Annotated in this window: 50 protein-coding genes (1 of these 50 only partly in view); 19 read left to right on the plus strand and 31 right to left on the minus strand. The window is 49.4% G+C overall.

What is annotated here, in order from left to right; translation table 11 throughout:
- From BM202_RS28145 to BM202_RS28170, 6 genes are all read left to right on the plus strand, one after another.
- Positions 1-2,023 carry the 3' portion of an outer membrane protein assembly factor BamB family protein gene (locus tag BM202_RS28145; RefSeq protein ID WP_093832507.1) on the plus strand. 89 nt of this gene lie to the left of the window's left edge, so 2,023 of the gene's 2,112 nt are visible here — the last part of the coding sequence; its start codon lies beyond the left edge, outside the window; it ends in the stop codon at positions 2,021-2,023.
- A gap of 190 nt (positions 2,024-2,213) precedes the next feature.
- A complete protein-coding gene (locus BM202_RS28150) occupies positions 2,214-3,188 on the plus strand; it encodes a zinc-binding dehydrogenase (protein WP_093832509.1) in 975 nt (324 codons plus the stop codon).
- 547 nt (positions 3,189-3,735) lie between these two features.
- Complete coding sequence (locus tag BM202_RS28155; protein WP_245776810.1) at positions 3,736-5,316, plus strand: class I adenylate-forming enzyme family protein; 1,581 nt, start codon at positions 3,736-3,738, stop codon at positions 5,314-5,316.
- A 108-nt stretch (positions 5,317-5,424) separates the two neighbouring features.
- The gene (locus BM202_RS28160; RefSeq protein ID WP_093832511.1) at positions 5,425-7,062 is read left to right on the plus strand and encodes a tannase/feruloyl esterase family alpha/beta hydrolase; all 1,638 of its coding nucleotides are present in this window, start codon (positions 5,425-5,427) and stop codon (positions 7,060-7,062) included.
- A 166-nt stretch (positions 7,063-7,228) separates the two neighbouring features.
- Positions 7,229-9,793, plus strand: coding sequence for a TonB-dependent receptor (locus BM202_RS28165; protein WP_093832513.1), 2,565 nt, complete (start codon positions 7,229-7,231; stop codon positions 9,791-9,793).
- 76 nt (positions 9,794-9,869) lie between these two features.
- A complete protein-coding gene (locus tag BM202_RS28170) occupies positions 9,870-10,586 on the plus strand; it encodes a LolA family protein (protein WP_093832515.1) in 717 nt (238 codons plus the stop codon).
- A gap of 93 nt (positions 10,587-10,679) precedes the next feature.
- On the opposite strand, the gene BM202_RS28175 is transcribed toward BM202_RS28170, so the two are convergent.
- Positions 10,680-11,954: a hypothetical protein gene (locus BM202_RS28175; protein ID WP_245776811.1), complete on the minus strand. Its 1,275-nt coding sequence runs from the start codon at positions 11,952-11,954 to the stop codon at positions 10,680-10,682.
- Positions 11,955-12,903: 949 nt separating this feature from the next.
- Here BM202_RS28175 and porU2 point away from each other — a divergent pair.
- From porU2 to BM202_RS28190, 3 genes are all read left to right on the plus strand, one after another.
- Positions 12,904-16,929 (plus strand): putative type IX secretion system sortase PorU2, encoded by a 4,026-nt coding sequence (porU2, locus tag BM202_RS28180; RefSeq protein ID WP_093832517.1) that lies wholly within the window; start codon positions 12,904-12,906, stop codon positions 16,927-16,929.
- On the plus strand, positions 16,929-18,023 hold the full coding sequence (locus tag BM202_RS28185; RefSeq protein ID WP_093832519.1) for an acyltransferase family protein: 1,095 nt from the start codon (positions 16,929-16,931) through the stop codon (positions 18,021-18,023). The genes porU2 and BM202_RS28185 overlap by 1 nt, the downstream gene beginning before the upstream one ends.
- Before the next feature lie 90 nt (positions 18,024-18,113).
- Positions 18,114-18,887 carry an NYN domain-containing protein gene (locus BM202_RS28190; RefSeq protein WP_093832521.1) on the plus strand — a complete coding sequence of 258 codons (774 nt, stop codon included), beginning with the start codon at positions 18,114-18,116 and terminating at the stop codon, positions 18,885-18,887.
- Positions 18,888-18,986: 99 nt separating this feature from the next.
- On the opposite strand, the gene BM202_RS28195 is transcribed toward BM202_RS28190, so the two are convergent.
- Positions 18,987-19,649: a thiamine diphosphokinase gene (locus BM202_RS28195; protein ID WP_093832523.1), complete on the minus strand. Its 663-nt coding sequence runs from the start codon at positions 19,647-19,649 to the stop codon at positions 18,987-18,989.
- Between the two features lie 76 nt (positions 19,650-19,725).
- Here BM202_RS28195 and BM202_RS28200 point away from each other — a divergent pair, with 76 nt between their 5' ends.
- A complete protein-coding gene (locus BM202_RS28200; protein ID WP_245776812.1) occupies positions 19,726-20,931 on the plus strand; it encodes a glycosyltransferase family 87 protein in 1,206 nt (401 codons plus the stop codon).
- Here BM202_RS28200 and kdsB read toward each other — a convergent pair.
- The 11 genes from kdsB to moaC form a co-directional block, all read right to left on the minus strand.
- Positions 20,879-21,634: a 3-deoxy-manno-octulosonate cytidylyltransferase gene (kdsB, locus tag BM202_RS28205; RefSeq protein WP_093832525.1), complete on the minus strand. Its 756-nt coding sequence runs from the start codon at positions 21,632-21,634 to the stop codon at positions 20,879-20,881. The two genes, BM202_RS28200 and kdsB, sit on opposite strands and share 53 nt — an antisense overlap.
- A 112-nt stretch (positions 21,635-21,746) precedes the next feature.
- On the minus strand, positions 21,747-22,442 hold the full coding sequence (locus BM202_RS28210) for a phosphatase (protein ID WP_093832527.1): 696 nt from the start codon (positions 22,440-22,442) through the stop codon (positions 21,747-21,749).
- Between the two features lie 86 nt (positions 22,443-22,528).
- Entirely contained in the window at positions 22,529-23,380 is an 852-nt protein-coding gene (gene kdsA / locus BM202_RS28215) for a 3-deoxy-8-phosphooctulonate synthase (RefSeq protein ID WP_093832529.1), read from the minus strand.
- A gap of 13 nt (positions 23,381-23,393) precedes the next feature.
- A complete protein-coding gene (gene lspA / locus BM202_RS28220; protein ID WP_093832531.1) occupies positions 23,394-23,897 on the minus strand; it encodes a signal peptidase II in 504 nt (167 codons plus the stop codon).
- A gap of 28 nt (positions 23,898-23,925) precedes the next feature.
- On the minus strand, positions 23,926-25,029 hold the full coding sequence (locus tag BM202_RS28225; RefSeq protein WP_093832533.1) for an iron-containing alcohol dehydrogenase family protein: 1,104 nt from the start codon (positions 25,027-25,029) through the stop codon (positions 23,926-23,928).
- Between the two features lie 52 nt (positions 25,030-25,081).
- Positions 25,082-26,287 (minus strand): DegT/DnrJ/EryC1/StrS family aminotransferase, encoded by a 1,206-nt coding sequence (locus BM202_RS28230; RefSeq protein ID WP_245776813.1) that lies wholly within the window; start codon positions 26,285-26,287, stop codon positions 25,082-25,084.
- A gap of 162 nt (positions 26,288-26,449) precedes the next feature.
- Positions 26,450-26,926 (minus strand): nucleoside deaminase, encoded by a 477-nt coding sequence (locus BM202_RS28235; RefSeq protein WP_093832537.1) that lies wholly within the window; start codon positions 26,924-26,926, stop codon positions 26,450-26,452.
- 12 nt (positions 26,927-26,938) lie between these two features.
- Positions 26,939-27,724: a hypothetical protein gene (locus BM202_RS28240; protein ID WP_093832539.1), complete on the minus strand. Its 786-nt coding sequence runs from the start codon at positions 27,722-27,724 to the stop codon at positions 26,939-26,941.
- A 90-nt stretch (positions 27,725-27,814) separates the two neighbouring features.
- Positions 27,815-28,423 carry a DUF6992 family protein gene (locus tag BM202_RS28245; RefSeq protein WP_093832541.1) on the minus strand — a complete coding sequence of 203 codons (609 nt, stop codon included), beginning with the start codon at positions 28,421-28,423 and terminating at the stop codon, positions 27,815-27,817.
- A 29-nt stretch (positions 28,424-28,452) separates the two neighbouring features.
- Positions 28,453-29,076 carry an NTP transferase domain-containing protein gene (locus tag BM202_RS28250; RefSeq protein ID WP_245776814.1) on the minus strand — a complete coding sequence of 208 codons (624 nt, stop codon included), beginning with the start codon at positions 29,074-29,076 and terminating at the stop codon, positions 28,453-28,455.
- A 1-nt stretch (position 29,077) separates the two neighbouring features.
- Positions 29,078-29,551, minus strand: coding sequence for a cyclic pyranopterin monophosphate synthase MoaC (moaC, locus tag BM202_RS28255; RefSeq protein ID WP_093832543.1), 474 nt, complete (start codon positions 29,549-29,551; stop codon positions 29,078-29,080).
- A 95-nt stretch (positions 29,552-29,646) separates the two neighbouring features.
- Here moaC and BM202_RS28260 point away from each other — a divergent pair, with 95 nt between their 5' ends.
- Positions 29,647-30,840, plus strand: a complete 1,194-nt coding sequence (locus tag BM202_RS28260; RefSeq protein WP_093832545.1) for a molybdopterin molybdotransferase MoeA — start codon at positions 29,647-29,649, stop codon at positions 30,838-30,840.
- A 167-nt stretch (positions 30,841-31,007) separates the two neighbouring features.
- Entirely contained in the window at positions 31,008-31,973 is a 966-nt protein-coding gene (locus BM202_RS28265; RefSeq protein WP_093832547.1) for a nitrilase family protein, read from the plus strand.
- Between the two features lie 85 nt (positions 31,974-32,058).
- Here BM202_RS28265 and BM202_RS28270 read toward each other — a convergent pair whose 3' ends face one another.
- Positions 32,059-32,925, minus strand: coding sequence for a DJ-1/PfpI family protein (locus tag BM202_RS28270; RefSeq protein WP_245776815.1), 867 nt, complete (start codon positions 32,923-32,925; stop codon positions 32,059-32,061).
- Positions 32,922-33,902, minus strand: a complete 981-nt coding sequence (locus BM202_RS28275; RefSeq protein ID WP_093832549.1) for a GlxA family transcriptional regulator — start codon at positions 33,900-33,902, stop codon at positions 32,922-32,924. Before BM202_RS28275 ends, BM202_RS28270 begins: the two co-directional genes overlap by 4 nt.
- Positions 33,903-34,131: 229 nt before the next feature.
- Here BM202_RS28275 and BM202_RS28280 point away from each other — a divergent pair, with 229 nt between their 5' ends.
- Both BM202_RS28280 and BM202_RS28285 read left to right on the plus strand, forming a co-directional pair.
- Positions 34,132-34,737 (plus strand): DUF4254 domain-containing protein, encoded by a 606-nt coding sequence (locus BM202_RS28280; RefSeq protein ID WP_093832551.1) that lies wholly within the window; start codon positions 34,132-34,134, stop codon positions 34,735-34,737.
- Positions 34,738-34,743: 6 nt separating this feature from the next.
- Complete coding sequence (locus tag BM202_RS28285; RefSeq protein WP_093832553.1) at positions 34,744-35,802, plus strand: glycosyltransferase family 9 protein; 1,059 nt, start codon at positions 34,744-34,746, stop codon at positions 35,800-35,802.
- Here the strand turns inward: BM202_RS28285 and BM202_RS28290 are convergent.
- The 7 genes from BM202_RS28290 to BM202_RS28320 all read right to left on the minus strand — a co-directional run bounded on the left by BM202_RS28290 (position 35,786) and on the right by BM202_RS28320 (position 45,084).
- Positions 35,786-36,538, minus strand: coding sequence for a hypothetical protein (locus BM202_RS28290; RefSeq protein ID WP_093832555.1), 753 nt, complete (start codon positions 36,536-36,538; stop codon positions 35,786-35,788). The genes BM202_RS28285 and BM202_RS28290 overlap by 17 nt on opposite strands.
- Positions 36,539-36,667: 129 nt before the next feature.
- Positions 36,668-37,513: a ThuA domain-containing protein gene (locus tag BM202_RS28295; RefSeq protein ID WP_093832557.1), complete on the minus strand. Its 846-nt coding sequence runs from the start codon at positions 37,511-37,513 to the stop codon at positions 36,668-36,670.
- Between the two features lie 78 nt (positions 37,514-37,591).
- Complete coding sequence (locus BM202_RS28300; protein WP_093832559.1) at positions 37,592-38,590, minus strand: glycosyltransferase family 9 protein; 999 nt, start codon at positions 38,588-38,590, stop codon at positions 37,592-37,594.
- 52 nt (positions 38,591-38,642) lie between these two features.
- Positions 38,643-39,734, minus strand: coding sequence for a DUF4249 domain-containing protein (locus tag BM202_RS28305; RefSeq protein ID WP_245776816.1), 1,092 nt, complete (start codon positions 39,732-39,734; stop codon positions 38,643-38,645).
- 6 nt (positions 39,735-39,740) lie between these two features.
- Positions 39,741-40,811 (minus strand): DUF4249 domain-containing protein, encoded by a 1,071-nt coding sequence (locus BM202_RS28310; RefSeq protein WP_093832561.1) that lies wholly within the window; start codon positions 40,809-40,811, stop codon positions 39,741-39,743.
- Complete coding sequence (locus BM202_RS28315; protein ID WP_093832563.1) at positions 40,811-43,219, minus strand: TonB-dependent receptor; 2,409 nt, start codon at positions 43,217-43,219, stop codon at positions 40,811-40,813. Before BM202_RS28315 ends, BM202_RS28310 begins: the two co-directional genes overlap by 1 nt.
- 137 nt (positions 43,220-43,356) lie before the next feature.
- Entirely contained in the window at positions 43,357-45,084 is a 1,728-nt protein-coding gene (locus BM202_RS28320; protein ID WP_093832565.1) for a helix-hairpin-helix domain-containing protein, read from the minus strand.
- Between the two features lie 133 nt (positions 45,085-45,217).
- Here BM202_RS28320 and BM202_RS28325 point away from each other — a divergent pair, with 133 nt between their 5' ends.
- The 3 genes from BM202_RS28325 to BM202_RS28335 are packed head-to-tail and all read left to right on the plus strand — an operon-like array spanning position 45,218 to position 46,724.
- On the plus strand, positions 45,218-45,523 hold the full coding sequence (locus BM202_RS28325) for a 2TM domain-containing protein (RefSeq protein WP_093832567.1): 306 nt from the start codon (positions 45,218-45,220) through the stop codon (positions 45,521-45,523).
- Positions 45,524-45,551: 28 nt separating this feature from the next.
- Positions 45,552-45,827 (plus strand): hypothetical protein, encoded by a 276-nt coding sequence (locus tag BM202_RS28330; protein WP_093832569.1) that lies wholly within the window; start codon positions 45,552-45,554, stop codon positions 45,825-45,827.
- Positions 45,828-45,833: 6 nt separating this feature from the next.
- Complete coding sequence (locus BM202_RS28335) at positions 45,834-46,724, plus strand: FAD-dependent monooxygenase (protein WP_093832571.1); 891 nt, start codon at positions 45,834-45,836, stop codon at positions 46,722-46,724.
- Between the two features lie 69 nt (positions 46,725-46,793).
- Here BM202_RS28335 and BM202_RS28340 read toward each other — a convergent pair whose 3' ends face one another.
- Entirely contained in the window at positions 46,794-47,588 is a 795-nt protein-coding gene (locus tag BM202_RS28340) for a thymidylate synthase (RefSeq protein WP_093832573.1), read from the minus strand.
- A 157-nt stretch (positions 47,589-47,745) separates the two neighbouring features.
- Entirely contained in the window at positions 47,746-48,207 is a 462-nt protein-coding gene (locus tag BM202_RS28345; RefSeq protein ID WP_093832575.1) for an OsmC family protein, read from the minus strand.
- 61 nt (positions 48,208-48,268) lie between these two features.
- Here BM202_RS28345 and BM202_RS28350 point away from each other — a divergent pair, with 61 nt between their 5' ends.
- Entirely contained in the window at positions 48,269-48,622 is a 354-nt protein-coding gene (locus tag BM202_RS28350; RefSeq protein ID WP_093832577.1) for a hypothetical protein, read from the plus strand.
- Between the two features lie 40 nt (positions 48,623-48,662).
- Here BM202_RS28350 and BM202_RS36795 read toward each other — a convergent pair whose 3' ends face one another.
- The 6 genes from BM202_RS36795 to BM202_RS28380 all read right to left on the minus strand — a co-directional run bounded on the left by BM202_RS36795 (position 48,663) and on the right by BM202_RS28380 (position 53,864).
- Entirely contained in the window at positions 48,663-49,136 is a 474-nt protein-coding gene (locus tag BM202_RS36795; protein WP_143100773.1) for a hypothetical protein, read from the minus strand.
- A 24-nt stretch (positions 49,137-49,160) separates the two neighbouring features.
- The gene (mtgA, locus tag BM202_RS28360; protein WP_177236707.1) at positions 49,161-50,015 is read right to left on the minus strand and encodes a monofunctional biosynthetic peptidoglycan transglycosylase; all 855 of its coding nucleotides are present in this window, start codon (positions 50,013-50,015) and stop codon (positions 49,161-49,163) included.
- Positions 50,016-50,117: 102 nt separating this feature from the next.
- Positions 50,118-51,242, minus strand: a complete 1,125-nt coding sequence (gene hemW / locus BM202_RS28365; protein ID WP_093832580.1) for a radical SAM family heme chaperone HemW — start codon at positions 51,240-51,242, stop codon at positions 50,118-50,120.
- 669 nt (positions 51,243-51,911) lie between these two features.
- A complete protein-coding gene (locus BM202_RS28370; protein ID WP_093832582.1) occupies positions 51,912-52,748 on the minus strand; it encodes a PhzF family phenazine biosynthesis protein in 837 nt (278 codons plus the stop codon).
- 37 nt (positions 52,749-52,785) lie between these two features.
- Positions 52,786-53,475, minus strand: a complete 690-nt coding sequence (gene hxpB, locus BM202_RS28375) for a hexitol phosphatase HxpB (protein WP_093832584.1) — start codon at positions 53,473-53,475, stop codon at positions 52,786-52,788.
- A gap of 107 nt (positions 53,476-53,582) precedes the next feature.
- The gene (locus tag BM202_RS28380) at positions 53,583-53,864 is read right to left on the minus strand and encodes a YciI family protein (protein ID WP_093832586.1); all 282 of its coding nucleotides are present in this window, start codon (positions 53,862-53,864) and stop codon (positions 53,583-53,585) included.
- 293 nt (positions 53,865-54,157) lie between these two features.
- On the opposite strand from BM202_RS28380, the gene BM202_RS28385 reads away from it, so the two are divergent.
- Positions 54,158-56,644, plus strand: a complete 2,487-nt coding sequence (locus tag BM202_RS28385) for an alpha/beta hydrolase family protein (protein WP_093832588.1) — start codon at positions 54,158-54,160, stop codon at positions 56,642-56,644.
- Between the two features lie 99 nt (positions 56,645-56,743).
- Here BM202_RS28385 and BM202_RS28390 read toward each other — a convergent pair whose 3' ends face one another.
- The gene (locus BM202_RS28390) at positions 56,744-57,238 is read right to left on the minus strand and encodes a hypothetical protein (RefSeq protein WP_093832590.1); all 495 of its coding nucleotides are present in this window, start codon (positions 57,236-57,238) and stop codon (positions 56,744-56,746) included.
- Positions 57,239-57,671 lie beyond the last annotated feature (433 nt).

The following is a 57,671-nucleotide window of genomic DNA, read 5'->3' on the forward strand; positions in this document are numbered from 1 at the left end:
CGAATGGACCGAATACCTGGGAGGGCCCGACCGGAACCACTACTCGCCACTCACCCAAATTACGCCCGGGAACGTAAAAAACCTGAAGGTAGCCTGGTCCTATTCGGCACCGGATACGGGACAAATGCAGGTGAATCCGATTATCGTGGATGGCGTTTTATACGGTGTCACGTCTGCCGTTCGGGCATTTGCGCTGGAAGCGGCCACCGGAAAACAGCTTTGGCTATTTGGCGATCCGGAGAAGAATTTTGCCAGCACCAGCCGGGGCGTAGCGTACTGGAGTGATGGCAACGACAAACGCGTTCTCCATACCATCGGCTCCAATTTATACGCGCTGGACGCGAAAACGGGCAAGCCCATTCCCTCCTTCGGCGACAACGGAAAAGTGGATCTGCACACGGGCTTGCCCGCCATCGCGAAAGATAAATTCGTGATCTCCAATACACCCGGCACCATTTTCGGCGACCTGATTATCATGCCACTACGTCTGTCGGAAGGAGCCGATGCTGCGCCGGGCGACCTCCGGGCGTTCAACGTGCGTACAGGGAAACTCGTTTGGTCGTTCCATACGATTCCGCATCCCGGTGAAGTTGGCTACGAAACATGGCCAAAAGACGCTTACGAAAATAAGTACCTCGGCGGGGCCAACAACTGGGCCGGTATGTCCATCGACCGCAAACGGGGTATTCTCTACGTACCGACGGGCTCAGCTGCCTTTGATTTTTATGGCGGTAATCGACACGGTTCCAACCTGTTCGCCAACTGCCTGCTGGCCATTGACGCCAAAACCGGCAAACGCATCTGGCATTATCAGCTATTTCACCACGACCTGTGGGATCGGGATTTACCGGCCCCTCCAAACCTGATTACGCTGCGGCAGAACGGGAAGGCTATTGACGCCGTGGCCCAGGTGACCAAAAGCGGCTATGTGTTCGTATTCAACCGGGTAACCGGACAGCCACTGTTCCCGATCAGCGAAGTGCCCGCACCGGCTTCGGAGTTACCCACGGAGAAAGCCTGGCCCACGCAACCACTGCCAAGCCGCCCGGCACCCTTCGCACGACAGGCCTATACCCTCACGGAAAAAGATGTTAGTCCGTATGCTGAAAACCGCGATACGCTGGTCGCCCGTTTCCGGCAGTATCACAAAGAACGATTTGCAGCCCCCAGCAAAGCCGGTACGTTGATTTTACCCGGCTTCGATGGGGGCGCTGAATGGGGTGGTTCAGCCGTTGATCCGGGCGGTATCATGTATGTAAATAGCAACGAAATGGCCTGGGTGCTCACGATGGTGGATACCCCCAAGCAGGATGAGCTGGCGCATCTGAGTCCGGGCGAGAAATTGTATACCGTTAACTGCATTGCCTGCCACGGTGCCGACCGGAAAGGCAACGCCCGCAGTGGTTATCCATCGCTGGTGAACATCGAGACCCGTCGCGACAAGGCGTTCGTGACGCAAACCATTAGCAATGGCAAAGGCATGATGCCCGGTTTCACTACGTTGTCCGCCGACGAAAAGCAGGCACTGGTGGCATTTCTGTTTGGCGAAGAAAAAAAGGAAGTTACGGCGAGTGCTAAAACGGTCAAGCAGCCTTATGTCCCTTACCGCATCACGGGCTACAACAAGTTCCTGGATAGCAAAGGCTTACCCGCCATCGGACCACCCTGGGGTACGCTCAACGCCATCAACCTCAACACGGGCGAGTACCTCTGGAAAATACCGTTTGGTGAAGAAAAATCCCTGAAAGACAAAGGTATATCGACCACAGGTTCAGAAAACTACGGTGGCCCTGTCGTTACGGCCAGTGGTCTCCTGTTTATTGCCGCCACGAAAGATGGCATGTTCCGGGCTTTCGACAAGAAATCGGGAAAAGTGATCTGGGAAACGGAGCTGCCGGCTGCTGGTTTCGCCACGCCCAGTACGTATCAGGTGAACGGCAAACAATACGTAGTGATCGCGTGTGGCGGCACGAAACTCGGCACCAAAAAAGGCAATCAATACGTAGCGTTTGCTTTGCCATAATCGATCTGTCAACCCATCGTTCAATACCTGGTTATAGTATTTGTGTTCGAGTGAAACATGATTAGCAGAAATTAGCTTTACTTTAAGACTTTCGCATAGCTGTGCAAAAGTCTTAAAGTAAAGCTAACCCCTCGTTACCTGTCAATGGAATAGCCTGATTCCTGCGCTAGGTACTAATCCATCCAAGTTCATGAACGCGTTAACTATTGATCGTCCGGGTAGTCCACAGACGTTGACTCTTGCCGATGCCCCGCTCCCCCAACCCGGAAATTTGGAAGTTCGAGTCAATATAAAGGCCGTAAGCCTCAACCCGGCAGACTACAAACTAATCGGTGGCGGCCATCCTGCCTGGACCTACCCACACATTCCGGGATTAGATGCGGCTGGCATCATTGATACTGTTGGCCAGGATGTTACCCAATGGAAACCGGGGGATCGGGTTGCCTTTCACGCTAACCTGACAAAGCCAGGCGTATTTGCTGAGTACGCTATTGCGTCGACCCTGGCCCTGGCCCTGATTCCAGCGGCCATCTCGTTTGAAGAAGCCGCTTCCCTCCCCTGCTCTGGCCTGACAGCTATGCACGCGCTGGAAAAACTGCATCTTGAACCGGGGAAGAAACTGCTGATTTTAGGCGGCTCAGGTGGTGTCGGCAGCCTGGCCGTTCAATTAGCGAGGCTAGCGGGACTGGCCGTACTAGCCACTACGTCCGCCGTCAATCTGACGTACGTAAAGGAGCTAGGTGCTTCTCATGCCATTGATTACACGACTGATGATGTTGCGGCAGAAATCAATACGGTAACGAATGGGCAAGGCATTGATGCCATTTTCGATACGGTAGGCCATAGAGCCAATCCTGACGTATTTTCCTGGTTACCCTATAGTGGTCAGTTGGTTTCCATCGTCGACGTTCCTCCACTACCCAAAAATTACAGCAGCCGATCATTATCGTTTCACGCTTACGCATTGGGAGCGGTCTATACCTACGGAATCGTAGCGCAACAGGCTCATTTTCTGGGAGCGTCGATGCGTAATTTACTTGATCTGGTCGATCAGGGGAAAGTAATTCCCCAGGTCACTAAAGTCATCAACTGGACTGACATAGGGTTGGGTTTAGAGGAATTGAAGGAAGGTCACGTAACAGGAAAAATAGTGGCTACTCTATAAAGAATGGTGTTCCCATCTTGTTGATTCCCCATCAAAAAACAACTGCCACCCAATCAGGCAGCGATTGTCCAGCTCTAGTTTATCGTTGGCGGGCCACTTAGCCTACATCTCCTTGACTAGCTAAGCCGAAACGGTCACATACAGGTTAGAATTGGCAGTAAATGACAGCCGACGAACGCTAGACGGTTATCGTTCTCTTCCCAACCATGACGTTAGCATACAATAAGCACCGTGACTGTCACGGTGCTTACTGTTTTACTAGCTATCGAATTTCGCTCAAAGCACAAGCTCCTCACCAGATCCAGCAACGCAGCTTTTATACGTTGATAACTAACCGTCAGCAGGGCAATAGTCAGAGCACCCGCTCCATACTCGATAAGGTCACTCTTCCTGCCTGCATATGGACAACGTTCGTCCCAGAACGGATACGCGCGTACCGGGCAGTGTTGTCTATAGTTGGCTTATGAGTAATATAGGCGCTCGTTTATTCTTTAGATGATTGCCATGAGTAGGTTTCAGAGGTGGTAGCCAAGCCAGGTTTCCTCTAATGAACGAATCCTTACTGGTCAATAAGAACACATACATGTATCCGCTTACGATTAACCATTGGCTCACGCAACATGCCCGGTTCCGCCCCAACCACCTGGCCTTCGTCTTTGGTGATACCCGACTTACGTTTGCCGAACTGAACCGGAGTGTTAACCGGATGGCGAATGCACTGGCGGCTGCGGGTATCGGGAAAGGTGACAAAGTAGCAACGGTGCTGCCCAACAGCCGCGAACTGTACGAAACGTTCTGGGCCGTTGCCAAGCTGGGGGCCGTACTGGTACCCATGAGTCCGATGGTGCGGGGCCGGGGTCTGGTCAATCTGCTCAATGATGCCGACTCCGGTTTGGTCCTGACCGATATGGCCCACGCGCCATTTCTCGATGGGGTACGTAGCGATTTTCTCATTCCCACGGCCAATTACTGGCTTACCGACGGAGAGCAGCCGGGCTGGCAATCGTATTCAGTATTATGGCAGGCGGCTTCAGATACCGAACCTCCTGCGCCGGACCTCGTCAGCGAGGACTTGTACAATATCATGTACAGTAGCGGGACAACCGGCTTACCCAAGGGGATTATGCACTCCCACTTCGTTCGAGCCATGTATGGATCGCTGTTTGCCAATGCTTACCGCATTCGACCCGAAAGCGTGATTATGCACTCCGGTTCCATCGTCTTCAACGGCGCTATGCTAACATTTATGCCCGCCATGTTTATCGGCTGCACTTACGTATTGCTGAAAGAATTCTCCGTTCAGCCCGTACTCCGTACGCTGGCCAGCGAGGAAGTTACGCACACGATTCTGGTTCCCACCCAGCTAACAGCGTGCCTGCAGTATCCCGAATTCACCATCAACACATTGCCAACGATTGAATACATTCTGTCAGTGGGGTCACCCCTGTTGAGCGAGCAGAAAGAAGAATTGATCCGGCGATTTCCGGATACGTTCTACGAATTGTATGGGCTTACGGAAGGCTTCATTACGGTGCTGGACAAAACCGTTTCGGCCCAGAAAACCGGTTCTGTCGGGCGCCCTATCTGGTTTTCGGAGATGAAAATCGTGAACGACGATGGCCAGGAACTTCCGGCTGGTGAGGTGGGCGAAATCATTGGCCGGGCACCGTTTATGACATCGGGGTACTATAAAAAACCAGTGCAAACCGTTGAGGCACTACGTAACGGCTGGCTGTATACAGGCGATCTGGGCTATGTTGACGAAGATGGGTATCTGTTCCTGGCGGGTCGGAAGAAAGACCTGATTATTTCGGGTGGAGTGAATGTTTATCCTAAAGATATTGAAGAGGTAATTATTCGTCATCCGGCCGTTGCGGAGGTCGCAGTATTTGGCATACCCCACGACGATTGGGGTGAGACACCCGTGGCCGCCGTCCGATTAACCGCGGAAGCTACTGTGGATGAATTAAGAAACTGGACAAATACCACCATAGAAGCCCGGTATCAGAAGATTACGGCGGTGATGCTGGTCGACGAATTTCCAAAGAACGTAGCGGGAAAGATTTTGAAAAATGAATTGCGGGAATTGTATTTTGAACAGTTGAAAAAACCGTCAAATTACCCCTAAATCCCCTGAAGGGGACTTTGTTCATATGTAGACAAAGTCCCCTTCAGGGGATTTAGGGGTAGAGGGCATAACTCAAAGCCTTCCTATAATTTATACCTAACAATCCACATGGTTTATAAAAACCCCGCCTTCCTGGTAATTTTTCTTTTTCTGCTACGTAGCAATCCCCTGAACGCCCAAAGCAGCGCTAGTGACGGCGATTGTCATTGTCAGGAACTGGCAAAAGGGACGTTTGCGGGAGCAACCATCACCACGGCGGAATGTGTACCGGCGGGAACGTTTACTCCGCCGGGCGGTGGTCAGTCAATTACGGGTTTGCCCGCCTTTTGCCGGGTGGCTGCTACGTTGAAACCCACGCCTGAGTCCAACATTCGGATTGAGGTATGGCTGCCGAAAACCAACTGGAACGAACGATTTCTAGGGACCGGCACGGGTGGGGGAGCGGGAAGCATTTCATACGGAGCGCTGGCCAATGGACTAAAGCGCGGATTTGCCACGACCAACACCGATATGGGAACCTCGTCGAATGCCAATGAGGCCGTTGGTCATCCCGAACGCTGGGTAGATTTTGGGCATCGGGCTACGCACGAGATGACGGCGACGGCCAAGGCAATCACCCAGGCCTACTACAAAAAGCCGTTTCACCATGCCTACTTCGCAGGGTGTTCGACCGGTGGGCAGCAAGCGTTGATGGAAGCACAACGGTACCCGGATGATTACAACGGAATTCTGGCCGGAGCACCAGCGAACAATCGAACCCACCTGCACACGGGATTCGTCTGGAACTATAAGGTAACCAATCAGATACCGGGCAGTACGTTCTCGAAGGAAAAGATAGCATTCATTACCAATGCCGTGATCAATGCCTGTGCCGGTAAGGACGGCGGGGCACCCGGCGACAATTTCCTGACCGATCCCCGAGCCTGCCAATTCGACCCGGAAACACTTCCTAGATGCCCAGCCGGCACTGACGAGGGTACGTGCCTCACCCCCGCTCAATTGACGGCGTTGAAGCAAATCTATGCCGGACCCGTCAATCCGCGAACGGGCGAACGTATTTATACACCTATTCCACTCGGCAGTGAAAATTCGGGGGCGGGGATCGAGTATCAGCAAAACCCCAACCAGGCACCGCCTTCACTTTTTTATCAGTATAAATGGGTATTCGGGGCTGATTTCGATTACACTACGTTCGATTTTGATCGTGATCAGGACAAGATGGATTCTGTACTGGCTCCAATCCTCAATGCGAACAATCCCGATCTGGAACCCCTGAAGAAACGGGGTGGGAAAATTTTGATGTATTCAGGTACGGCCGATCCACTCGTCCCGTATCAGGATGCGGTTACGTATTATGAACGGGTAATTGACGCCCAGGGAGGTCTAAAGAAAACAGAAGCTTTTTTCCGTTTCTTCCTGATACCGGGCATGGCGCATTGTGGCGGGGGACCGGGCTTGAATGACTGTGGGCAGAATCTGGCGCTCACCGTTCCACAAGACAGTGACCATGACGTATTAACCGCCCTCATCAATTGGGTTGAAAAAGGCACCCCGCCCGATAAACTTATTGCGACGGCGTATACGGGGGGTATCCCCACGAATAGGGTCCGGCTCCAAAGGCCCATCTATCCATATCCCAAGCTTCCTGCATACACCCGTGGCGACCCCACTTCTCCGGCTAGTTATCAAAGTGCCACCTATACCAAACGAGCGGTGGTAAACCCTGCGAAGAAATACCTGAAGTGACCCGTTTGTTCGAAGTCTGTCACGTGTTTTACGTATAAACCCAGCCGATTGCAAGCCGTTCGTCGTCAATAAACCGATACCCATCCGGTGGAATCCGGTCTTTATCCAGTTTCGTTTTCGGACGTCAGAGCGACTGTACACCTTTGTAGTGTCCAAGCACATTTCCATGAAAACGAACGTTTTACTTGTTGCCACTACATTATTCGCTGCCACTTTACTAACGCCCGCCTGGGCTCAATTTCCGGGGATGGGTGGTGCTACTCAAACCAAGGCGCTGCCCGGTACCGCCGGTGACCAGAGCCCAAAAGGAAACGCCAAAATCATAGGTTACGTGCAGGATTCGACCCAGGCGAAAGCCGTTGAATTTGCCAGCATTGCGCTATACAATAAAGCAACAGGAAAGGCCATAGACGGCACCGTTGCCGATGAAAAAGGTAAATTTTCCCTTACGAAACTGGTTGCCGGTGAGTATCGGGCACTGATTACCTTCGTTGGCTTCCAGAACAAAACGATCGATAACCTTACCCTGGCCAATGGCCAAAGCCTTGATCTGGGCGTCATTAAACTCAGCTCCAGCATTAAAACGCTCGCTGAAGTGACCGTAACGGGGCAGGCGGCACTGATCGAGGAAAAAGTAGACCGACTGGTTTACAATGCCGATAAAGACATTACGGCGAAAGGGGGTGACGCCACCGATATTTTACGCAAAGTGCCCCTGCTCACGGTCGATCTGGACGGCAACGTTTCCTTGCGGGGAAGTTCCAACATTCGGGTGCTGATCAACAACAAGCCCAGCACCATTGTGGCCAGCAGCGTGGCTGACGCGCTGAAGCAAATTCCGGCTGACCAGATCAAAACGGTCGAAGTCATTACGTCGCCCTCGGCCAAGTATGACGCCGAAGGGTCGGGTGGCATTATCAACATTATCACTAAAAAGAACAGTTTGCAGGGACTGAATCTCAATGTAGATTCGGGCGTGGGTAACCGGGGATCGACGCTTTCGCTCAATGGTAACTACCGCAAAGGCAAAGCTGGTTTTACACTAGGCGGCTTTGGCCGGGCCGGTTACAACACCATTACCAAGACCAATCTTGACCAAACCAGCCAGGTGAACGGGATTTCGACATTGACTCGCCAAAGTGGTGATGGCCATAGTTCGTTCCTGTTTGGTCAGTACAATCTGGGATTCGATTATGACCTGGCCAAAAACCAAAGCCTGACGGCCGGTGTTCGGTACGGAGTACGTAACATGCTCAGCCAGCAGGATCTGGTTACGCAACTGTTTACCAACGGCACCCCCGGTTCCGTAGCAAATCGGAACGTGGATACCAAGAATTTATCGGGGACGGTAGATGCCAACGTAGATTATCTGCATACGTTCAAGCCGCAACAGGAATGGAGCGTTTCGACGCTTTATAGCCGTAATGACCTGACCAACAACTTCGATGCCGACCTGCTCAACGGGTCCAATGCCTTGACGGGCCGTCAACAGAACCTGAATAAAAACGTCAACCAGGAGTTCACGGTGCAAACCGACTACCAGACACCGATCAGGAAAAATCAGTTGCTTGAGTTTGGAGCCAAGGGGATTATCCGGCAGGTCAATAGTGACTATCGGTACCTGCTGGCTGGCCCAACGGGTGAGTTCACGACGGAAAAGAATGGTACCCAGGGTGCGTTGCTCTATCACCAGAACATTGCAGCGGGCTACACATCCTATACATACACGACGAAACAGCGCTATACGTTCAAAGGAGGCTTGCGCTATGAGCACACCTTTATTGACGCCAGCACCGAGAAAGATGGCACCCTGGGTATTGGCAACTATGGCGTATTGGTACCGAGTGTCAATGCGTCGAAAACCTTCAAAGGCACTACGTTCAAACTGGGCTATAACCGGCGCATTCAGCGGCCGGGTCTTCAGCAGTTGAATCCCAATTTCAACGCGGCCAACCCGCAGAATATCACCATCGGGAATCCGTCGCTGCGGCCTGAGCTAACCAATAACTTTGAGTTGGGATTGAGCAAGACGATCAAGAAAACCTTTATCAACGCGACCTTCTTTGGCCGCGTAACCAACAATGCCATCACCCAGGTAAGTCGGCCATCCGACACGCTGGCGGGAGCTATTGTCACTACGTATCAGAACATTGGCCGTCAGTACACCTACGGCACCAACATTTTCGGGAATGTGGCGGTTACCTCTAAAATTAACGTGGGTGTATTCCTGAACACGTTCTATACCAGTCTTACAGGCCAGACAACAGGGTCGGACGGCCTGTCTACAACACTAACAAACACTGGTTTTAATGTTAGCGGAGGTACATTTGCCTCAGCGCAATTCAGTAATGGCTGGGGGGCGCAGGCTTTCGGCTTCTTGCAAGGCTCGCAGGTACAACTACAGGGGCGGCAGGGCGGTTTCGGGTTCTACACGGTAGGTATTAAGAAAGATATTGCCAACAAGAAGGGAAGTGTAGGACTAGCCGCAGAGAACTTCCTCTCGAACCGATTTAACATTCATACCGTGCTTAACTCTCCGCTATTCAGTCAGGTGAATGATGTGTATCTTTACAACCGGGGTATCCGTCTGACGTTCACCTACAAGATTGGCAAGATGACGATGGACGCTCCTCGTAAGAAGGCGAAATCGGTCAATAACGACGACGTAAAAAGTGATGGTCAGGCTCCGGCGGCTGGCGGAAGCTCTGGCAGTGGAACACCCCGGCAGTAAGAAAGACAGTAATACGTGTACAAATACCAATGTGCCATTTAAGCGAATCAAAACATCCCCAAATTAAACCTGGACAATGAAAACAAACACCTTTTTAGTTGCAGCAATCGCTTTTGTAACCTCGATCAGTGCCTACGCCCAAACGGTCGATGAGATCGTCGACAAACACGTTACGGCCATGGGCGGGCTGGATAAACTGAAAGGCGTAACGAGCCTGGTTACCGAACGATCTCTTTCCGTACAGGGTATGGAAATTCCTACTAAAACGACCATATTAGTTGGAAAGGCCATGCGTACCGAGTCGTCCGTCATGGGTAACTCCATGATTCAGGTTGTAGACGGCACCACGGGCTGGATGATACGTCCCGCCATGATGCAGGGCACGGGTGAACCCGAAGAAATGCCTGCGGATCAACTCAAACAGCAAATGGGTCAGCTCGATCCATTTGGAGCCCTGGTTAATTACAAGGACAAAGGAAATAAAGTGGAGCTGGTCGGGAAAGAGAAAGTAGATAAAGCCGATGCTTACCACCTGAAAGTGACGACCAAAGACGGGCAGGTAATGGATGAGTACATTGACGCTACGACCAATCTGGTCAGTAAAGTCAAAACGACTATGAACGGCCAGGAGGGCGAAATTTCGTTCTCCGATTACAAAGCGGTGGACGGTATCCCATTTGCGAACACGCTGGATATATCGAGTCCTCAGGGAGCCTTGACAATGGTTACCACCAAAATTACGGTTAACCCCAAAGTCGATGAGACTATTTTCAAGAAGCCTGCCAAAAAGTAAGCGTAATCAATATACGATCAAAAGCCGCTCGGAATGGAGCGGCTTTTTTTGTTTTTCAGCAGGAAGTGAATAAGCCTGGCAGGACGAGGACACTCAGGCAGCTGACAGATCAATTCCAGAAACAGCCTGATCGATAGATACCCAATTCAGGCCATCCGACTTGGTCGAGGTCACAACGGGCAGGGCCAACTCCGACTGGTAACTTCGTCTGATATCAATTAATGCTTCCTGTCCGGTCTGCCATCGACGAACCACGTTAACCTCACGCACATGCTCCGGTGCTTTGGGCGTGCTGGCCCCTTCAAAGTATTCAGGTATTCGTGCCGTCATCTGGCGGACTACCTCCTCAATAGAACTGCTGACCAGTAGTTCGGGCGACAGTTTGGCGATCTGGATGAGGGCGTTGACCATCGAGACGGTATAAAAAGCACAGTCGATATCCTGATGACGAACCGGTACACCATCGTGAAGACGCTGGAGGTTGAGTCCCCCGTCCTCCAGTCGATCGGAAGCCGGAGGGCTATCAGCGGGTTGAGGAAACACCGTATCAACGTATCGTTTAAATTTATTCCACCAGGGTGGCTTCCCGTTCGGTTTGAGTGTGTCGCAGAAGATGACGCGTTGTGGCAGATCAGGCTGCTGGGGGTTCATAAGCAGAAGTGCTGCTCCCAGATGACGATCATCGAATGCGTGGCGTCGCTGTATGACAAAACAGTGAAGCATCTGATCACCATCTTCCCGCAGTTGTTCCGTCATTTGCCTGACAATCCGCAGGGAATCCTCCATGTATCCTTCCGTCACGACGTGAATTGGCAAGGCGGTTGAAAATAACGCTTCGCGACGAAGCTGACGGGCCAGCAAATTCAACGCCGTGGTATCGGACCGGCGGGTACCAAAATAAAGACCGATATCTTCCCGGACGGCACCGGCAGGCATATCGGCCAGGCCAACCGAGTCACCATAATCGCTTTGTCGACTAACAGGGCTGTACCGAAACGGCACTTCAAGGTGTTCGCGCTGGGCAGCTAAGTTGTAGATGCGCCTTTCGAACCTGGCCAGCAGTGGCTCATAGGCATCTGGCTCAAAATAAACCTCGGTGCTGGGACGGAGCAGGTGATTAGCAATATCGTCCTGTTGAAGCAGGCGTTCAAGCGCATTGTCATGGTGCTTGAAAAAGCAACGTAGCGCGCCATATTCTACAAACTCGTCGATATCATGCTCGCCCGCAAGGCTCAGGCCATCGCTCGCCACCGTGCCTTGTTCGATCCAATGACGCAGATATTGTTTCACAGACTCATCAAAGGCAAGATTAGCTTTAATCGCCTGTTTTTTAACGTATTGAGTAGGGTAAAAATAAAAACTATCCATCGGCTCGGGTTTTCTAAGACCGAGTGGCATCCATGCATTCATGATAAAGGAATCCAGCTACAATAAAGTGTAGGCGAATATACAAATTTTAGAGAGATTATTTTGCACTATCCATGTCTTACCTGGCATTTTCACCTGTTTACGGTTAATAAAGAAGGGAAAAATGTAAGGAATCATCCTATTGAACGAAGCAAGGAAACGTAAAACGACGTTGGAACAGTAAGGCATCCATCAAATCACCACACTAACACATTGATTATCAATCCTAGATATCTATAGAGTATAAATTTTTGTTTGTAGCAAGCACGTCTGGCAATGACTGAAAATTTTCAGATTATTTTTTTAAGAATAATGGCTACGACGCGAAAAAGGGCCGTTTACAGACAACAATGCCAATAGTCTGGAAAGCGTATTTGAAAATAATGGCTCAGGAGATTCTGGAACAAGCTATCAATACGTTCGAAAAGAGCGATTTGAGTTGTCTATACAGTCTTTGTGGACAATATGAAAGGCCATCGCCATCCGTAATAGCCGGCTTAGGCCCTGATTACGGGCTTCAATATTGACGCCAATACCAACAGAATTATTTTACCGGTTGGCGTCAAAAATCGCATTAATCACAAGAATTTCGAGTGATTGGTCAGCCTATAACAAGCTGCCGAATGGCCGAATACGCTGCTTTTTGAACGCTAAGGCTTATACGTTTAAGTAATAGTACTACTCGATCCATTACGTATTTCTGGGTTGTCATCATCGACCACATCAAGTCGCTACGTTGCTACTTACTGAATTTCCAACAGGTATTGTTGGGTAGTCTCCTTATCCCTATCCTATTAAATGATGTACTATGGACTGGATTTCATCTTCATGCCGCGGATGGTGAGACTATTAGTAGCGTTCATTCGTCTCAACCATAAGTCTACCCTTTCGACATTCCTAGCACGTTCCTATGCCACTCACACGTTCCAGGCTACTCCTTATTCTATTTGTTTTCAACTCGCTGCTCACGCAGGCACAGTCTGACAGAAACGACCCCGATCCGACTCGCTGGATTAACTATGCGCAGACATACTACAAAATTCCGATTGCGCAAAATGGTCTTTACCGCATCACAACAACTGATTTCCAACAGGCAGGAATACCCATCACTCAGATCGATCCAACGACCGTGCAGTTATTTCATCGGGGCGTTGAACAGGCCGTTTATCTGGAAGGCGAAATCGATCATCAATTCGACTCCACTGACTTTCTGGAGTTCTACGGTCGGGGAAACGACGGCGCGCAGGATTCGTTGTTGTACAAACCGCACACGGCTCAACCTCATACGTATTACAGTCTGTTCAATGACACGACAGCCTATTTCCTGACATGGCGACTCGATGGAAAAGCAGGTAAGCGTATGAAAACGTATACTGATACGGCCTATGCCAACCTGACTCCGGAAACGTATCATTGGGCCGAGGAAGTACGCTTGTTTACGGATACGTACCCCGGTTGGGCCGCGGGCATTCCACCCAAAATTGAATACAGCTACTACGAAGTGGGCGAAGGCTATACAGGTTTGGTGCAGCAGAAAGACAAGCCTTATGCTAACGTTTTTCAACTCACGGACCCTGTCACAATCGGCCCCAAGCCGCAAGTGGACGTGCTGCTGGTGGGTCGTGAGTTCACCAACCATCGGGTCGAGTGTCTGGCTGGCCCAACAACCAGTTCCCAGCGACTGTTGGATACGGTCAGGTTTTCAGATTATGACAACGCGCATATCCGTCAGGATGCCAATTGGCAGGATATTGGAAAGGACAATAAACTCGTGATCTCAACTATATCGCGGGGCGACTCCACTACGCCCGACCCCTATTCAGTGTCCTATATCCGGCTGCGGTATCCTCAGAAAATCACCAATGATGGGCAACCCATGCGCCAGTTTCGGCTCCTACCAAACGCCTTGGACCGATCGCTGGTGGACGTAGCAGACGTGTTGCCCAACACACGTTTCTGGGATATTTCAGACTCAAACGCCCCCATCCGAATCGGCATCACAACTCCAACAGCAAAATCAGCAAGGCTTGTTGTGCAGGGAACCGATACGGCACGGTGTATCCTAAGCGCGAGCCAGTTCAAAATAGTGCCGGGCATTCATCCCATAGCGTTTACAGACTGGACGAGCCGAAAGCCAACGTATCTGATTATCAGCCATGCCGATTTAATGAAACCCGCCCATGGCACAACGAATGCCGTTCGGGGGTATGCTACGTATCGGGCGTCGGCAGTCGGTGGTTCCTATGATACATTGACGGTTTCGATGCAGCAACTGATCGACCAGTATAGTTACGGTGAGCGAAATCCATTAGCCATACGTCGGTTTGCCCGACAAATGCGCCAGCAAGGCAAGGGTTCCTTGCAATACTTGCTCCTCATTGGTCGGGGGCGCAGCACGCCCGGTATTCGGCGTGACTCGAATCAGGCCACGCTGGACAGGGTCATGACCGGCGGTTTTCCTGGCTCTGACATCGTATTTACGGAAGGGCTGGACGACAATGAACCAAATGTACCGGCGATTCCAACCGGACGTATCAATGCGGAAACCCCTCAGGAGGTTATCAATTACCTGAACAAAGTAAAAGAATACGAACGCCCAACCGCCGACCTGAGCTGGCGCAAAACTCTACTGCACTTGAGCGGGGGCGAAACGCCGTACGAAGCCAGTCTATTTCGGCACCTGCTCGACTCATACCGGGATCAGGCCATACAGCCATTCCTGGGGGCACGGGTAACGACCATTTCTAAAGAAACCGATACGCTGGTCGAGCAGGTTAACGTAGCAAAACCAGTCAATGCGGGCGTTGGTCTGCTGACATTTTTCGGCCACTCAGGCCTGGACGTAACGGATCTGGACATTGGCTTTTGCTCCAATGACGCGCTGGGCTATGCCAATAAAGGCAAGTACCCGCTGCTACTCATCAACGGCTGCGCCATTGGTAATTTCTTCTACGGTCGCCCAACGCTCACGACGGACTGGGTACTTGCCCCAGATCGGGGTGCTATTGCGGCCATTGCCCAAAGCCATCTGGGCTATACGGATGTGCTGGATCAGTACAGTCTTACGTTTTATGCCCTCCTGACCGACAGTACGCAGCTTTATAAATCCATAGGACAGCTTCAGCAGGAAACGATCCGGCGAGTACTACGTCAATCACCCGATGGCCGGGCGTTGGCCAACTGTCAACAAATGGTTTTGCAGGGCGATCCGGCTATACATGTATTTCCGTTCAAAACACCCGACTACGTACTGACGGCCGGTGGGCTTAGTGTACAGGCCAGCAACCAACAACCCTTAACTACACTGAGCGATTCAATTCAGATTCGGGCGATTGTCCAGAATATCGGGCAATATTGGTCGGGGCAACTGCCGGTTCGCGTTCGCCGGTCCGTCAACGGGCAGAAGTCAGCTGTGTTCAATACGAGCCTGCCGCACGCCATCGCTAACCTCGATACACTGACGTTGACCTTCCCGAACGAAGGAAATAGTGAGGGCCAAAATCAGTTTGAGGTAACGATCAACCCCATCGATTCGCCTGCGACACGTCGTGAAACCAATCACGACAATAACGTAGCAACAGTTGACGTAACGCTTGCCGGGCAAAAGCCCGTACTGATTTATCCGGCTCCCGGCAGTGTGATCAAAACGACTACGGTTCGATTAATGGCTCTGTACCTTGGCAACGGGTTACACACGTTTGATCTTGACCTCGATAGTACATCTCATTTTGATAGCCCTTTTAGGGTTTCGCAACGTATCACGGCCACAAACACAATTAGTTATCCAACGACTTTACCTGACCTTTCCAATAAGATCTATTATTGGCGTGTCCGGCTGGCTGACAAAGCTAACGATCCTGACTCATGGTCAACGGGTACGTTTATTTATGCGCCGAACAACACCGTCACAGGTTTACCCGAAGGTCAGATTCGACTGGCAACTCCCTTACCTACGGATAGTCAACAGGGTGATATTGTTAACCTTCCGATTGAGTTCACGAATCTAAGTCCGTACCCATTTCTGGATTCTCTGGTTGTCCAGCAAACGATTTACTCGGCGGGTCTGGTTAATCCGCAAACAACACGTTGGCACGTGAAGGCCCCAACGGGCAGTGATACGTTGCGATTTACGACCCGTATTGCCACCGAGAAATGGCCCGGCATTAACCGACTCGTGCTAACGGTTAATCCACGGGTTCAACCCGAATATTCATTCCTCAACAATACCCTTGACCTGCTGATTCCGGTGCAGCCTGATACATTCGCGCCGTTGCTCGAAGTGGCTTTCGACGGTGCTCGCATTACCGACGGTTCGACTGTTTCGGCGAAACCACTCATTGATATTGTTGTTGCGGATGAGAACCGTACCCTTATCCGGCGCGATACAGCAGGGCTGAATCTGTATCTCCAGCGACCCGGCAAGAATACCATTTTTGAGCGATTAAGCTGGCGAACTGCCAAAATTCAGCCAGTGGGAGCCGATAATGTATTTCGACTGCGCTATCCGTCGGCAATGTTACCAGAAGGCTCATACCAGTTGTTAGTAACTGCCCGCGACGCTGTTGGTAACGAGGCTGTACCGTATAAGGTCAGTTTTCGCGTGCTGAACGAACGGAAGCTAACAGACCTGACGGTTTACCCGAATCCGTTCCGCGATAACGTATTGTTTTCCTTTCAGTTAACGGGCAATCAAGCACCCAGCACGCTGACACTCACCCTTACGGACCTGAGCGGGCACGTAGTACATCAGCTACATCAGTCGGGACGCATTGGTCTGAATGAGTGGCAATGGAATGGCCGAACGGAGGGTGGCGATGCACTTCCAGCCGGAATTTACATCTACAAACTTACACTTAGTGACGCAGACGGCACCGCCTGGCCCGTCGCTAATAGTTTGCGAGGTGAGCTCAACGGCCGCATTCTTTTAATCCGCTGATGCTGAACAAACATTCATCTTTTTCAATACTATCAGGCAGACTTAAACGAGGGTACTATGTACCCGCCCTAACGGGTGTGCGGGCTGTGGCTGCTTACCTGGTTTTCCTGCATCACTACAACCCAGCCCCGCCCGATACTTTCGCCAATCGGCTGTTTACCCATGGCTACATTGGTGTATCAGTGTTTTTTGTTCTGAGTGGCTTTCTTATGTATCATCGCTATGCTGACGATTATTTAGCTCAGACGAGTTGGTCATGGCGGACATATTTACAAAATCGGTTCGCGCGGATTTTTCCACTGTATGCATTGATTCTTATTGGCACAGTTAGCGTCAATACCGCCACTGGAAAACCAGTGAGTTGGCCGCTATTTGGCTTGAACGTTACGTTGTTGAGCGGTTTTTTCAACGAGTATAAATTCAGTGGTATTGCCCAGAGTTGGAGCCTGACTGTTGAGGTCTGTTTTTATCTGTCAGCCCCGCTCCTATTCATCCTGCTCCGACGCTGGGGCGCCTTCTGGCTGACAATCGGGCTAGTTGGTATTGGGCTACTACTCTGGGCAACCGTCGGCCAACTTGCCTGGCACGGCTCATTTAGCCCCTTTCCGTTTATGATGTTTTATACCTTTTTCGGCAGGGCCTTTGAGTTTATAGTCGGGATGTGGTTATCTCAAAAATGGCGTCAAAATAGACTTCCCAGCTCTGGGCACGCTACGTTATGGAGTTTGCTGCTGATCGTTATTTGTGTGTTCTGGCAAGCCAGTGTATCCATGTTCATCGCCAACCCAACCAGTTTATTTTGGAATGAAGTCGTTGTCTATAACTACGTTCTACCCGTTGGTATTGGCCTGTTTTTAATGGGCTTACTTCGCGAAAACTCCATTATTCATCTCATATTGTCGCAACCCATTTTTCAGCATCTAGGCCACAGTTCTTATGCATTTTACCTCATTCACATCGGCGTAATACCCAGCGGATTACGTAAACTTGGCGTAACAAATAATTGGTTGCTTTTCGGGCTTCTGGTGTTGATTGCCTATGGCTTATACGTAGTGGTTGAGAAGCCATGCCAACGGTGGTTGCTGCGTAGATAATGAAGGAGGGTTGAACTATTAATTTCTTTTCTCCTATGTTTACCATGCCCAGACCAGGCGGCTGTTTACGAAACTCTTAATACCAAACCAATGAATGAAGTCAAATTTAATATCGCAGTTTTAATTGATGGCGATAATGCTCAAGCTAAGTTGATTAAGGAGATAATAGAAGAAGTATCAAAATACGGAAAAGCTACTATACGGAGAATTTATGGGGATTGGACAACTCCACAAATGAATAGTTGGAAAGATCTGATCAATCAATACTCTATCAGTCCAATACAGAAATTTTCTTACACGACAGGGAAAAACTCAACCGACAGTTCCCTTATAATTGACGCTATGGATATTTTACATAGCCACAGTGTTGATGGGTATTGCATCGTCTCAAGCGACAGTGACTACACGGGCCTCGCCAAGAGAATTAGAGAAGAAGGACTATTTGTAATGGGCATAGGCCGACAGACGACCCCGATAGCCTTTGTGAACTCTTGTGAGGTTTTTACTTTTACCGAAAATTTAACCCCGCAACTGGAGATAATCCCCAAAGCAACAGATGTTACACATCCTGAAGAATTGACCTCAAAAGCGCCTGCCAAGCGGTCAAAAAAACTAGAATCTAAAAAAGATTTTCCGCAGATCGATTTAGGCAATATTGACAAGGCTTTCGAAATTTCCACTAACGAAGACGGAGGAACCTATATTTCTAAAGTTGGTCTAGCGCTCCGGAAAATTGATCCAAGTTTCGACCCGAGAACGTATGGCGTTAAAACCCTTACCCAACTTTTTGAGAGTTTAGACAAGTATGTTGTCATCAAGAATGAAGTAAATGGTCTAAACCATCCCCTGGTAAAGCTAAAATAAGTAGATCTTACATAAATGCTGTTAGGCTAGTGGACGTTTTGAGACAGCCGTATTTTAACTGAGTGGTAATGCGGAACCCCCTCATCCATCTGGCTTTCCCTAATCCCAGCACTCCATAATCAGCAGATCGCCGGTTTGGGCTTCGATCCGTACGAAGCCATCTTCAGCCGCTTCGTTACTACTGCTCGTTCGGTAGCCGAGTTTTAACGTAGCATCCTCAAGATTATACTTTAGCCCTTCCGATGTAAAGCCGGTCACTGTTCCCACGGGGATGAGGGAAATGGGCGTTCCAGCTTCGTACCACTTTTCGAATCGCCCGACGAGTGGGAAAATTTTGGAATGATCGTCGATCATAACGATACGTATCTGGTCTTTGTACCGGACAATGTTTGTCATATTCGTCAGGCTGTGATCGGCCCGACGGCCCGTTGCCCACACAATATTGACGGCCGGAAAACCGCGCTCAATGAGGTATTCGATACCTTTGTCGAGATCGGTCTTATCCTGATCGGGGGTGTGAACGATGTCCAGCGGATACTGCTGCGCCCGAATCATGTCGAGGTCAAGATCGCGGTCGAAGTCGCCGAGCAATACGTCGATTTTAATGCCCAGATCGAGCACCCGCCAGATGGCACTGTCGAGCACGACGACAACCGGGCTCCATTCGAGCAGTTGACCGAGAAGCTCCGGCTGACAGGCTTCGCCATTGGCAATGAGCAGGGCCGGTTCCTGTTTATCGCGGACAATATGATGAGATGACATAGTGAGCAAAGATAAATCGGCAAGTCCTGTGAATACTGATTATTTTTGTACCTCTATAACGAATATTTATTCCGTTTTGCAACGCGTTCTCAGCTTTCTAACACTCCCTCGTTTGGTGGGTTTATACGTAGTTCTTTTCTGTGCGGTGGCGCTCCAGAACTACTTACTGGGGTTTGGCAACTACAATAACTACCTGATGTTTGCGCGGCCGTTTCACAATCTGCTGCTCGACAAAAGCATTTACGGCCTGCATCCCGAGCTGTATGACGACAACTACAAATACAGCCCGACGTTTGCCTGGCTGATGGGGCCGTTCTACTACTTACCCGTGTTGTTTGGCATGACGATGTGGAACCTGCTTAATACGGTCGTGCTGCTGGCGGGTGTCTGGTTTTATTTATCCGACGAAAAAGACCCCGCTCAGCAGCGTCGGGTAGCCCTGCTCATCATTATTCTAGAGGCTCTCATCACTGCGCAAAACCTGCAAAGCAACAACATGATTGTGGGGTCCATGCTGCTGGGACTTTATTTTCTACGTCGGGAACGGGTCTGGCAGGCGGCTTTTTTCTTCGTGCTTTGCTTATTTATTAAGTTCTACGGCGTAGCGGCTGCGGGCTTTTTTCTCTTCTACCCAAAAAAGCCTCAGTTCATCCTGGCCATGATCGTGTGGACAGTTCTATTCGCCCTTGCCCCCCTGACACTGATTTCGCCCGACCACCTGATGGCCGAGTATGAAGAGTGGTTCCGGTTGGTGGTTGAGGTTAAATTAGGCTTACAGGTATCCGTAATGGGTATTGCCGAAGCGTGGTTCGGGATGTCCAAAACCGATGATAACTACCGCATCATCGAAGCCATCGGCGCTACGTTGTTTTTACTGCCGTTTTTACGATTTAACCTCTGGAAAGACTGGCTGTTCCAACGGCGGATGATCGCGTATTTCTTCCTGTTTATGATTGTCTTCAACAAGATGGCGGAGTCGCCAACTTACGTAATGGCCGTAACGGGCGTAGCGCTTTGGTGGACAACGCTCTCTGAACCCACCCGGCTAGACCAGATTCTGCTGGCGCTGGTCATTGTATTTACGTCGCTTTCGCCCACAGATATTTTCCCACAAGTGGTGCAGAAGCAGTTTTTCCAGCCGTATAATATCAAAGCTCTACCGTGTTTGCTGGTGTGGGCGCGGGTACAGTACCAAATCTGGATGCAACCGTCAAACAGCAACCCGTCCGTTATTGCAGACTCCGCAATGCCTTCTCAATATCAGCCGGATCGTCAACACTAGGTGTTTGGTAATTCGTCTCAACAAGTTTGATTCGATAGCCCGCTTCGAGCCAGCGAAGTTGCTCCAGTGATTCCGCCTGTTCGAGCGGAGACGGTGGCAATTCCGTGATTTTCCCAAGGATATCCGCGCGATACGCATAAAGACCAACATGACGATGGTAAGCATGGTGCTTGTGCCACTCGGCAGGGTCTACGCGCCACAAATAGGGGATGGGTGAACGGCTGAAATACAGGGCTTCATTCCGCTCATTGACCGTAATTTTAGCTTCCTTGGGATCGTGCAACAGCTCCGCCGAATCGACGGACGTCATCTGCGTAGCCAGTTCAACGGTTCCGTCCAGGATAGCCGCCAGTTCATCAATTTGCGCAGGATCGAGGAAGGGCTCATCACCCTGAATATTAATTACATAATTCGATGAGTCGTCGTCTATTTCGCCATCTTCCACCAACCGATAGTATGCCTCCCAACAGCGATCAGTCCCACTGGGGTGGTCAGTACGTGTCATGATGGCTTCTCCACCCAATTGCCGAACAGCCTCAGCAATACGGTCATCGTCCGTAGCTACCACTATTTTCGACAGTGATGTTGCCTGATTCGCCTGCTCCAGAACCCGCTGAATCATGGACTTACCGCCAATATCGGCCAGTGGTTTGCCCGGAAAACGCGTTGATCCGTAGCGGGCAGGAATTATTCCGATAATCATGATTAAAAAAAAATTAACACAGAGATGCACAGAGAAAAACGGAGATTCACAGAGTTTTTTTTATATTTTCTCTGTGTTTCTCTCCTTATCTCTGTGTTAGCCATCAGTTGATTCATTTAGGTTCTGGACCGTTCTCTCCCACCACCCAATATGTTGGGTTGATGGCCTGTCGTTGCTGATAATACTGATCGTAAAGGGGTCGATAGCGGAGTCGTTCATCCATAACCGAGTCAAATTGACCCAGTAAACCCAGCAACAATTCGGAGCTTTCCCGAACGGCAAACTGGCCGCTCTGGCTCCCTGTCACGTAGTCAACAAGGCCGTTTTTCACTACGTAGTTCGTGAACAGTGGATTCGCATCCCGACGGACCATTACCCGCACTCCGGCGACTTCGGCCACCGACAGATCGAGCGCATCGTCGAAGAAAAAAGCCACTTCGTGGGGCTGTAGATTCTGCTGATCCAGAAAATGCGTCAGTACATCAATTTTATGCTTTGCCTGCGAATAGTAAGCATGAAAATGCTCCCGACGAACCAGCGTTTCGGCTAGATCGTTTGTTACGCCCGTGATGATGGCCGCAGCGGGTAGTTGACCACTGTGATGCATCCACAAGCCAAACCGGAGTAGGTTGGTACCCATCGAATCGACCTCACTGAACGTACTACTGCCGGCTTCGGTCTTGATACCGTCGTTAAACACGCCGTCCCAGTCAAAAATAATAGCCCGTACAGCGCGCAATTTCTCCGTTAACGTATCAACAGGTGTAACAAATTGACCGCCAAGCGCGGAGAAAGTTTTTTCGATCATTTTATAGAGTGAATGATGAAGAGTGAATAATGGAGAATAACCATCATGAAGTTATTCTCCATTATTCACTCTTCATCATTCACTAATTAAGCTAGTTCTGGCAATGTATTCCGGTATTTCACTTCTACCGCGTGCAGTTCGAGAAGTGGTTTCAGAAATTCCTCTAAATACCGGATATCCAATTGGCTGGCCGCGTCGCAAAGAGCCTCGGAAGGGCAGGTATGTGTTTCTACAAACAGGCCATCGACACCCGCAGCTACACCCGCCCGGGCTAAGACAGGCAGATATTCACGGGCTCCACCTTTGGCATCCGCCGATGGAATACCGTATTTACGGATGGCGTGCGTTACGTCGAAAACCACTGGATAATTGGTACGGGCCATGTGGTAGAAACTACGGGGATCGACCACCAGATCATTGTAGCCAAAGGTGTAACCACGCTCCGTCAGGATGATCTGATCGTTGCCTGAATCTTCAACTTTCTTGACCGGGTGCTTCATATTTTCCGGCGCCAGAAACTGTCCGTGCTTGATATTGACCACCTTGCCTGTGTTGGCAGCGGCTACGACCAGCATGGTTTGCATACACAGATACGCTGGAATTTGCAGCACATCCACTACTTCGGCAACGGGCGCACACTGGTCAGGATAATGAACATCGGTCAGCAGTGGGAAGCCGAATTGCTCTTTCACTTTTGCCAGAATCTTCATACCCTTGTCGATGCCTGGACCATTGTAATAGTTCAGGCTAGAGCGATTGTCCTTTTGAAAGGATGATTTATAAATGATTTTGATACCGACCCGCTCCTGAATTTCGCGGAGTTGCTCGGCTACCGTCATCATAATTTTTTCGTCTTCAATAACACAGGGACCGCTGATGAGGAACAACTCATCTGACCCACATTCTATGTCGCCAACGCGAACGATTTTCTGAGACATTATTTTGTCGTTTTTAAATTACCTGGCTATCATTCTTCTGACGTTGAAGAATGGAATTAAGCAGAATCAGTCCGGCTCCCAACATCACTGAAACATCAGCCATGTTGAAGATACCCGTCTGGAAAATACCGAAACTGAGGTGTAAAAAGTCAGTCACTGAACCGTAAGCCATTCGGTCAATAATATTTCCAATGCCTCCACCGATGATGAAACAAGCGCCGACCACAAACAGCCGGGGCGTATTAAACTTAACGAGTAGATACCCAAAACCCAGAACGATAGCGATCAGCGGCAGGGCAAGCAGCAGTATACTTTTAAGGAGTGGGGGCCATGAATCGCCTAAGCTTAAAAAAGCACCTGTATTTTCGACCTTGGCAATCGTTAGATGACTGTTCAACAGACAAATACTTCCACCATCACCAATCTTTTCCCGCACAATCGTCTTGGATACCTGGTCGCACCCAATGTTCACCGATACGGTGAAGACAATAAGTAGGACCCTGGTTAAATTTTTCATCAGTCAATTATCGGATAGACACACTACGTTATAATCGCCGGAACAAGTCTTTCAGCAGATCAATTGTGATGACCTCCTGCCAGTTGTCGCCGATAGCGTGCAACCACATATGCGGCAGATTATACGAGACGTGCGCCATTTGAGTAATGGTATCGTCGCTCCACTCTTTCGATAAACCCTTCGGTAAATCAATCTGATGATAGGCTACCATTTCTTTAAATTCAGCCACTCCCTGCGGATAATAATCGGCAAGGTGATTCATGATCAGGCAATTGGCATAACAATGGCGAGTTCCCAGAATCTTCGACAGGCCGTAGCTGAGTGCGTGACAAACACCCACTTCAGAATACGTAAGGCTCAAGCCACCCATCATCGAAGCGACCATGAGTTTGTCGTCGTTCTCCGCTGTCTGACCGGAGTTCTCGCCCAGATACACTTCGCGGCAAAGCTTCATGGCCTGCTCGGCGTACGCGTGCGAATAGGCATTGTTCATTCGCCCATTCTCCGACTCAATGCAGTGGATATACGTATCCATGCCGGTATAAAACCACCAGTTGCGCGGTACACTGGCGATCAGGTCTGGATCGAGTACAATCTGGTTAAACACAGTCCACTCGCACTTAAGGCCCAGTTTTTTTACCGGTCCTGTTAGTACAGCCGTCATCGACACTTCGGCCCCTGTTCCCGAAATGGTCGGTACGCCCACGTGATAAACGCCCGGCTTTTTGATCAGATTCAATCCCTGATACAACGTCGACGACCCTTCGTTGGTCAGCATCAGCGACAACGCTTTGGCAATATCCATGATGCTACCGCCACCAATGCCTACGACACCCGACGGAAGACCTTTTTTGGACAGAATTTCGTCGCGAAGCCGGTCAATCTGGTCGGTTGTGGGTTCGTGCTCTTCAACGCTGATGTAATACGTCAGATCTTCGGCATGAGCCGGAACCTGACCTTCGAGCGGTTTGCCCTTGAAATAATTATCAACCAGAAAGACAAAATAGCCTTCATTGTCGGCACGGCGTGGAGCCAGAATTTCGTCAAGCTGGGAAAAACTCCCCCGCCCGTAAACGGTCTTCTCGACCCCTTTGAAATTTTTATGCGTGGTTTGTGTTAGTGCTGCTACCATCTTGTTGTTAAGCCATATTGGCTAAAAAATTGGTCTTTTGTGGCAACGAGTGTTACGCTTCTACCAGTGTTGCTTTGCGAACGGCGGCTTCGATATTGGTAGCCAGTATGGCAACTTCTTCGGTTGTCCAGGTGGCCCGAATACCGAACGAAATTAATCGTCCTATGGTCGCCTGTGCATTCGGGATATCCAAGTTTTTATAGTCCTGCGGTGCACCGAATTTTTCGATGGCCAGCGCTGAAGCCGTCCGCATTTCTTTGATATGATCCCACTGATTAATGAAGTGGTACATATTCGTGAACCAGTAATTAAACCCGCCTACGCCAGCCGCATTTAATTCAGCGACAGTGCGTTGTGCAGTTTCCGTATCGGGCATGAGTATGTTCAGGAACGTAGCAGAATCGCCATTGGCATCGGGAATTTGCGCGAACGCTACGCCCGGTACCTGTCCCAGCACGGTCATGAGCTGAGTTTTGTGCGCGTTGTTACTCTTGATAATGTCGGGTACCCGACGCGCCTGAACTAATCCAATGGCTGCATGGAGTTCGCTGATCCGGTAGTTGAACCCCAGAATCGGATGCTGCTCCATTCCCCGGTTGGAACCGATGTGGTCGTGGCCGTGGTCAGAGTATGAATCGGCGTGTTTGTAGGCAGTTTCGTCGTTAGTGACCATAATGCCGCCTTCGCCCGCCGTTGCAATCTTGAAAAAATCGAATGAATAAGCGCCGGTTTTACCCCACAATCCCGTAGACGTGCCTTTGTAGCTTGCGCCCATCGCCTGGCCCGCATCTTCGACCAACACCAGATTGTGCTCGTTCACTACGTCCATAATCGCGTCCATATCGGCCATTTGACCACACATGTGCACTAAACAAATGGCTTTCGTTTTGGGCGTAATAACTTTACGAATTCCCTCTGCACTTAGGCAAAGTGTCTCGTCAATATCAGCGAAAACGGGTAAAGCGCCGATCATCAGCACCGATTCAACCGTAGCGATGTAGGTAAACGGGGGAACGATGACTTCATCACCCGCACCGATTCCGGCGGCAGCCAACGCACATAAAACAGCCGTTGAACCACTCGACACGGCATGTGCGTAGTTAGCGCCAACTACTTTGGCAACCTCAGCCTCAAACTCACGAGCTTTGTAAATATTGTTACGCTGCGCTTCGTGATTGTACCGAAACAGGATACCAGTCTCAAGCACATCGTTGATTTCCTTGCGCTCGGCCGCTCCAAAAAATTCCATTCCTGGCATGACGTAATCTGTTTAGAAAGTCGCTTCGGAAGTTTTCGTTAAGCGACCGTTATTTTTTTACAAAAGTACGGTATTTGTTTCGTAGAGACCGCACCGGCGGACCGGCAATCCTTTGCATCTCCTTACGCGTCAGTAAAAAACCATCCGGGATAGGAGACGCTATCAATACGGAATTCGTTTTTCCATCGCAACCCATTCCTGAAAAACGGCATCGGCTTCGCTACGTAGCAGTTGGTGCATGGGAATGTGTCGTTGTTCACGCGGTTTATCCAGTTCTTCGTAAATAAACTGATCATCGAAACCGGCGCCGGCGGCATCGGAATGGAAAGCGCCGTAGACAATCCGGTTGGGACGCGCCCAGTAAATCGCCCCTAAACACATAGGGCAGGGTTCGCAGGATGCGTATAGTGTGCAATCTTCTAACTGGAACGTACCCATATTTTGGCAGGCATCGCGAATTGCGACGACTTCGGCGTGTGCCGTCGGGTCATTGGTTGACGTGACCTGGTTGCATCCCCGACCTACAATTTCTCCATTGCGAACAATGACGGCACCGAACGGACCACCCTGTCCATTTATCATGCCTGTCCGGGCTAATTCGATAGCCTCCCGCAAAAAATATTCATCCTGATCTGTCATTCTGGCTTTGTATTAAAGAGCGGCTACATATCGTGTAACGGCCAACTGAGCGGCACTGTTTTTCTGAAAGGTGGCCGGAGCCAGTGCATCGCGCAGGGATTCGTAGAGATACATCACTTCCCACAAACTACTCACCAGCACATCCCGTTCGGGCATCGCTACGGTCCTGCGCAGTTGCGAAAGTTCAGCCACGCCAAAGGTAGTTTCTGCCCGACGAACGCCCCGAGGTAAACTCGAATTCTTGAGATGTAGCATTGGGCCAAGCACGGCGTTTCGCACAAAAGCCAGAAAATCAATGGCTTCGAAATACTCACCCCGACCAACTTTGAGGGCCGCGTAATGTGCCCAAATCCAGAAACGGTCTTCGGTCCATTGAAAATCGAAGGGAGGGTAGTGGGCCGATGACTGCTGAATAATGTTCGTCAATGTTTGCTCCCGCTCCCACAGAACAATTGGATCTTCAACCCGATCGTAGAATTCATCCGGCGTTAAAAACTTGATATCAACATGCAATAATGACGATTCAAAGAGAGCGATCAACAGGCGAGGCTCACCCACATGATCGCCCCGAAAGGACGCCAGCATCAACCCTAATCCAGCTGCGTATTCCTGCATCAGAGACAGATCAGGCGCTATTTTTCGATTCGTAACCAGCACCAGATCAAGGTCAGAATAAGCATCTACTTCGCCGGATGCCCATGAGCCACCAGCCGCTAAACCAACCGTATCAGGGTCTTGCTCAATGTGCTCAATAGCTTTTGTAATGAATAATTGAAAGGGCTTTAAATGAGGTTGCATTGGTCGTTACGCCGTGTCACCGGTGCGATTAGTAAATTATCGCGGAACAACGCTGCATTTGGATTAGTTCAGCCAACGTTTCGCTTCTACTTACCGGATTGGCAGGACAATACCTAACCCGTTTTGGCCTGCCGAGAGTAATAGACGCTCCTGTTTGTCACCCCGGTTTTTAAAAATGAAATAGTTAACCAGATCAAAGGCCAGCAGAAAGCCGCCCTGCGCCATAATGGATTTACCATAACCCCGAAGTTGATCGGCCTTGTCGGGGTGAGATTCGGCCCGCTCGCGCAGATACGCTCCGCCCACTACGTAGGCTACGTCCAGACCCGCATTGATCAGCAAAATCTGCTTCATGTTTTCGTGTTGCCGCACAGCATCGGCCAGCGTTTCGCTATTCGCGTTTCGTTTCCGGGAACCTAGCAGTCCGGCCCCGGCGATACCAAGATTGACCAGGTTCCAGTACACGTTCATCTTATGAAAGTACTTCGTCTCGCCCGATGTCTGTCCGGCCGCAACAGCACCAACAGCAATGTTCGCCAGGGCAAAACTGCCGAGGGTTAGCCCCAGTGTTTTCTGGTGTTTGATGCGTTGCTCACTAAATGTTTTTAGTTCTGTAGACAGTGTGCTACGTTGGGCCGTTGCGGTACTACCGAGTAACACCGAGCTAGCTGCAAACAGAAGATGTCGGAGTGAATTCATGCGATGCGATTTCGGTATGAACCCGGTAATTAACTACGTTGTTTCAGAGCGGCCAGCGCTGCCGGATCGTTTACATTCAACAGTTCGCGAATGTCGGGAGCCGTGAGTAAGTGAGTGTCATTCATCATCAGAAACTTGCGCGGTGACCATTGTCCAACCGCAATAGCTTTTTCGATAATCAGTTTGCTTGAAGCTTCCCAAATACACAGCAGTGGTTCAGGAAAACGTCCGTCCGAATCATAAAAAGCAGTCGCCAATTTTGCTGGATTACGTCCCTTAACGAGCGCATCGAGCGAACGCGTACTTAACAGCGGCATATCGCAGGCGACGACCAGCCAGGCAGTTTCCGGATGTTGTTGAAATGCCGACAAAATACCATTCATCGGTCCCGGCCAGTCGTAGGTATCAATAACAATGGGCCGGCTGGTCGATGATTCGTTACGTGCCTGCTCCGGGTTCATCGACCAGTAAACAGTGTCACAATAGGGACGTAGTAAATCGGTCAGGTGTTCACGCTGGGGTTTCTTATAATACACCAGTTGCGATTTATCCTGTCCCATCCGGGTGCTACGTCCCCCAATCAGCACTAAGCCGTTGAGTGTAGCACGGACATCCTGTCCACTGTCACCCAAACTGGCGGATAGGATGGCCACGTTACGCTCGCTTGAAATCCCGTTTGCCACCCGTTTTCTCCATTAGTTTGGTTTCCTGAATAATAATGTCGTGCGAAAAGGCTTTGCACATATCATAGATCGTCAATGCGGCCACCGACGCCCCAACCAGCGCTTCCATTTCGACACCCGTTTTTCCTTCGGTCGAAACCAGGCAATTGACAATGGCATCTGTGCCTTCGGTGGTGATGGTAATCTGGCAATTATCCAAGCCAAGCGAGTGACAAAGCGGAATCAGGTCGTCGGTACGCTTAGCTGCCATTGTTCCGGCAATAATCGCCGTTTGAAACACCTGGCCTTTCTTCGTAACAATATCCTGTCCGGTCAGGTGCTGCATAATATCGGGACCCAGCGCCACTACGCTCTGGGCGCGGGCCGTCCGGCGCGTAACGGTTTTGGCACCCACGTCGACCATCGCGGGATTTCCTTCGGCGTTGAGGTGAGAAAAAGAGCTCATTTGAATGAATTATGAATTATAAATGATGAATGATGAATAGATTGCGCTCAGGGGCCAAAATTCATCATTTATAATTCATAATTCATCATTTTCCCATGCTTTCCGTTTCCGATGCATTCGCCATTACTCAGCAGCACCTGCTGACCTTAGCTGTTGAAACGATTTCACTCCATGACGCACTCGGGCGCGTTCTGCGTGAGGCAGTCCATGCTGACCGCGATTTCCCGCCCTTCAATCGTGTGGCGATGGATGGCATTGGTATTCAATTTTCGGCCTATGCCGCCGGGCAGCGAACGTTTCCACTGGCTGGTCAACAATTTGCGGGGAAAGCTCAACTAACCCTGACCGATGCAGCCGCCTGCCTGGAAGTGATGACCGGCGCCATGCTTCCCCGTGGCGTTGATACGGTCATTCGGTATGAGGACGTAACAATTTCATCGGGTCAGGCCACTATCACGATTGAAGATGTTGAACAGGGGCAACACATTCACGCCCGGGCCACCGACCGTCGGTTGGGTGATGAACTGTTGCCTGTCGGTACGTTGCTTAGTCCATCGGCTATTGCCGTAGCCGCTTCAGTTGGGCAAGCGACCGTATCGGTAACGAAACTTCCGCGCGTAGCGCTCATTTCTACCGGCGACGAATTGGTGGATGTTGCCGAAACGCCACTGCCTTACCAGATTCGGCGGTCAAATACGTATATGCTTCGGGCCGCGCTGACGTCATTAGGCATTCAGGCTACATTGCACCATATCGTTGATGATGAAGCCATTTTAGCCAAGCAGTTGGCGGAATTACTTGCCGAAAACGACGTACTGATTCTGAGTGGAGGGGTTTCGGCCGGGAAAGCCGATTTTGTGCCGGACGTACTGGCCCGAATAGGGGTTCAAAAGCAATTTCATAAAATCGAGCAGAAACCGGGAAAACCGCTTTGGTTTGGAACGGCATCCAGTAAAACGGTTTTTGGGTTACCCGGCAATCCAGTCTCGACCATACTTTGTGGGTACCGCTACGTGCTACCTTATCTGCGGGCGTCGCTGGGGCTACCACCCGCACCCGTTCATTACGCGCAACTGGCAAAGCCGGTGGTTTTTAAACCTGCTCTTACCTACTTCCTGCCCGTGCGACTCACATCCGACCCCGACGGTCGAACATGGGCTCACCCGTTGCCAGGCTCTGGCTCGGCCGATTTCGCCAATTTGCTGGAAGCCAACGCGTTTATGGAACTACCCGCCGAGCGCTCAGAATTTGGTGAAGGTGACAGTTTTCAGGTGTGGTTGACAGAATAGTTTTTTTTTAACAGAGCGGTACGCAGTACACAGAGAGAATGCACCATTGTGTACTCCGGGCCGCTCTGTTTACTACATACCGTTTGATTAGTTGTCGATTGACCCTATTTTTAGGTTTTCTACATTTGGGGTCCTTTAAACCAAAATAGTGTTTAAAACGACGTATTATGGAGACTCTTCGTGTAGCGACTGCCCAGTTTGAAAACGCAAGTGGCGATAAAAATTACAATTTGGGCATGATCCGAAAGCTGTCGGCGCAGGCCGCTCAGCAAGGTGCGCAGGTTGTTGCTTTCCACGAATGCTCGGTAACGGGCTATACGTTTGCCCGCCATTTGTCGAAAGAACAATTGCTGGATCTGGCGGAATACATTCCCGACGGCGACAGTATCCGGGCATTAACTGAGATTGCCCGCGACAACAATATCGTCGTGCTGGCTGGATTATTTGAAAAAGACGCCCAGGACCAGCTATTCAAAGCGTACGTATGCGTTGACAAAAATGGACTGGTCGCCAAGTATCGAAAACTGCATCCGTTCATCAACTCACATCTGTTACCCGGTGATCAATACGTGGTTTTTGATTTATACGGCTGGAAATGTGGCATCTTAATCTGCTACGACAATAACATCATCGAAAATGTGCGGGCCACGGCACTGCTGGGAGCCGACCTTATTTTCATGCCCCACGTAACGATGCTAACGCCCTCTACCCGGCCGGGCGCGGGTTTTGCCGATCCGGCCTTATGGACAAATCGGGAGAACGATCCAACGTCATTACGGCTGGAATTCGACGGAATGAAAGGCCGGGCCTGGTTAATGAAATGGTTACCGGCCCGGGCCTACGATAATGGTATTTATGTGGTCTTCTCCAATCCGATTGGCATGGATGATGACCAATTAAAAAACGGCTGTTCCATGATTATTGATCCTTTTGGCGACGTCATTGCGGAATGCCGACAGCTAGGCAATGAGGTCGTTACGGCAATCTGCAATCCCGAAAAACTCCGTCAGGCGGGTGGTTATCGCTACCGCAACGCCCGGCGTCCCGACTTGTACGGCGATATCATCAGCCAGGAACATGCGTCCAACCAAAGCGTCGTTTGGATGAATCCCCCGGAAACGGAAAACCAATAAGTCAGAATTTTCGGAATGCCAGTGCCACGGTTGCCACACTATCGAAACAAAACCGTGGTACCAGGCTTGACTAAAACCCTGGAAGTCAGTTGCGCGTTGCCGACGATTTACCAGCCGGTTCAACCACTAATCCTTCGTTCGGCTTCCATTTGTCATACTCCATGTAGCGGGCAGTTTGCGTCGCAACGTCAATCCCTTTAAGTTTGGCCACTACGTGTAGCGCCCCATCAATGCCGGCCGAGACGCCCGCCGTGGTAATGATTTGACCATTATCGACAAACCGGGTATTCCGCAAAATTTTAGCGTTGGGCGTGGCTTTTTGCAAGGCATCAATGTAGTTATGGAACGTAGTGGCCTGCTTGCCATCCAATAGGCCAGCTCTGGCCAGTAGACCAGCTCCGGTGCAAACCGACAACATGATTTCTGCCCGCTCAGCGGAGGCTTTTATCCAGTTAATGAGTGGTTTATTTTCCAGAAAAGGGCCCGTTTGACCACCCGGTAGCACAACAATATCCGGCTTTGGGCAATCCGTAAGGCTGTAGTTCGGCACAATTTTGATGAAGCCCTGGCTGATGATGGGCTCTTTCGTGAGCGAAACGGTGTAGACATTAAAGCCTTCCGTCGAAGCAAATACTTCACTTGGTCCCGAGAAATCCAGCACTTCGACCCCGTTATGAATAAAAATCGCTACGTTACGTTTCTGCGAGGTTTTCTGTTTCCCACGAATCGAATCCATCAGGACGACACTACGTTTGACAAGGGTCATACCGCAATGTTTGCACAGACCGGGCGCATTGTGCCGCTCCAGATCGCACGCACTGCCACAAGGCGCACAGTAATAAGCCATTACCTCACTCACTTTTGCCCGTTTTTGGGCGTTAGTCAGCCCGGAAAAGGAAATGAATAGAAAGGCCAGGACCAGCGATCGGACGGAATAAATAAGTGTGTTCATAAGGAGATTCGTAAAGAGGAAAATGAATGTCGAGCAGACGTAGTAGCATCTGATTTTTGCCAGATACGGCGTAATTGCCGGGCGTCCTGAAAACCACATTTGGCCGCAATCGCGTCCATCGTTATGCCTGGATTATTGATCAAGGTTCGGGCCAATTCGAGCCGAAGCAGGGTTGTGTAGGCATTGATGGTTGTACCCGTTTCTTTGCGAAACGTTCGGGTCAGGTTACGGATACTCATGCTGGCGATTTCGGCTAGTTGGCCAAGAGTCGTTTTTTCAGCCAGATTCGCAATCAGCCAATCCTGTAACTGATGAATCGCTACATTCATGTGGTTCCGGTAATCCAGGTAAACACTCTTCTGCGAATGCGATTCACCGCGCCGGAAATAAACGACCAATTCGCGGGCGACCTGGGTGGTGAATAACGGGCCCTGTTGCTCTTCCAGGATGGCCAGTGCCAGATCAATGCCCGCCGTTACGCCCGCACTGGTATAAATGCCGTTATCCTTCACAAACAGCTTCTCGGGTTGCGTATTCAGTTGCGGATAGTTCGTTTGCAATTCGTCTAACCGCTTCCAATGCGTCGTGCATTTCCGGCCATCGAGCAATCCAGCCTGAGCCAGCGTAAACGCTCCCGTACAAACCGAGCATAAATAAACACCCTGCTCATGCTGACGCCGGAGCCAGTCGAAAAAAGCGCTTCCCTCCTCTCTGAACTGGGCCGAACGGATATACTCCATGTCCATACCGGGCAGAAAAATATAGTCGCCGGGTTGCGTCGAAACGGACTCAAAAGGCAATACCGATCCAAAACCCAAACCTGCCGAACTGGTAACAGGCTGTTGGAAAGAGCAATACGTCAGTTGATACGAAGCTCCGTACTCTCTGGCTTCGTAAAAAACCTGAACAGGGCCTGTCAGGTCCAGCACATGGACCCAGGGCGGCACAACGAAAACAACCTGTACAACGCGCGACATCGGATGGCTGAGCTAGTTCGTAAAAGTACGGGGTATTTTTATCCTCAGGCAGCCAATCGCCGGACATTTTGGGCCATCTTCTAAACCATCATTTTCTCTACTACGTAGCCGTTTTGATCGAATGCCTGTAACGATACATGCTAGGTGAAATACCTGTTCGATACGCGATCTGCTGCGTCATCCGGCATTACCAGCGAAAACGTCTATCTTTGTAGTCGATTAATTGCTTATGAACGCCACGTTTGCCAACGACTTATTTCGTCAGAGTATTCAGGATTATCACCTGACCGATCACGTCGACACGTCCATTAAAAATCCATTTTCGCCCAGCGACATTGCCTTTCTACTGTACCAGAAAAACTGGACCGATACGGTTCAGTGGCATCTGGAAGATATCATCCGCAGCCCAACCATTCGTCCCGATGAGCTGGTTGCGATTAAGCGCCGGATTGACCAATCGAATCAGGACCGGACTGATACGGTAGAGCAGATAGATGCCTGGTTCTCGGCGCAATTCCAGGGAATTACGCCTAAGCCAGCGGCCCGGATGAATTCCGAAACGCCCGCCTGGCTCCTCGACCGGATGTCGATTTTGCAACTTAAGCTCTACCATTTTCGCGAGCAGGTTGACCGGCCTTCGGTTTCGGACGAACACCGCCAGAAAGCAGTACAAAAACTCGAGGTGCTGGTTGAACAGGAAAGCGATCTGGCCCGCTGCTTTGATGAACTGCTGGAAGATATCCGCAACGGCGACCGATACATGAAGGTGTACCGGCAAATGAAAATGTATAACGATCCCACGCTCAACCCGGTGCTTTACAGCAGTCAGGAATAGTCAAGTATGAAGCAACTGCTTCTTCTCCGATTTTCGGCCATGGGCGATGTGGCCCTGCTGACGCCTGTAGTTCAGGCATTCACGATACGTTATCCTGACCGGAGCATTACGCTGGTGACGCGGCAGAAATTCGCCGTTTTTTTCGAACAATTCCCTAACGTCCGCATCATTGGTGCTGATTTCGAGGGACAACACAAGGGATTTGGCGGCTTGCTACGTCTGTTTGGCGAACTTCGGCAGTTAGGCCCATTTGAGGTAGTTCTTGATGCCCATCAGAATCTTCGGTCGGGCGTTCTAAAAAGCTTATTTCGGTTAGTTGGCGTACCGTCGGTAACGATTGACAAAGGCAGATCGGATAAAAAAGAGCTGACCCGAAAGGAGCATAAAATTCGGCGCCAGTTGCCGCATTCTGTTGAGCGCTACGCCCGGGTATTTGACGAAGCAGGATTTATACTCCAGCCCGATCATCCGTTTCAATTTCCACCGTTTACGTCTGCCGAAGACGAGCTTACTACGTTTCTGAGCCGACAATCAATTCCCGCCGATACGCCCTGGCTCGGCATTGCTCCGTTTGCGCAACATCTGCAGAAAATGTGGCCGTTCGATCGGTTTGCTCCACTGCTTGAGCAACTGTATGCCCAGCAACCCCTTACGATTTTCCTCTTCGGCGGTGGCCCATCGGAAATTGATCAGCTTGAGACACTACGTCAACAATTTCCGCAGGCAATACGTGTAGCCGGGCAGCTTTCGATGGCGGCTGAACTGGCTCTGATACGCCGACTAAGCGGTATGCTGTGTATGGATTCGGGGAATATGCACCTGGCCGCCTTGAGCGATGTACCGGTGCTTTCCATCTGGGGAGCCACTCACCCCGACGCAGGCTTCGGTCCGTGGGGGCAAGGTGAGGAGGCTATCCTACAAATTCCCACCGACGTATTAACCTGCCGCCCCTGTTCGGTATTCGGAAATAAACCCTGCTGGCGGGGTGATCTGGCCTGCCTGAATGACATTTCGGTGGAAGCAGTTGCCAGGCGTGTTCAACGGATGCTTACCACACGCGACTAGCGACTACGTTAATGAACGTGTTCACGATGAAGGCCAGCCCAAACGACAGAGCCACCGAAAATTCAGGAAGTAAAAAGGCTTGCAAAAACAGAAACGTAGTGAACCCCAGCAACCCAATAACCAGCCCACGTAGCGTTGTGATGGCGGCATTACTTCCCTGAAGGGTATGCGAAAAAATGGCCAGCACGGACGTCATAATAGGAAAGGGCGTTAAAATACCACTCCAGTTTGGCCCAAGCACGCTGGCTAATCCAGTGATGACCAGCACAAATACAGTCGCAACCGTCATCCGAATGGGAATGTCGAACGGTAAGCGTCGGGTGCCAGTTACTTGCCCGGTCGGTTTAGGAAAAAACCGCAGCGCCAGTAAGACACTAACTATTACAAGCGGATAACTCACCAACAAATCCAGCTGTAAATAATTGAAGAGCAGGGCGGTGATGGTGTAAATCACATACGCCAGCAGGAGAGTAGGCAACCAGGATAGTTTTCGCGAAAAGGCCGAGTAGCTAAGGCAAAAACTGATCAACGCCAGAATGCCCGTCATCACCCCCTGAATCGAATGGATACCGAATTCCTTGCCCTGTTCAAGAATGAAAAACAGGAGAATAGGCCCGGCTGTCCACGGCATACTGCCAATCAATCCTCCTATTTTATTTCCCCACTTCCGAATCGCCAGTGTCACTAACGCAATAACGGCCGGTATGATAGTTACTTTAATAAGAAGAAGATTCATTCGTGTGCGTACAATTGGCGCGCAAGTTAGGCGATTGCTTTATGAGTTAATAAATGACCGGATGCATTTCTGTACGATTTGACCGCTTTCAAACTAGATTTTTACCGTAAAAGAGTTAGGGATCAATTGTTACTGTTTGTGCTTTTTGCCCGTACCCAGCCATAACAAACTGTCAACAATTAATCGATTCTGTGTATCACTTTCAAAGGTAAATGACAGTTCTTTATCCGTTTTATTTTCGTAGTCTATATCGTTGTGGCCCATATTCAAATAGATCATTTTATACTTTTTATTGGTCCAGACTACTGGGTAATAACCACTGTGCCAGATCTCATGTAATTTTGGTCCAGTACCCAACGGAAAGCTTGTCGAATCAATTGACACCAGTATGTCTATATTGGGATTCGTACGTAAATCGTTCTGACATATGTACCATTCATTCGGTGTCGATTTAAACGTAGCAGGCAGACGCTTCATAGCGGGATGCTTTCGATCTTCCACCCGCAAAATAGCCGATGTAGGCCGCCAGGTATTACTTACGTACGAACCCGATCCTAAAAATTCTTTGTGATACCAGTCCCAATTTTGCGGATAAGCAGAAGGCGTCAACGCAAAAGCCGCAAAATGACAGCCCATCCAGGCGCCACCCGTCTCCATATAGTTCTGGAAGGCAGCCCGTTGTTCAGGTGTTTCGGGACGCGTATCCAAAAAAATTACGACGGCATAGTGAGATAGAAATTCGGCGTTAAGATTAGTCCAGTTTGAGGTCGAATCGTACGTAAAATTATTCGCAGCCGCTACCTTCGGAAACCATCGATTTGCCTCATGCACATAACTAATATGTGCCTTATCATTTTTAGCTGTGTAAAAAGCAATGACATTGAATTTGGAATTACTTTTTTGTGCCTGAGCAGTAGCAACGAAATAAAGGAGAAAGGCAAAGAGCGGGATTATTTTTTTAGCGGATTGGATCATAATTTCCGTAGGCTACAACCTGAATGCTACGTATAAAAAATACTAAAGCAACGGTTTTTCCACGTAGCGTTGTTTCAACTACTCAAGGTTCTTTTTCTTCGTTCGCAGCTCTTTTACTTCAAAATCAAACGGAAGATTGTTCATGCACTTGAAATGCTTCATGGGGCAATTACCCAAACCTGTAGCCGAACAGGGTCGACAGCCTAAGCCAGACGCTTCGAGCCGGACATGGGGCGTTTTGTAGGGATAAAACCCAAATTGGGGCGTCGTGCTGCCCCAGATGGAGTAGACTTTCTTGCCCAGGGCCGCGGCTATGTGCATAAGGCCCGTATCATGGCTGAATACCACCCGTGCCCGTTGCAGCAATGACGCCGACTGATTGAGGTTATAGTGGCCGCAGGCATTGTAAATCTGCCGCTCTCCCAACGCCTTCACAATTTCCTCGCCCGCTGTTCGGTCAGTTTTATCGCCCAGCAACACAACCGGGTAATTGATTTTACGACAAAGCTCAATCATGCGTTTGACCGGCAACCGTCGGGTCAGGCGCTGACCACCAATGACATAGGCCACAAAGTCGTGCTGGTGCGTAATGGGAAGCCAGTCGGTTTCAATTTCATCTTTGTACGGAATGACGTAATCCAGTCCCCTACCATCGTTTTCAACGCCTAATGGTTGAACGGTTGCCATCATACGCTCCACGATGTGCTGATCAGGCAACGCATTTATTTTCCAACGGACATAAAGCCACTCACGAAACGATTGTGTTTCAACACTGAAGGATCGAACCGCCAGCGATGCTTTAATCAGCCCTGTAAAAAAATTATTCTGGAGGTCGATGATGTAGTCAAACCGGACAGCACGGAGTTGGCGAATTAGCGTATATACATTCCCATCCAGATAGTGTTGTTCCCTGATATATGGATTATACGCGATCAAGGACGCATAGTCCCGTTTCGTACAGAAATGTAACTCAGCATTGGGAAGTTGCTTCTTCAGGCAACGCACAACAGGCGTTGTCAGTACAACATCGCCAATGGACGCAAATTGTAGAACCAATATCCTGATCGACCGAGTCATGCCCCTATCTTTTTTACAAAGCTATTTTATTTATAGTAAGCCGCCAAACCAATCAGTTAGTCCACCAACGCGGTTTATTAGGCGTTCGATAAAGACTATTCTCGCACACAACACAGCTGGGATTAGTAGGATAAGGCACGACTACCGGTAAATCTACCGTAGGTTCACCCTGCCCATCACTACGATCTACCAACAGGTAACTTGCCGACAGGCCCGTAGCGCCAAAATAGCCATATACTAACTCATTATCTTTGTTAATACAACGCAAATTACCCTTCACAGTCGATGGTGCAGCATCAAATAGCCCTCCCGTAGTTGAGGTTAATTGCTGAATACTTTTCCAGAACTGGTAAGCCCCCTTACTGAGGGCCTGTTGCTCAATTTCGATGTAATAACGGCTTTTGGAGGTGAAGGGCACCTGGGTTATCAGTTGACGACTAATGGCTTTACCATTGATATTCAGGTCGGAATTGATGTTGATACAGGTGTAACATCGACTGATGTCCCAGCATTCTGAACAACACAGAATACCCGTGTACATATTCTGACCAAGAACAAAGGTTTTCCGGCAAACATCAGTAAAGGCATAATGGGTCCAGCTCCATTTGTAGTAATTACCCAGGGTGTCCGGGTCTTTTGAATCTAGAAAAACAGTCCAGCTTTGCTTGCCTGCTGCAATGCCCGAAGGCGGTGTATAGTTTGATTCATAATATAATTTTTGAATGGCAGGTGCAGCCGATAAAACCTCCTGACTCGACTCGTAACTCGTTCCTGTTTTCGTTTGAATCGTCAGTTTATAACTACGGCCTGCTATCCCACGTATACCGGCAACACTGGTCTGATACGTACCGCCCGGCGGCTGTTCTTTCAGGATTTCTTTATTTCCCAAATTGTCCGAAATAGTCACCGTAGCGCCCGTTTCGAGTAGATTCAAGCTTTTGTAGGAGTAGTCGGCAGTACGGGTTAATTTAACCGTATAAGGTCCCGGCTGATCGGTAATCTGACCTTCCACTACCAGCGAGCTTACATTGCTGATAGTATCTGGCTGGTAGGGCGTTATGCAGGAAACAGCACTAACCAGGATCACCAGTATATTGATCCATAGCCCATTATTTATCCTGATAGCCTCCGTAGTTTTTCTCACGATTTGTTAAAATTGCCACCAGCGGGGTTTATTTGGTGTTCGGTATTGGTTATTCGCACAAACGGCACAGGCGGCCATTGGATTCACGACGACCGGGTCAGCTGAAGAAACGGGTGGTCCGACGGCTTCGCTTCGGTCAAGTAGCAGGTATCCAATCGATTCGCCGGCAGCCCCGAAATACCCGTATACTTTTAAGCTGGGATCTGATGTTGCGTGTATATTTCCTCCAATACTTCCTGGGGCAGCATCGAACAGCCCACCCGTATTTTGCACTTGTTGCTTGGCCGTCTTGAAGAACTCATAAATACCTTTACTAAGCGATTGTTGCGTTACTTCGACGTAGTAGCGGGTACTGGCCTCATAGAATACCTCCTGAATAAACTGACGACTAATCGAATTACCATTCACATTCGCATCCGATAGAATATTGATGCAGTTCGAGTAGCAACGAGTAATATCCCAACAGTTTGAACAACACGGAATACCCATAGGTGAACTTTGACCCACTGATGATACTTTTTGACAGATTTCAACAAACTCGTAATGTGTCCATTCCCAGCGATAATAATCACCGGTTGTTGCGGGATCTTTCATATCAATGTATACATTCCAGGTATTGGCTTTCCCATTGTTGATCGACCCAGGAACATACTTATACTCATAGTAGATTCGATCAATAGGTGGCGCGGCTTTTAGCAACTCTGGATCGGATTCGTAAGTAGCCCCACCTTTCGTTTTAATCGTCATTTTGTAGGTTCGGCCCGCCACGCCCCTGATTCCCGTGGGGCTGGACTGATAATTCCCGCCGGGCGACTGCTCCGTCAAAGTTTCCTGATTGCCAAGGTTGTCCGAGATGGTTACTATAGCGCCCGTTTCCAGCAGATTCAGACTTTTGTACGAAAAATCGGCGGTGCGGGTCAGTTTAACGGTATAAGGCCCCGGCTGATCCGTAATCATCCCCTCAACAATCAACGATGGCGGAATACTGACCGTGTCAGGATTATAGGGTGTTATGCACGAAACGACCAGCAGTAGGCAGAGCAGCACTTGAGCATAGACAAATACCGAAGGTCTCATCAGAATTTAAAATTATAGGTCAGCGATGGGAACGCGGTGCCGAAGATGGACAGCTTGTAGGCATCTGAGGAGGAAGCTGAACTTAGCTTGTAAAAGATTGAGTACGCATTTTTATGGGCGTAGACGTTATAAACCGAGAAAACCCAACTGCTCTGGTTCCGTTTTTTCTTGAGCGGATTTTGCTCAAACGTCATGGAAAAATCGAGCCGATGGTAATCGGGAACACGCTGCTGGTTGCGGTCAATATAAATAGGCACCAGTACGCCCGCCACACTGGCAATGGCCGACGGCTGGGTGGTTGGCCGACCGGTGCTATAAGTAAAATTGAATGACATACTAAACCAGGTCGTTGGCCGATAGGTAGCCAGAACGTTCAGTGTGTGGGGTTTATCGTAGTTAGCCGCATACGCCAGCCCATTATTCACCCGTTCGTTGGCATAGGGGCTATTCATCGTCAGAAACGTGCGGGCGTACGTATAACTCATGAAACCCGTCCAGCGGCCTTTGTTTTTACGTAGCAACCCCTCAAATCCGTAGGCCTGTCCAGTTCCCTGTACAATCTGAGTTTCAACCGCCTGCGCCAGTTGTAGTTCGGCCCCATCGCGGTAGTCGATGGCATTGGTGATGGTTTTATAGTAAACCTCCCCCGACGCTTCGATGGCATTATCGGCCGTATTACGGAAGTAGCCCAATGACCACTGATCGGCAATCGTTGGCTTCGTATATATGTCGCTCAGATGCCAGCGCGAAGTTGGCAGAGCCGCCGTTGTATTTGTTACCTGCTGAATATACTGGCGCAATCGGCTATATCCCGCCTTAATGGCCCGCCCCTCGCCCACCGACCAGCGAATGGCCAGGCGTGGTTCTAGCCCACCCGCCGTGTGATAGATTTTACCGGCTCCATATGTTTGCGTCGAAGTGACGGTTTCGTCTTGAGGAAAGCCGTTTTCCTGATACGTTCGTACGGTTGCCGGTCCCCGATTTAGTAGTGTCGAGTAACGTAGTCCGGCAATAACTGCTACGTCTGCATTCAACTTCCATTCGTCCTGAACGTAGGCAGCCAGTTCGTAGGCCCGTTCGCGGTCAAGGTCTACAGGCAGCACATTTGAGTTCGGGCCGGGAATTCTGGTATTGGGTTGAACCAGGTAGTCAATGGCACTAATGCCCGCCTGCCACTGGTGCGTTTCGTTGGGCGTGTACGTCAGATCCGACTTAATTTGCCGGTGCCAGACACCAGACTTCAAATCAAATGCATTAGACGAATCAGACGACGACAGGTCAGCCTTATAGTGACTCAAAATAACCGCCGTGGCCAGGTTCACCTGCTTGCTCATAAAGTAATTCCAGTGCAGCGAACCGTTTGTCGTCTGGTAGTTGAACTTCGTCGACGACGCGTTTATTTCCTGCCCCGACAGGGAATCCGATGCGAGTTTAAACACATCGGTACTTACGTAGCCCGTTAATGTAATCGTGTTACGTTCGTTTGGTTGATACTTAAGTTTGGTCGTCAGGTCATAGAAGTTCGCTGTCGTACCACGCAGATTCGGAGGTGCCAGCTTGAACAGAAAATCATTGAACGAACCGCGCGCTGCGGCCAGAAACGACAACTTCTTTTTAATAATTGGTCCCTCGACACCCAGTCGGCTCGAAATAATGCCAATACCTCCGTTGATACCCCATTTGTCGGCATCCGGCTCCTTAATTTTCACGTCCAGTACCGACGAGGCTCGGCCCCCGAAAGCAGCCGCGACACCACCCCGATTCAGCGTTACGTCGCGCACGACGTCGGGGTTAAAGACGGAGAAAAAACCCATCAAATGGCTCGAATTAAACACGGGTGCATCATCGAACAAAATCAGGTTCTGATCGGCGCTACCACCCCGAACATTAAAACCGGGTGCGCCCTCGCCCACTGTTGTCACGCCCGGCAGTAGCAACAGGCTCCGAACAATATCCACTTCCCCCATCAGAGGTGGAATGCGTCGAATGCTACGTATGGTCAACTGCGATACACCAATTTCGATCTTGCGCACGTTACGGTCGGGCGTCTCACTCGTGACCACGACCTCTTCCAGATCTTTGGCATCATCTTCCATTGTAATCTCACGGAAGAGTGTTTTTTCGAGGGAAATCGTATCCTGACGGGGTCGGTAACCAATGTGGGAGAACCGGAGAATGTAATTACCGGGCGGCAATTGCACAATGTAAAACCCATCTTTAGCCGTTACGTACCCTTTCGATACGTCCAGCACAACAATATTGGCTCCCTGAATGGGTTTACCCGTCTTAGCATCCCGTACGTAACCTGTCGCCGAAAATGTACGTTTAGGTTCGATTGGGGTTGATTTTTGAGCTATTCCTTCGTTGAGCAGAAAAAACGAAACTACCAGTAAACATATAAAGCGCATAGAACCGGGTTTAGGAAGCGCAGACTTGGCAAATAAGCACGTATCAATGGATTACTATCAATGGTATAAAGGGATAAGTCGGCTGATTTACCCTATTGCCATCGATCATTAACCGACAATTAATCCTCTTATTTATCCTATTTACGTATTTGCTCCCGGCGCTGCTGCAAATACTCGCTCATCTCTTCCAACGTCAGCGTATTAAACGTCATCGCTTTTGTTAAACCGCCTTTGCGGCCAATGGCGACACCATAGTGCATATCCAGTAAACCGGCGAAATCGTGGGCGTCGGGGTTGATGCTCAACATGACACCCTGCTGTATGGCATACTCAATCCAATGCCAGTCAATATCAAGCCGATAGGGACTGGCGTTGATTTCAATAATAACGTTGTGTTCGGCACAGGCGTCGATGATAGCCCGGTGATCAATTGGGTAGCCTTCGCGAGCGAGCAATAATCGGCCCGTTGGATGACCCAGAATGGTGGTGTATGGATTTTCAATAGCCCGCAGCAACCGCGTCGTTGCCTTTTCGAACGACATAGTCAGGGTTTGGTGAACCGATGCCACTACGTAGTCGAAGGTGGCCAGCGTCTCATCATCGTAATCTAATGAACCATCGCCCAGAATATCAGACTCGATCCCTTTAAAAATCCGGAAGTCAGCACCAAAACCGGCGTTAAGTCGATCAATTTCAATCTGTTGCTGGCGCACACGTTCGGCATCCAGTCCACCGGCATAGGAAGCCGTTTTTGAGTGATCGGCGATGCCAAAATACGTTAAGCCCAGTTTGCGGCAGTAAGCCGCCATATCGGCAACCGACTGTTTACCATCCGACCACGTACTGTGATTGTGGAGCGTACCGCGCAGATCGTCCCAGGTAACGAGTTCGTCGTTCCGGTGATTTCTGGCCCAGCGAAAGGCAAACTCATCTTCCCGCATTTCAGGAACGATATATGGCAGACCAGCGCGTTCGTAAATAGCGTTTTCCACTTGGTCAACCGACTGATTTTCTGCTACGTATGAACCGGTATAGGCCGACTGCAATAACGACGTGCCACCGGGTCCCGCTTGTTTTAAATGAGCGTCGGCAGCCGTATTGATGAACAATTGGCGATTGATCTGCTCGGCCGGATATAAAAGTATCTCGACCAATACGTCGAAACCGGCCAGTTTCCCCCGCCATGCAAACGGTGACGACTCCAACTCGTTCTGCTCCAGATTCGGTAGTTGACCGAGCGTCAGCATGGCCGAAACGGGATTGTTGGTTTGCACCAGCACTTGAACAGTATCCACCTCCTGCGCTTTGCGCCGAACCTGTCCGCTTATTTCAACGCGCTCGAAATGCTTGGTCAATTCGTCCCGCAACAGATTAGCGATCATCGCGGCTTTATCCATGCGAACTTTTCCCTGCTGTTCCTGCAAAAACTCAAGGGCAGCCAGAATTTTCTCCTGTGTGCTGGCCCCAAATCCTTTGATTTTCGCAATCTCGCCGTTTTCGCCCGCCACTTGCAGGTCATGGAGATTGTCGATGCCTAGCTCCCGCCAGAGTGTACGTACTTTCTTGACACCCAGCCCTTTGATACGAAACATATCCAGCACACCAGGTGGTGTTTCGGCCAATAGTTCGTCCAGGTCGGTCAGGCGACCCGTTTCAGCAATTTCACGAATCTTCTGCGCAACAGACTTGCCAACACCCTGTAATTTAACCAGTTCTTCAACGGGCAAATTAGATAGGTCGGCCGTTGATTTATCTAAATTAAACGCGGCTGTCTGGAAAGACCGCGTCTTGAACGTATCGCGGTCGTGGAGTTCCATTAACCGGCCGGTCAGTTCAAGCAGGTCAACGATTTCGGAATTAGTCATACAAAAAAGGCAATTTACTCCGCAAGTTAGGCAATCGGTCAGATTTTAGAGAACTGCGCCACAAGGTCCCCATACCTTTACTTCGTCAGCAAATAAAACGGCCTGATTATCAATTAAAACCAATCTCAATCTCATGGAATCGACCACAACAACTCCCGAACGTGACCCCTACTTATGGAAACAGGCCAAAGCCCGCGTCGGCTTTCGAATGCATCTCCAAACGTATCTGCTTGTTAATGCAGGGCTCTGGCTCATCTGGGCACTGACCAGCTTTGCTTTTCAGTCATCGGGTCACCACGGTTTTATCTTCCCCTGGCCGTTTTTCCCTATGATCGGCTGGGGCATTGGACTAGCGTCACATTATTTCGCCGTGTACCGAAATCGCGAACACAACCTGATTGAAGAAGAATATCGGAAGCTAGTCAATCAGCAAGGGTAAGAATGTAGCTAAAAACAAACCAACACCCGTGAACAGGTCAAAAGCAATCATAATTGGCGGTGGAATTTCCGGCCCGGCAATGGCTTTATTTCTAAAAAAGATAGGCATTGAAGCCACTATTTATGAAGCACAAACCCGGCACAGAGATGATACCGGCGCTTTTTTAGGTATTTCACCAAACGGGTTGAATGTGCTTAACGAGTTCATAACTCTTGAGACGATTTTATCAGACTACACACCCGGAAAAATGACCTTCTTCAATGCAAAAAATAAACAAATTGGTGAAATTGACAATGCCAGCTAAACCGAATTGTATGGAGCCGAAACTGTTCAATTAAAAAGAGGCTTGCTCAATAAAGCGCTCCGTAACGTAGCCATTGAGGAGGGGATAAAGATAGAGCTGGGCAAAAAGCTAATGGCTATTACACAAACCGAACAATCGGCAACGGCTATTTTCGATGATGCAACAACAGCAACGGCCGATTTCATAATCGGCTGTGACGGCATTCATTCGGCAACACGAAAAGCGATATTTCCCAATGCGCCCAATATAGCGTATACCGGTTTGCTGTCAACGGGCGGTTTCACGAAATTGGATAACGTAGCGGATTTATATGGTTCGATCCGTATGACCTTCGGGGAGAAATCATTTTTTGCGTATGCCGTTTCTAACTTGGGCGAAATCTGGTGGTTCAATAACATTTCGCACGCAAAAGAACCAGCGAGAAATGAGTTGAACACTATCGACATGAGTCAACTCAAAAATACGCTGCTAGAGCTGCACAAGAACGATCCAAAACCCATTGCAGACATTATAAAATCGGCCGATGCCATTGAGCTTTATCCAATTTATGACATTCCCTTTTTGGCGAATTGGCACAAAGGGCGCGTTTGTCTGATAGGTGACGCTGCTCATGCCACAGCCCCTCACATTGGTCAGGGTGCGTCATTGGCCCTGGAAGACACCATCGTTTTGGCACAATGTATTAGAGACCTCGCCACGGTGGAAACAGCCTTTGAGAAGTTTCAATCGGTACGACAAGCCAGAGTGCAAAAAATAGTTCGGGAAGCGAGAAAAGTGGGGGACAGCAAAACTGTCCCCAGTAAATTTCAACAATTTTTCAGGGATTTACTTTTGCCGTTTTTAGTAAAATACGAAGCAAAAAAAATGGATTGGGTATATTCTTATAAAGTCAACTAGGCCAACAAAATAGAGTGAACGTTAAGGAGTCATTCATAAAATATGCAAACGTTCACTACTCTCAATTGCCTACACCGCCACAGGCGCTTTAATAGCCGGATATGGATTGTAATTTTCGAGGGTAAAATCTTCGTATGTAAAGTCAAAAACCGACGCTACGTCTGGATTCAGACGCATGGTTGGCAATGGACGTGGCTCACGGGAAAGTTGCGTCTCAACCTGCTCTAAGTGATTCAGATACAGATGTGTATCACCACCAGTCCAGATAAATTCGTGAGCGATGTAGCCGGATTCCTGCGCAATCATCATCGTCAATAATGCATAGCTGGCAATGTTGAAGGGAACGCCCAGAAATACGTCGGCGCTACGTTGGTAAAGCTGGCAGGAGAGCTTGCCATCCGCTACATAGAACTGCATCAACAAATGGCAGGGAGGCAGCGCCATACTAGGAACATCGGCGGGATTCCAGGCCGAAATAATCATCCGGCGCGAATCAGGTGAGTTTTTAAGTTGCTTCAATACGTCCTGCAACTGGTCGATAAGCTGTCCATTGGGCGCGGCCCAACTGCGCCATTGTTTGCCATACACCGGACCCAGATCACCATTCTCATCTGCCCATTCATCCCAAATCGACACACCGTTGTCTTTCAGGTATTTAATGTTCGTGTCACCCTTCACAAACCAAAGCAGTTCATGAATAATGGACTTCGTATGTACTTTTTTGGTGGTCAGCAGCGGAAAGCCTTCCTGTAGATTGAAGCGCATCTGGTAGCCAAAAACGCTGATGGTGCCCGTGCCCGTACGGTCAGTTTTGCGCGTGCCATCTTTGAGAATATGGCGAAGCAGATCATGGTATTGTTGCATTGAACAAAAGTCGGAAGTCAAACGTAGTAAGCCAAACGCTGACGTAAAAAATAAACCCCGATTCCATTGTGGAATCGGGGTTAAATAAGTCACTATTACAGAGCAAATACCTTTCTCGGTGTTCTCTGCTTTTATCTCTTCTTTACTCGGTGTTTACCTACTCATTAATCTCAAACGAATACGTAATATCAGCCGACGGGCGGAATTGAGCCGTTGCCGAGCAGTATTTGTCCATAGAAAGGTCAATGGCGCGCTTCACTTTGTCGGCGTTTAGCTGACCTTTAAGCAGATAGGTAATATGAATTTTTTTGAAGGGCGCGGGTATGGCGTCCTTTTCGCGCAGGCCATCCACTTTGAGCCGGAAGTCTTCGATCACCTGCTTTTGTTTTTGCAGAATCAGAATCACGTCGATAGCCGAGCAACCTGCCAATCCCATCAGCAACATTTCCATGGGTCTCGCTCCAGCGTTATGGCCGCCAATATCGACTGCGCCATCTATGTGTTGCGCGACGCCCGACTTACCGAGGGCTTCGAAGTGGAACGCATCGTCTACACGTACTAACTCGACCTGCATTGTATTAAATTCCTGAACTATGGCAACCGGTTGTGAATCAAGCATTGTCTTTTTTGCGTTTATCAGGTAAAGTGTTTATTTTCACCAGCTCAAAGTAAGTTAAATCATGTCCGAAAAATTCACCGACGACCTCTTCGACCTCAAAAACGACCGGCGGTTAAGCGTGTACTTGTACCGGGCGGGTTTCGGCTGCTGGCTGCTTTACATCGTGTCGGGCGCACGATTTATGCAGTCGGTAAGTATGTATCGAACAGATTTTGGCGTATTCTCGTTCTTCCTGATGGTCATGGGTTTGTCAGCCTCCATGATTTATGACTACTACCATCACCCAATTGAGTTTGCACAAAAAAGAAAATGGCTGGCCTTTAGCTACTTAGCGCTAGCAGCATTGGTCTATTTCTTCATTTTGCACAACGAACCGATCACACTGGGTCATATTTTTGGACGGGGTTCATTCTGAGTCGAAGGATTTCCAAACCGCCTGTATTCACTGGTTGCACTCAATTTTTCATCTTACCCATAGGCAACGTAATCTGCGTAAGATAAATCGTTAAATAGTTGGTGTTATCCGGGCTGTCAGGAAAGTGATTGACCGTACAAATTTGCCAATGAACAGCCTCATTCACGGGCTTTTTTTTACGATAACTTACTTCGATAAAATGGCCTTCGAAATAATACAATTCAAGTTTGAAAGCTGGTTGGGTGACTTCTGCCAAAAACGCGGCTGAGGTAAAAGCAAGGTTAATTAACTTCCTTCTGGTCAATTTATTTAAATTATATTCTGTCATGTTGAAAACGAATGGTGGTCGTTCCCCTTTGACGCACTCTCGAATAAAAAGCCACGAGAAAGCTAGAATTTTTTGATATTTCTTATCAACTTTTAATGAATCAGGTTCATGGAAAGGGTGATTTTCTCTACGCCCAATTGGACCTGAACTGTAAACGGCCAATAATTGCCTTCCGAAAAGAAGCAAGCCGTAGAGCTGTTGCCTAAACGTTTACAAATTTCGAATGTATTTCTGTCCACCTAAATACCTCATTTGCTTCGCGATTTGACGCGTCCGACGCTGTACATAATTCGACGGATTACTGATCGAGAACAGGCGTGGGTTGGGCAATACGGCGGCCATGCGGGCCGCTTCATTTCGGGAAAGTGATTCGGCTGAGTGCCCGTAATAGCGTTGTGAAGCTGCTTCAACCCCAAAGGTCATTGGACCGGTTTCCGCTACGTTCAGGTACACTTCCAGAATGCGTTTCTTGCCCCACACTAATTCAATTAACGCGGTAAAATATACTTCCAGGCCCTTACGAATGTAGCTGCGACCGTTCCATAGGAATACGTTTTTAGCTACTTGCTGCGAAATAGTACTGGCGCCACGTGGTAGTTTTCGGGTCTCGTTTTCCTTCATGGCATCCTTGATCTCGTCGAAGTCAAAGCCCCAGTGCGTCGGGAAATCCTGATCTTCGGAAGCTACTACGGCTAACGCGACCTCTTTACTGATGGTATCATATGAGCGCCATTTCTTGTACACATGACTGCTTTCGTCCGTACCAAACGTATCTACCCAGCGCGAAACGATTAAAGGAGTTACCCAAACCGGTACGTATTTCAGCACAATGACCGCACCAATGGAACTCAAAAATAGCCACAGCACCACCTTGAGCGTAACCCTGTAGATCCGCTCCACCAATGGCCGATCACGCATGTACTGACGCACCCACCCCCATCGGGATGACGACTTCACCCGACTGCTCACGGTCTTTGGTAGCGCCTTAGTAGACCCAAGGGTCGCTTTGGGACGCGGCTGCGGGGGGCCATTTCGGAAGGTATTAGCTGGACGCTTGGTACTCATGCGGCTACAATCTGTTCCGCGAAAATAATAGTAAAGTGGGTGGAAACCCGCACTTCAGCTCATGATTAAGGCTAATATTATCGAAATATTGTTGCTTGTTCTTTACTCAACAAACAACGTAGCAGCAACCCGATCGGCGAAGAGTTTGCCCGCACCGGTCAGTTGCAGACGATCATTGCTATTGCGGATAAGCCAGCCCGACGCGTACATAGCTGCCAGGTCATGCGTTTGCTTTTGGGCGAAGTCCTCCCCAAGTAAGGTAGTTAATTCACTAAGTGAACACCCCCACTGGGTTCGCAAACCCGTCAACAGGTATTCATTTACCTGATCAACAACAGTTAATTCTTCCACTTCGGCGGGCAGTCTTCCCTGCCTGATCTCGGCGATGTAACGAGCGTTGTTCGCTACGTTATATTGCCGCGAAAAACCATTGTAGGAATGGGCGCTTGGTCCTACGCCCAGATACGACCGACGTTGCCAGTAAGCCGTATTATGGCGGGCATATTGCTCAGGTCGCGCAAAATTCGAGATTTCGTAATGTTCGTAGCCCTTGTCAGTCAGCGCTTTTGTCAATTCTTCGAACTGTTCGGCAGCCAGAGATTCATCCGCGGGCGGGAGTTTACCCTTCTTTTGCCACCGTCCGAAGGCCGTATCAGGTTCAATAGTCAGTGCATAGGCCGACAAGTGTGGTACGTCGAGTGCGAGTGCTTTTTGCAGGTCCGTTTGCCAAAGCGTTTTTTCCCGATTCGGAATACCATAAATCAGATCAACGCTCATGTTCTCGAAACCGGCCTCTCGTGCCTGCCAAACGCAGCTTTCGGCTTCAATAGCGGTGTGGGCGCGATTCATCCAGCGGAGCGTAGCTTCGTCAAATGTTTGAATCCCAATGCTCAGGCGGTTGACGTATCGACGGAGCATGTGGAGTGTCTCCACCGACAAATCATCAGGATTGGCTTCGAGCGTGATTTCGGCTGTGGGCGAAACCGTAAAGTGGGTACGTATCGTCGTAAAAATCTGTACTAATTCGGCCTCGGTCAGCAGGGAAGGTGTCCCCCCACCGAAATAAATCGTCTCTAGGCTTTTAATGGGCAGGTAGTCTTTTTGCAGGATTATTTCCTGACACAGCGCGTCGACCAACGACGATTTCTGACTCAGGCTCGTGCTAAAATGGAAGTCGCAATAGTGACAGGCCTGTTTACAGAACGGTATGTGCAAATAGAGGTGCATCAACGTAATGACAACAAAGTCAGGCGATGGGTTCCTTTGCAAGGCCCTCTGTAGAATGATAGCCCGTTCGTAGTTTAGAATACGAGTGCAGACAGCATCAATCAGGCCGTTGGGACATCAGTCCAACCAGGAATTTGTCCACGAAAACGACTGCGGGCAGGGCGATCAGTGCCTTTTTTCGTGATGTTAGAAAGAAGAACGTCGTAGATTCCCGTAGGGAATTTCTATCGGTCGGTATTATCGAAAGGATTACGTTTACGGCAGAACAAGCCTTAATCGTCTGGGCATTTCTTGCAACGCTTGCCCTTTTTGTACTTCTTGCAGCACTTCTTCAACACGCACTCATGTCCCAGAAATGGGTTAGACTGAATCAGTGATTTTGATTCAGCCAATGGAGTAAGGCAATCAGAAGAAATTGATTCGGCAGTCATTCTAGCTTGTTGTTTACGGAGACAAAGATAAGTTATTTAGATTTATTACAAATTAAATTTGTGAGAAAAATCGTATTTCTCTTTTTCTAAGTTACCAACAATGACCTTGCCCTCAGGCACACGTTCTGGCTATGATTAAGTTGATATTTTTCAAAAGTCGGTAACTGGAATATGACAAATAAAAAAGTCGTCAGGATGCAGACCAAATGCATCCTGACGACTGACTAAACTAAGGTTCTTATTCGCTGATTTCGCCCGTCAGGTATAACTGTACCTGCCCCGAAATATCAACCCTGTTCGGACTGGCATGGTCATTGAGTTTGCAACGGAGGTAACCGCCCCGTTTAGAGAGCTGACGCGCAATAAGGTCATTTTTACCAAGTTTTTCGGCCCAATACGGCACCAGCGTTGTATGGGCTGATCCCGTTACCGGATCTTCATCAATGCCTACCTGTGGCCCAAAAAATCGGGACACAAAGTCAACTCCGGAATCAGGGCTACCCGGCGCGGTCACAATGATACCCCGAGCCGGTACGGTACTCATTTCGCGAAAATCTGGAGACAAGGCTTCGATCTGCGCCTGATTTTCATAAATCAACATGTAGTCGGTTTTGCCTTTGTAGACCGCCAGTGGTTTCTCGTGAACGCTGGCAAGAAGGGCGGGCGGTTGCAGGTTGGCTTTTTGCACTATATCGGCGGGGAAGTCGAGCGTCAGCCAGCCATCACTACTCCGGCAAACCTTCAGTAAACCACTGCGGGAATCGAAAAAAATCTGATCATTCGATTCATCATCTGCGGGTACCGCACCTGCCTGATTTTTTTCCAGGAAAAAAACGACATATCCAGTAGCTAACGTAGCATGCCCGCATAAGTCTACCTCCAGGGAGGGCGTAAACCAACGAATGTGGTAGTGAGCTTCACCTGTTTTTACGTAAAAGGCCGTTTCAGCAAGGTTGTTTTCAGCGGCTATTTTCTGCATCTGTTCGTCGGGGAGCCATTCTGCCAACGGAACAACAGCTGCCGGATTCCCGGCAAACAGCTTGTCGGTAAAGGCATCGAGTTGGTAAATACGCATGTGATTTTAGGGTGTGCACCTAAGCACGCTTATGAAGTTAGGAATAGTACTCTTGGGTCTGCAAGGCATCGAACGTATCGATCGAGAATGCCGTTAACGAAGGCAATTTAATCGTGGCAATGGAAAATTTAGCGTCATCATATTCAAAAGCTGCCGGGACAGCCACCACACGCATACCAGCGTCATACGCTGATTTTAATCCACTTCCCGAGTCTTCAAACGCCAGACAATTAGCGGGTGATACATGCAGTTTTCGAGCCGTACCCAGATACACGTCTGGAGCGGGTTTATTGTGAGCCTCCAGTGTAGCCGAGTGCCAGAGCGTCAGGGCATCACGAATACCCAACCGGGTCACAACAACCTCAATCAAACTCATGGGCGAGGCCGAGGCAATGGCAGTCGGGATGCCCCGACTAGCAAAAAAATCCAGGGTTTCCAGGGCGCCCGGCATGGGCTCGGCCATCGTGGCAATACGTTCATGAACGCCATCAGTAATCGCGTCGGCAAGATCCTCATGGGTGCGACCCGCTGCCGCCTGCTCCGTCCAGGGAGCCCGGGCAAACCAATAACGCACTACTTCCAGTATTGGCAATCCAGTTGTTTGTTTGCATTGGTCGTCAGTTAAGGATAGGCCAACCGTATCAAACACAACCCGTTCCATAGCTCGCCAGTGGGGTTCTGAGTCCACCAGCAGCCCATCCATATCAAATATTGCTGCCTGTATCAAAATTAAGGTATAAGTCTGTGAGTCAATTAAGTACTGAATTAGCCAGTCAATCTGTCAAGTACGCTTCTTTATAGTCACTAGCTGGCTGATTGACTGTTCAACTTTTTTTACACGTTAGCCTGACGAAATGGCTTTATGTCAATCGTGTCCCAAACGCCCTGCACAATGTACGGATCAGTATGTAGATACGTCGTTAACTCATCTTCGGTTTCCAGATTGAGGATGAGCATCGAACCAATCATGTTTCCTGCTGGGTCAAGAAGTGCCCCACCGAGCAAAAATTTACCGGCTGCTTTCAATTGGCCAACATAATCAATATGAGCAGGACGAGCGGCCATACGCCGATCAAGGGCATTGGCATGATCGTAGGCATAAATAACATAGTGCATAGATGCTCCGAAGAGTTTTAAGTAGGCAAGATACCATCTTTCAGTTATTTGCCATAAATCTGGTTAACTTCATCTCATTTTTTTTAACAGAGTAACATAGTACCCGTCAGGTTATCGAGGTAAACAAAACAAGATTTCCCGGAAGTCAGTCCAATTTAATTATTTCTGCTTTTAACCTCTGACACAGTAGATTCCTTATCGATTCACAGTTGTTTGCCAATCAAAACGTAAGCAATTCGCCTTTTTCTACTAATTTCAGGCTTTCCGAAAAAGTTGTTCACTTCACTTCCTCAATGAAACACCTTTCTTGTTGGTCGCTTGCTCTATTGACGGCATCCGCCTTTGCCCAGTCCGTTCCAAAACCCACAGCCACCACTGCGGCTTCGCCACTCACCGTCGAAACGATTATGCAGGACCCCAAAACCTGGGTCGGGACGTCACCATCAAATCCCTTCTGGTCCGACGATTCGCGCACGCTGTATTTTAGCTGGACGCCCCCCGTCAACACAGACAAGGCCAAGAGCGACTCGCTTTATAAAGTAACGTTTACAGCTTCGGGCAAAGATAATTCGGCCAAAGGCAAAAAACTGGTGGCCTCTCAACCCGTAAAAGTTAGTCCTTCCGAACGACGCGCCTTGACAACAGGCCCCACAACAGCGTATAATCAGTCGTTTACACAACGCTTATTTGAGCGTCAAGGTGATATTTTCCTGGTTGATGTACGCTCGGGTACGATTCGGCAACTCACCAACACAGTTGAGATCGAAACAGATGCTGTTTTCTCCGGCGATCAGCAGCGCGTAGTATTCCGCAGAACCGGTTCCAATCTGTTCAGCATTGACCTTAAAACGGGCTTACTGACACAATTGACTGACTTTAAGCCGGGGGCCAAAAAAGCCGATCCCAAGCTAACCGATGAAGAGAAGTTCCTGAAACAGGATCAACTACGGCTGTCGGATGTGCTGGCGGAGCGGAAAGCAAAAAAAGACGCTGGAGAACGTATCAGCAAAGCGGATCGGCCCAAACGTCCGAAAGAAATTTATATGGACGACAAACAGGTCGCCGGTCTTCAACAAAGTCCCGACGGACGCTTTGTAACGTATCGGATGACCAAAAGTGCGACTAATGCCAAAACGGCTCAGGTTCCAAATTACATAACTGAATCGGGTTATACCGAGGAAATTCCAGCCCGTACTAAAGTTGGTGCCCCCCTGGCCAGTCAGGAGTTTTTTTTGTATGACGTTGCCAAAGACACCGTTCGTGCGATGAGCGTGAAAGATATTCCCGGCATCAGCGATAAACCGGCCTACCTGAAAACCGTCAGCAGCAGTGCGAAATCGGATACCGCCAAAAAAACGCGGCCTGTTACAATCAGTGGCCCCGTTTGGTCGCTCGACGGTAAATTAGCTGTCGTCACAATCCGGTCTTTGGACAACAAGGATCGCTGGATTATGCGTCTGGAGCCAGAAACATTGAAACTCACGCTGCTCGATCGGCAGCACGATGACGCCTGGATTGGCGGGCCAGGTATCAGTTTTGCCTCGGGCAATATGGGGTTTCTGGGTGATAATCAAACACTCTGGTACCAATCGGAGGCCGACGGCTATTCCCATCTCTACACGATTAACGTACTTACACCCGTCCTGAAAAAGCAGCTCACTTCCGGCAAATTTGAAGTGCAGCAGGTACAGCTTTCAAAAGACAGAACCCAGTTTTTCCTGCAGACGAATGAAGTTCATCCTGGTGAGCAGCACTTTTACCGGATGCCCGTAACTGGCGGAGAACGGATTCGCCTGACGACCATGGTAGGGGCTAACGACGTAACACTCTCGCCCGATGAAACCCGGATGGCGATTCGCTACTCGTCGACCAACCACCCCTGGGAAATGTACGTAGCCGATGTTCCTCAATCCTCGATAAGCATTAGCAAAAAACAGTCTGCACAACCAACTGATGTGCAGAATGCTGCCGTTAAACTAACCGATTCGCCTACCGAAAGCTTTAAACAGTATCCCTGGCGTGAACCAACGCTGGTGACCATTCCAGCCCGCGATGGACAGCCGATATACGCCCGGTTGTATAAGTCCACTAACCCAAGTGGAAAGTCCGTTGTATTCGTGCACGGTGCGGGTTATTTGCAGAACGCCCATAAGTGGTGGAGTTCGTATTTCCGGGAATATATGTTCCATAACTTACTGGTCGACAAAGGGTACACGGTGCTGGACATCGACTACCGGGGCAGCGCCGGCTACGGCCGCGACTGGCGTACTGGTATTTATCGGTACATGGGCGGCAAAGATTTAGAGGACCACGTTGACGCGGCAAAATGGCTAGTGCAGACGCAGGGCGTAGATGCCAAACGTATCGGTTTGTATGGCGGATCGTATGGTGGTTTTATTACGTTGATGGCCATGTTCACAACGCCCGACGTATTCAAGGCAGGTGCTGCGCTACGTCCCGTAACGGACTGGGCGGCCTACAATCACGGATACACAGCTAACATTCTGAACGAACCGCAGCTGGATTCACTTTCTTACCGTCGTTCGTCGCCCATCAACTTTGCCGAAGGGTTAAAAGGCCATCTGCTCATCTGCCACGGTATGGTCGATGTAAACGTGCATTTTCAGGACGCCGTCCGTCTGGCGCAGCGGCTCATTGAACTCAAAAAAGAAAACTGGGAACTAGCCCCCTACCCTGTCGAAGATCACGGCTTTGTGGAACCCACCAGTTGGATGGACGAGTACAAGCGCATTCTGAAATTGTTTGACGAACGATTGTGATTGATAGTACAAATACCGGATTTCAACCCAGTATTTAGTACCTAAAAAAGCCGGTCTGGATATCCAGACCGGCTTTTTTAGGTAAATATTCTATACAGATCAGTAAAAAAGGCCCCAATCATCCGGCGCATCGTTGTCTTTATCGAAGCCATTTACCCATTCAACAAACAGCAGTCGAAACTGCTCTATTTCGTCGCGAAGTACGTTTAGATAGGCTGTCGTGGCCAATTTTTCAGCTTTACAATAAGACGTTTGGGCCAGCAATTCACGAGCATGCATTTTGATGATTACTGCATTTTCCATTCTCAGAGTATAAAGATCTCCCCCTTCGGCTCCAACGATCTTTGGGGCCAGCATCATGGCGTTAGCCAGCATTTGCTCATGCATCATCAACACATCTTCTTCCTTATTGATGGTTTCGACAATAGCCTGGGTCAATTCCATTAACTCGTTGGCTTTGCGCAGGATAGGCAGGTTTTTGATCCGCCGATTTTCGGCTTCCATTTCAGCGCGAGCCTCTTCGGGATCATAGTCCTCGTCGAAACCATCCCAGTCCATAAAGCTGTCGTCGTCGTCTTCGTCGTCAAAGTTCATCGCAAAATGGGCAGAGGGGTTAACCATCTTCTGTTTGCCAAAGTAACACAAACGATTCCCAAAAACAAACCATTCCTGCCTAAAATCAGCCTCCTAGCTTAAGAATTAAGCGCAAATGGACACTCGTTTATATATAGCTGTTCAATCGCATCCAAGATCACTTACCAGTTAGTAAAGTTCGTAACTAAGCAAGCGCCCAGCATCTGGTTAAAGCTGCTGGAAGATATCCCCGGCAACGTAGCATCTGTCTCCAACACAAAAATACTAATGACTCATAATCCTGTTCTTAGCTATATCTGGTTGACTAAAAGCCCATACTAATATCCTAGCGACTCCACAACATACAGCCGCTTTTTCGAGAAAACACAGCAATAAATCGAACAAAAACGGGGGCAACCTGTATATTTGTTGGGTTAGTACCTGATTTTCCCAC

It is taken from the genome of Spirosoma endophyticum (assembly GCF_900112365.1).
Lineage (GTDB): Bacteria > Bacteroidota > Bacteroidia > Cytophagales > Spirosomataceae > Spirosoma > Spirosoma endophyticum.

Excerpts from the sequence above, each read along its gene's own strand:
- BM202_RS28150 (WP_093832509.1), top strand. The coding sequence starts at position 2,214 with ATGAACGCGTTAACTATTGATCGTCCGGGTAGTCCACAGACGTTGACT.
- BM202_RS28155 (WP_245776810.1), top strand. The coding sequence starts at position 3,736 with ATGAACGAATCCTTACTGGTCAATAAGAACACATACATGTATCCGCTT.
- BM202_RS28160 (WP_093832511.1), top strand. The coding sequence starts at position 5,425 with ATGGTTTATAAAAACCCCGCCTTCCTGGTAATTTTTCTTTTTCTGCTA.
- BM202_RS28165 (WP_093832513.1), top strand. The coding sequence starts at position 7,229 with ATGAAAACGAACGTTTTACTTGTTGCCACTACATTATTCGCTGCCACT.
- BM202_RS28170 (WP_093832515.1), top strand. The coding sequence starts at position 9,870 with ATGAAAACAAACACCTTTTTAGTTGCAGCAATCGCTTTTGTAACCTCG.
- BM202_RS28175 (WP_245776811.1), bottom strand. The coding sequence starts at position 11,954 with ATGGATAGTTTTTATTTTTACCCTACTCAATACGTTAAAAAACAGGCG.
- porU2 (WP_093832517.1), top strand. The coding sequence starts at position 12,904 with ATGCCACTCACACGTTCCAGGCTACTCCTTATTCTATTTGTTTTCAAC.
- BM202_RS28185 (WP_093832519.1), top strand. The coding sequence starts at position 16,929 with ATGCTGAACAAACATTCATCTTTTTCAATACTATCAGGCAGACTTAAA.
- BM202_RS28190 (WP_093832521.1), top strand. The coding sequence starts at position 18,114 with ATGAATGAAGTCAAATTTAATATCGCAGTTTTAATTGATGGCGATAAT.
- BM202_RS28195 (WP_093832523.1), bottom strand. The coding sequence starts at position 19,649 with ATGTCATCTCATCATATTGTCCGCGATAAACAGGAACCGGCCCTGCTC.
- kdsB (WP_093832525.1), bottom strand. The coding sequence starts at position 21,634 with ATGATTATCGGAATAATTCCTGCCCGCTACGGATCAACGCGTTTTCCG.
- BM202_RS28210 (WP_093832527.1), bottom strand. The coding sequence starts at position 22,442 with ATGATCGAAAAAACTTTCTCCGCGCTTGGCGGTCAATTTGTTACACCT.
- kdsA (WP_093832529.1), bottom strand. The coding sequence starts at position 23,380 with ATGTCTCAGAAAATCGTTCGCGTTGGCGACATAGAATGTGGGTCAGAT.
- lspA (WP_093832531.1), bottom strand. The coding sequence starts at position 23,897 with ATGAAAAATTTAACCAGGGTCCTACTTATTGTCTTCACCGTATCGGTG.
- BM202_RS28225 (WP_093832533.1), bottom strand. The coding sequence starts at position 25,029 with ATGGTAGCAGCACTAACACAAACCACGCATAAAAATTTCAAAGGGGTC.
- BM202_RS28230 (WP_245776813.1), bottom strand. The coding sequence starts at position 26,287 with ATGCCAGGAATGGAATTTTTTGGAGCGGCCGAGCGCAAGGAAATCAAC.
- BM202_RS28235 (WP_093832537.1), bottom strand. The coding sequence starts at position 26,926 with ATGACAGATCAGGATGAATATTTTTTGCGGGAGGCTATCGAATTAGCC.
- BM202_RS28240 (WP_093832539.1), bottom strand. The coding sequence starts at position 27,724 with ATGCAACCTCATTTAAAGCCCTTTCAATTATTCATTACAAAAGCTATT.
- BM202_RS28245 (WP_093832541.1), bottom strand. The coding sequence starts at position 28,423 with ATGAATTCACTCCGACATCTTCTGTTTGCAGCTAGCTCGGTGTTACTC.
- moaC (WP_093832543.1), bottom strand. The coding sequence starts at position 29,551 with ATGAGCTCTTTTTCTCACCTCAACGCCGAAGGAAATCCCGCGATGGTC.
- BM202_RS28260 (WP_093832545.1), top strand. The coding sequence starts at position 29,647 with ATGCTTTCCGTTTCCGATGCATTCGCCATTACTCAGCAGCACCTGCTG.
- BM202_RS28265 (WP_093832547.1), top strand. The coding sequence starts at position 31,008 with ATGGAGACTCTTCGTGTAGCGACTGCCCAGTTTGAAAACGCAAGTGGC.
- BM202_RS28270 (WP_245776815.1), bottom strand. The coding sequence starts at position 32,925 with ATGAACACACTTATTTATTCCGTCCGATCGCTGGTCCTGGCCTTTCTA.
- BM202_RS28275 (WP_093832549.1), bottom strand. The coding sequence starts at position 33,902 with ATGTCGCGCGTTGTACAGGTTGTTTTCGTTGTGCCGCCCTGGGTCCAT.
- BM202_RS28280 (WP_093832551.1), top strand. The coding sequence starts at position 34,132 with ATGAACGCCACGTTTGCCAACGACTTATTTCGTCAGAGTATTCAGGAT.
- BM202_RS28285 (WP_093832553.1), top strand. The coding sequence starts at position 34,744 with ATGAAGCAACTGCTTCTTCTCCGATTTTCGGCCATGGGCGATGTGGCC.
- BM202_RS28290 (WP_093832555.1), bottom strand. The coding sequence starts at position 36,538 with ATGAATCTTCTTCTTATTAAAGTAACTATCATACCGGCCGTTATTGCG.
- BM202_RS28295 (WP_093832557.1), bottom strand. The coding sequence starts at position 37,513 with ATGATCCAATCCGCTAAAAAAATAATCCCGCTCTTTGCCTTTCTCCTT.
- BM202_RS28300 (WP_093832559.1), bottom strand. The coding sequence starts at position 38,590 with ATGACTCGGTCGATCAGGATATTGGTTCTACAATTTGCGTCCATTGGC.
- BM202_RS28310 (WP_093832561.1), bottom strand. The coding sequence starts at position 40,811 with ATGAGACCTTCGGTATTTGTCTATGCTCAAGTGCTGCTCTGCCTACTG.
- BM202_RS28315 (WP_093832563.1), bottom strand. The coding sequence starts at position 43,219 with ATGCGCTTTATATGTTTACTGGTAGTTTCGTTTTTTCTGCTCAACGAA.
- BM202_RS28320 (WP_093832565.1), bottom strand. The coding sequence starts at position 45,084 with ATGACTAATTCCGAAATCGTTGACCTGCTTGAACTGACCGGCCGGTTA.
- BM202_RS28325 (WP_093832567.1), top strand. The coding sequence starts at position 45,218 with ATGGAATCGACCACAACAACTCCCGAACGTGACCCCTACTTATGGAAA.
- BM202_RS28340 (WP_093832573.1), bottom strand. The coding sequence starts at position 47,588 with ATGCAACAATACCATGATCTGCTTCGCCATATTCTCAAAGATGGCACG.
- BM202_RS28345 (WP_093832575.1), bottom strand. The coding sequence starts at position 48,207 with ATGCTTGATTCACAACCGGTTGCCATAGTTCAGGAATTTAATACAATG.
- BM202_RS28350 (WP_093832577.1), top strand. The coding sequence starts at position 48,269 with ATGTCCGAAAAATTCACCGACGACCTCTTCGACCTCAAAAACGACCGG.
- mtgA (WP_177236707.1), bottom strand. The coding sequence starts at position 50,015 with ATGAGTACCAAGCGTCCAGCTAATACCTTCCGAAATGGCCCCCCGCAG.
- hemW (WP_093832580.1), bottom strand. The coding sequence starts at position 51,242 with ATGCACCTCTATTTGCACATACCGTTCTGTAAACAGGCCTGTCACTAT.
- BM202_RS28370 (WP_093832582.1), bottom strand. The coding sequence starts at position 52,748 with ATGCGTATTTACCAACTCGATGCCTTTACCGACAAGCTGTTTGCCGGG.
- BM202_RS28380 (WP_093832586.1), bottom strand. The coding sequence starts at position 53,864 with ATGCACTATGTTATTTATGCCTACGATCATGCCAATGCCCTTGATCGG.
- BM202_RS28385 (WP_093832588.1), top strand. The coding sequence starts at position 54,158 with ATGAAACACCTTTCTTGTTGGTCGCTTGCTCTATTGACGGCATCCGCC.
- BM202_RS28390 (WP_093832590.1), bottom strand. The coding sequence starts at position 57,238 with ATGAACTTTGACGACGAAGACGACGACGACAGCTTTATGGACTGGGAT.